General features: G+C 46.0%; 45 protein-coding genes and 1 pseudogene (2 of these 46 running past the window's edge). 23 read left to right on the forward strand and 23 right to left on the reverse strand.

Annotation, left to right across the window (positions count from 1 at the left end):
• Together IE103_RS06340 and IE103_RS06345 are read right to left on the reverse strand one after the other, a co-directional pair.
• Positions 1 to 702, reverse strand: the start of a protein-coding gene (locus IE103_RS06340; RefSeq protein WP_189345216.1) for an efflux RND transporter permease subunit. It extends 2,514 nt beyond the left edge of the window; 702 of the gene's 3,216 nt are visible here — the first part of the coding sequence; it begins with the start codon at positions 700 to 702; its stop codon lies beyond the left edge, outside the window.
• Between the two features lie 2 nt (positions 703 to 704).
• The gene (locus tag IE103_RS06345) at positions 705 to 1,901 is read right to left on the reverse strand and encodes an efflux RND transporter periplasmic adaptor subunit (protein WP_189345217.1); all 1,197 of its coding nucleotides are present in this window, start codon (positions 1,899 to 1,901) and stop codon (positions 705 to 707) included.
• A gap of 418 nt (positions 1,902 to 2,319) precedes the next feature.
• Between IE103_RS06345 and IE103_RS06350 the strand changes: the two genes are divergently transcribed.
• The 4 genes from IE103_RS06350 to IE103_RS06365 all read left to right on the forward strand — a co-directional run bounded on the left by IE103_RS06350 (position 2,320) and on the right by IE103_RS06365 (position 6,111).
• A complete protein-coding gene (locus IE103_RS06350) occupies positions 2,320 to 2,853 on the forward strand; it encodes a GNAT family N-acetyltransferase (protein WP_189345218.1) in 534 nt (177 codons plus the stop codon).
• A gap of 193 nt (positions 2,854 to 3,046) precedes the next feature.
• Positions 3,047 to 3,367, forward strand: a complete 321-nt coding sequence (locus IE103_RS06355) for a hypothetical protein (protein WP_189345219.1) — start codon at positions 3,047 to 3,049, stop codon at positions 3,365 to 3,367.
• A gap of 418 nt (positions 3,368 to 3,785) precedes the next feature.
• Positions 3,786 to 5,195, forward strand: coding sequence for a hypothetical protein (locus tag IE103_RS06360; protein ID WP_189345220.1), 1,410 nt, complete (start codon positions 3,786 to 3,788; stop codon positions 5,193 to 5,195).
• Between the two features lie 694 nt (positions 5,196 to 5,889).
• Positions 5,890 to 6,111: a hypothetical protein gene (locus IE103_RS06365; protein ID WP_189345221.1), complete on the forward strand. Its 222-nt coding sequence runs from the start codon at positions 5,890 to 5,892 to the stop codon at positions 6,109 to 6,111.
• Positions 6,112 to 6,183: 72 nt separating this feature from the next.
• On the opposite strand, the gene IE103_RS06370 is transcribed toward IE103_RS06365, so the two are convergent.
• From IE103_RS06370 to IE103_RS06385, 4 genes are all read right to left on the reverse strand, one after another.
• Complete coding sequence (locus IE103_RS06370) at positions 6,184 to 6,735, reverse strand: hypothetical protein (RefSeq protein ID WP_189345222.1); 552 nt, start codon at positions 6,733 to 6,735, stop codon at positions 6,184 to 6,186.
• Between the two features lie 55 nt (positions 6,736 to 6,790).
• A complete protein-coding gene (gene metH, locus IE103_RS06375; protein ID WP_189345223.1) occupies positions 6,791 to 10,540 on the reverse strand; it encodes a methionine synthase in 3,750 nt (1,249 codons plus the stop codon).
• A gap of 523 nt (positions 10,541 to 11,063) precedes the next feature.
• The gene (locus tag IE103_RS06380) at positions 11,064 to 12,020 is read right to left on the reverse strand and encodes a TerC family protein (RefSeq protein ID WP_189345224.1); all 957 of its coding nucleotides are present in this window, start codon (positions 12,018 to 12,020) and stop codon (positions 11,064 to 11,066) included.
• 85 nt (positions 12,021 to 12,105) lie between these two features.
• Entirely contained in the window at positions 12,106 to 12,792 is a 687-nt protein-coding gene (locus IE103_RS06385; RefSeq protein WP_229827134.1) for a Bax inhibitor-1/YccA family protein, read from the reverse strand.
• Positions 12,793 to 12,938: 146 nt separating this feature from the next.
• Here IE103_RS06385 and nhaR point away from each other — a divergent pair, with 146 nt between their 5' ends.
• Positions 12,939 to 13,904: a transcriptional activator NhaR gene (gene nhaR, locus IE103_RS06390; protein WP_189345225.1), complete on the forward strand. Its 966-nt coding sequence runs from the start codon at positions 12,939 to 12,941 to the stop codon at positions 13,902 to 13,904.
• 65 nt (positions 13,905 to 13,969) lie between these two features.
• Here the strand turns inward: nhaR and IE103_RS06395 are convergent.
• A pseudogene (locus tag IE103_RS06395) lies at positions 13,970 to 14,227 on the reverse strand (S46 family peptidase); the annotation flags it as partial.
• Between the two features lie 944 nt (positions 14,228 to 15,171).
• Positions 15,172 to 15,384: a hypothetical protein gene (locus IE103_RS06400; protein WP_189345226.1), complete on the reverse strand. Its 213-nt coding sequence runs from the start codon at positions 15,382 to 15,384 to the stop codon at positions 15,172 to 15,174.
• A 137-nt stretch (positions 15,385 to 15,521) separates the two neighbouring features.
• Between IE103_RS06400 and IE103_RS06405 the strand changes: the two genes are divergently transcribed.
• On the forward strand, positions 15,522 to 16,856 hold the full coding sequence (locus tag IE103_RS06405; RefSeq protein ID WP_189345227.1) for an HlyD family secretion protein: 1,335 nt from the start codon (positions 15,522 to 15,524) through the stop codon (positions 16,854 to 16,856).
• 208 nt (positions 16,857 to 17,064) lie between these two features.
• Positions 17,065 to 19,197 carry a peptidase domain-containing ABC transporter gene (locus tag IE103_RS06410; RefSeq protein ID WP_189345228.1) on the forward strand — a complete coding sequence of 711 codons (2,133 nt, stop codon included), beginning with the start codon at positions 17,065 to 17,067 and terminating at the stop codon, positions 19,195 to 19,197.
• A gap of 37 nt (positions 19,198 to 19,234) precedes the next feature.
• Here the strand turns inward: IE103_RS06410 and IE103_RS06415 are convergent, their stop codons facing one another.
• Complete coding sequence (locus IE103_RS06415) at positions 19,235 to 21,373, reverse strand: S46 family peptidase (RefSeq protein WP_373295231.1); 2,139 nt, start codon at positions 21,371 to 21,373, stop codon at positions 19,235 to 19,237.
• A gap of 520 nt (positions 21,374 to 21,893) precedes the next feature.
• Between IE103_RS06415 and IE103_RS06420 the strand changes: the two genes are divergently transcribed.
• From IE103_RS06420 to IE103_RS06430, 3 genes are all read left to right on the forward strand, one after another.
• Positions 21,894 to 22,727 carry a transporter substrate-binding domain-containing protein gene (locus tag IE103_RS06420; protein ID WP_229827135.1) on the forward strand — a complete coding sequence of 278 codons (834 nt, stop codon included), beginning with the start codon at positions 21,894 to 21,896 and terminating at the stop codon, positions 22,725 to 22,727.
• Positions 22,728 to 22,734: 7 nt separating this feature from the next.
• Entirely contained in the window at positions 22,735 to 25,176 is a 2,442-nt protein-coding gene (locus tag IE103_RS06425) for a TonB-dependent receptor (protein ID WP_229827137.1), read from the forward strand.
• A gap of 306 nt (positions 25,177 to 25,482) precedes the next feature.
• Complete coding sequence (locus IE103_RS06430) at positions 25,483 to 25,746, forward strand: DUF1161 domain-containing protein (RefSeq protein WP_189345230.1); 264 nt, start codon at positions 25,483 to 25,485, stop codon at positions 25,744 to 25,746.
• A 54-nt stretch (positions 25,747 to 25,800) separates the two neighbouring features.
• Here the strand turns inward: IE103_RS06430 and IE103_RS06435 are convergent, their stop codons facing one another.
• Together IE103_RS06435 and ftrA are read right to left on the reverse strand one after the other, a co-directional pair.
• Complete coding sequence (locus IE103_RS06435; protein ID WP_189345231.1) at positions 25,801 to 26,487, reverse strand: glutathione S-transferase family protein; 687 nt, start codon at positions 26,485 to 26,487, stop codon at positions 25,801 to 25,803.
• A 197-nt stretch (positions 26,488 to 26,684) separates the two neighbouring features.
• Positions 26,685 to 27,647, reverse strand: a complete 963-nt coding sequence (ftrA, locus tag IE103_RS06440) for a transcriptional regulator FtrA (protein ID WP_189345232.1) — start codon at positions 27,645 to 27,647, stop codon at positions 26,685 to 26,687.
• A 150-nt stretch (positions 27,648 to 27,797) separates the two neighbouring features.
• On the opposite strand from ftrA, the gene IE103_RS06445 reads away from it, so the two are divergent.
• Both IE103_RS06445 and IE103_RS06450 read left to right on the forward strand, forming a co-directional pair.
• A complete protein-coding gene (locus IE103_RS06445) occupies positions 27,798 to 28,196 on the forward strand; it encodes a rhodanese-like domain-containing protein (protein ID WP_189345233.1) in 399 nt (132 codons plus the stop codon).
• 223 nt (positions 28,197 to 28,419) lie between these two features.
• The gene (locus IE103_RS06450; protein ID WP_229827138.1) at positions 28,420 to 30,810 is read left to right on the forward strand and encodes a glycoside hydrolase family 127 protein; all 2,391 of its coding nucleotides are present in this window, start codon (positions 28,420 to 28,422) and stop codon (positions 30,808 to 30,810) included.
• Here the strand turns inward: IE103_RS06450 and IE103_RS06455 are convergent.
• The 3 genes from IE103_RS06455 to IE103_RS06465 all read right to left on the reverse strand — a co-directional run bounded on the left by IE103_RS06455 (position 30,805) and on the right by IE103_RS06465 (position 33,766).
• Positions 30,805 to 31,494, reverse strand: a complete 690-nt coding sequence (locus tag IE103_RS06455) for a DNA alkylation repair protein (RefSeq protein WP_189345234.1) — start codon at positions 31,492 to 31,494, stop codon at positions 30,805 to 30,807. The two genes, IE103_RS06450 and IE103_RS06455, sit on opposite strands and share 6 nt — an antisense overlap.
• A 13-nt stretch (positions 31,495 to 31,507) precedes the next feature.
• Complete coding sequence (gene ggt, locus IE103_RS06460) at positions 31,508 to 33,310, reverse strand: gamma-glutamyltransferase (RefSeq protein WP_229827139.1); 1,803 nt, start codon at positions 33,308 to 33,310, stop codon at positions 31,508 to 31,510.
• 207 nt (positions 33,311 to 33,517) lie between these two features.
• Positions 33,518 to 33,766: a hypothetical protein gene (locus IE103_RS06465; protein ID WP_189345235.1), complete on the reverse strand. Its 249-nt coding sequence runs from the start codon at positions 33,764 to 33,766 to the stop codon at positions 33,518 to 33,520.
• A 383-nt stretch (positions 33,767 to 34,149) separates the two neighbouring features.
• On the opposite strand from IE103_RS06465, the gene IE103_RS06470 reads away from it, so the two are divergent.
• From IE103_RS06470 to IE103_RS06485, 4 genes are all read left to right on the forward strand, one after another.
• Positions 34,150 to 34,896, forward strand: a complete 747-nt coding sequence (locus IE103_RS06470; RefSeq protein WP_189345236.1) for a transporter substrate-binding domain-containing protein — start codon at positions 34,150 to 34,152, stop codon at positions 34,894 to 34,896.
• 39 nt (positions 34,897 to 34,935) lie between these two features.
• Entirely contained in the window at positions 34,936 to 36,168 is a 1,233-nt protein-coding gene (locus tag IE103_RS06475; protein WP_189345237.1) for a GGDEF domain-containing protein, read from the forward strand.
• Positions 36,169 to 36,232: 64 nt separating this feature from the next.
• Positions 36,233 to 37,912, forward strand: a complete 1,680-nt coding sequence (locus IE103_RS06480) for a mechanosensitive ion channel family protein (protein WP_229827140.1) — start codon at positions 36,233 to 36,235, stop codon at positions 37,910 to 37,912.
• 100 nt (positions 37,913 to 38,012) lie between these two features.
• The gene (locus tag IE103_RS06485) at positions 38,013 to 38,561 is read left to right on the forward strand and encodes a thymidine kinase (protein WP_189345238.1); all 549 of its coding nucleotides are present in this window, start codon (positions 38,013 to 38,015) and stop codon (positions 38,559 to 38,561) included.
• 98 nt (positions 38,562 to 38,659) lie between these two features.
• Here IE103_RS06485 and IE103_RS06490 read toward each other — a convergent pair whose 3' ends face one another.
• On the reverse strand, positions 38,660 to 39,376 hold the full coding sequence (locus IE103_RS06490) for a glutathione S-transferase family protein (RefSeq protein WP_189345239.1): 717 nt from the start codon (positions 39,374 to 39,376) through the stop codon (positions 38,660 to 38,662).
• A gap of 335 nt (positions 39,377 to 39,711) precedes the next feature.
• On the opposite strand from IE103_RS06490, the gene IE103_RS06495 reads away from it, so the two are divergent.
• The gene (locus IE103_RS06495) at positions 39,712 to 41,916 is read left to right on the forward strand and encodes an OsmC domain/YcaO domain-containing protein (RefSeq protein WP_189345240.1); all 2,205 of its coding nucleotides are present in this window, start codon (positions 39,712 to 39,714) and stop codon (positions 41,914 to 41,916) included.
• 126 nt (positions 41,917 to 42,042) lie between these two features.
• On the opposite strand, the gene IE103_RS06500 is transcribed toward IE103_RS06495, so the two are convergent.
• The 4 genes from IE103_RS06500 to IE103_RS06515 form a co-directional block, all read right to left on the reverse strand.
• Positions 42,043 to 42,489, reverse strand: coding sequence for a nuclear transport factor 2 family protein (locus tag IE103_RS06500; RefSeq protein WP_189345241.1), 447 nt, complete (start codon positions 42,487 to 42,489; stop codon positions 42,043 to 42,045).
• Positions 42,490 to 42,739: 250 nt separating this feature from the next.
• Positions 42,740 to 43,795: an AraC family transcriptional regulator gene (locus IE103_RS06505; RefSeq protein WP_189345242.1), complete on the reverse strand. Its 1,056-nt coding sequence runs from the start codon at positions 43,793 to 43,795 to the stop codon at positions 42,740 to 42,742.
• 171 nt (positions 43,796 to 43,966) lie between these two features.
• Positions 43,967 to 44,740 (reverse strand): LytR/AlgR family response regulator transcription factor, encoded by a 774-nt coding sequence (locus IE103_RS06510; protein WP_189345243.1) that lies wholly within the window; start codon positions 44,738 to 44,740, stop codon positions 43,967 to 43,969.
• Positions 44,730 to 45,860: a sensor histidine kinase gene (locus IE103_RS06515; RefSeq protein ID WP_189345244.1), complete on the reverse strand. Its 1,131-nt coding sequence runs from the start codon at positions 45,858 to 45,860 to the stop codon at positions 44,730 to 44,732. The genes IE103_RS06510 and IE103_RS06515 overlap by 11 nt, the downstream gene beginning before the upstream one ends.
• Positions 45,861 to 46,194: 334 nt before the next feature.
• On the opposite strand from IE103_RS06515, the gene IE103_RS06520 reads away from it, so the two are divergent.
• Both IE103_RS06520 and IE103_RS06525 read left to right on the forward strand, forming a co-directional pair.
• Positions 46,195 to 48,498, forward strand: a complete 2,304-nt coding sequence (locus tag IE103_RS06520) for a carbohydrate binding family 9 domain-containing protein (protein WP_189345245.1) — start codon at positions 46,195 to 46,197, stop codon at positions 48,496 to 48,498.
• Between the two features lie 420 nt (positions 48,499 to 48,918).
• Positions 48,919 to 50,103, forward strand: a complete 1,185-nt coding sequence (locus tag IE103_RS06525) for a peroxidase, FMP-type (protein ID WP_189345246.1) — start codon at positions 48,919 to 48,921, stop codon at positions 50,101 to 50,103.
• Positions 50,104 to 50,246: 143 nt separating this feature from the next.
• Here IE103_RS06525 and IE103_RS06530 read toward each other — a convergent pair whose 3' ends face one another.
• Together IE103_RS06530 and IE103_RS06535 are read right to left on the reverse strand one after the other, a co-directional pair.
• On the reverse strand, positions 50,247 to 51,332 hold the full coding sequence (locus tag IE103_RS06530) for a GGDEF domain-containing protein (protein WP_189345247.1): 1,086 nt from the start codon (positions 51,330 to 51,332) through the stop codon (positions 50,247 to 50,249).
• A gap of 238 nt (positions 51,333 to 51,570) precedes the next feature.
• Positions 51,571 to 52,191: a DUF7010 family protein gene (locus IE103_RS06535; protein WP_229827141.1), complete on the reverse strand. Its 621-nt coding sequence runs from the start codon at positions 52,189 to 52,191 to the stop codon at positions 51,571 to 51,573.
• Positions 52,192 to 52,470: 279 nt separating this feature from the next.
• Here IE103_RS06535 and rhlP point away from each other — a divergent pair, with 279 nt between their 5' ends.
• Together rhlP and IE103_RS06545 are read left to right on the forward strand one after the other, a co-directional pair.
• The gene (rhlP, locus tag IE103_RS06540) at positions 52,471 to 53,256 is read left to right on the forward strand and encodes a rhombotarget lipoprotein (RefSeq protein WP_189345248.1); all 786 of its coding nucleotides are present in this window, start codon (positions 52,471 to 52,473) and stop codon (positions 53,254 to 53,256) included.
• Between the two features lie 172 nt (positions 53,257 to 53,428).
• Positions 53,429 to 54,016 carry a hypothetical protein gene (locus tag IE103_RS06545; protein ID WP_189345249.1) on the forward strand — a complete coding sequence of 196 codons (588 nt, stop codon included), beginning with the start codon at positions 53,429 to 53,431 and terminating at the stop codon, positions 54,014 to 54,016.
• An 81-nt stretch (positions 54,017 to 54,097) separates the two neighbouring features.
• On the opposite strand, the gene IE103_RS06550 is transcribed toward IE103_RS06545, so the two are convergent.
• Both IE103_RS06550 and IE103_RS06555 read right to left on the reverse strand, forming a co-directional pair.
• Complete coding sequence (locus IE103_RS06550; protein WP_189345250.1) at positions 54,098 to 54,850, reverse strand: alpha/beta hydrolase; 753 nt, start codon at positions 54,848 to 54,850, stop codon at positions 54,098 to 54,100.
• Between the two features lie 111 nt (positions 54,851 to 54,961).
• Complete coding sequence (locus tag IE103_RS06555) at positions 54,962 to 55,912, reverse strand: DUF6279 family lipoprotein (RefSeq protein WP_189345251.1); 951 nt, start codon at positions 55,910 to 55,912, stop codon at positions 54,962 to 54,964.
• 235 nt (positions 55,913 to 56,147) lie between these two features.
• Between IE103_RS06555 and IE103_RS06560 the strand changes: the two genes are divergently transcribed.
• The gene (locus tag IE103_RS06560) at positions 56,148 to 57,407 is read left to right on the forward strand and encodes a putative Na+/H+ antiporter (RefSeq protein ID WP_189345252.1); all 1,260 of its coding nucleotides are present in this window, start codon (positions 56,148 to 56,150) and stop codon (positions 57,405 to 57,407) included.
• A gap of 259 nt (positions 57,408 to 57,666) precedes the next feature.
• Positions 57,667 to 57,671, forward strand: partial view of a gamma-glutamyl-gamma-aminobutyrate hydrolase family protein gene (locus IE103_RS06565; RefSeq protein WP_229827142.1) — the 5' end (the start) only. The gene runs 1,036 nt beyond the window's last position; 5 of the gene's 1,041 nt are visible here — the first part of the coding sequence; it begins with the start codon at positions 57,667 to 57,669; its stop codon lies off the right edge, out of view.

Raw genomic sequence — 57,671 nt, forward strand, 5'->3', positions numbered from 1 at the left:
AATACGTCCAACCAAGCGTATACTTTCTTCTTCCAAACTACCGCGAACTTTACCAACTGGCGCATTGGTGTTCTGGCTACGCAAAGCGGCGACCACTTCACCGGCCGACACATTAAATTCACGTAAGCGTTCTGCCCGTAACAATACCGATAATTCACGACGTAGCGCACCACTAACATTAACGGTCGCCACTCCGGGAATAGCGCGCAAACGCGTTGCCAAAGTATCTTCTGCTAAACGTGAAATTTCAGCATGGGTCTGACTGCTAGAAGACAAAGCCAAATTGACGATAGGCTGTGTTGATGGATCAAAGCGCTGCACAATCGGTTCACGCATTTCCGTTGGCAACTTATAGCGCACGGTAGAAATCACATTGCGTACTTCTTCCGCTGCTTCGATCATGTTTTTCTTAAACGAAAAACGCATTTCAAAGCCAGCACTGCCTTCATTCGCATACGAATACACTTCATCCACGCCCGACACGCTTTGTAGCGATTTCTCAAGGCGATTCACAATTTCGCGCTCTACCGTATCGGGAGACGCACCCGGATATGGAATATTTACAAATAAACCTGGAATCTCGACATCGGGATTTTGATTGACGCGCAATTTACTCATCGCCAGCAAACCCATCGCCATCATCGCGATAATCAAAACAATTGTCGCGATCGGTCGTTTAATACTGAAATCGGATAAGAACATGATTAGTTCCCCATCGCGATGGCAGTCGCGGCCATGGCTGTTTTAGTTGCTGGAGCCGCCGCCATTTCAACTACTTGGCCTTCTTTAAAGTTCGAACTTGGATTGCGCATGATGACATCACCCGCAACCACACCACGACGCACTTCATAGTTGCCAGTACGTACATCTCGGCTACCCAATGCCAACTCAACTTTACTCAAGGTCTTTCCCTGAATTTTCCAAGCAAACGACTTATCACCAGATCGCACAATCGCGGCTTCTGGCAACATCAAGGCAGATACACTTTCGGCTTCGATATTGCCTTCTGCGTACAAGCCAGAAACGCGAGGTTGTTTGCTATCGGAGAAAGCGACCAATACCTCGACTTGGCGCGTCACATCATTCGCTGCTGGGTCTAAGCGAGTAACCTTGCCGCGGAATTCTTGACCAGCATAGCCATTGATACGGAAGCTCACGTTTTGACCTGGTTTTACCATACCAATTTTGTCGGCAGAGACGCGACCAACAAAACGCATGGAATTTGGGTCAATCACTTTGACCAATTCTTTACCTGCCAAAGCAGTATCGCCAGGAGAAACCTTACGCTCACTGACGACACCATCAAATGGCGCACGCACCACAGTGCGTTGTAACTGCTGTTGCGCTTGTGCTGCACGCGCTTTGGCCGCAGACACTTCGCTTTGTGCCGCATTTTTACGCACTTCGGCGTCGTCCAAGGCTTGCATCGAAGTCATGCCAGACGCACGTAAAGTCTTTAGGCGTTGGAAATTGCGTTCCGCTTGATCCAATGCCAAACTCGCATTGCGCGCTGCATCGTTAGCCGAATTCAAATTATCCCGTATCGAAGTCTCATCTAAGCGCACGATCACATCGCCACGTTTTACTGCTTCACCGTTTTCTTTTAAGACCTGCAATACCACGGTAGAAACTTCCGCTCGTAAATCTGCCTTACGCTCAGGCTGAATCGAACCAGTCACGACCGGACCCGATGCCAAGGCATTACTTTGCATATTTAAAATATCTTCATTCGCAATGATTAACTTGGCTGGCGCATCTTTATTTTCATTCTTTGCGGTGGCCTTAGCGGAAGCACTAGCTGAGGCGCTAGCATTCTTGGTTTCTGACGCTGCATCAGTACAAGCGCTCAAAACGCCAACGGCAGAAGTGATCGCAACAACGAGTATGGTTTGACGTAACATGGTGAGTACCTGCTTATGTAATTGGAGGATTTGCGATGCTGAGTATTGCCGAGCACCCTGTCAGTTTCAAGCGGCAAAGTTGTGAGTTGCGAAAAAGTGGGGATGAAACGCAAAAAAATCGGATTGAAATGAAATTGATTCAAACGACCGCGCCAGCTTTTAGATAGGCTTGAGACGGATCTTATAGTTGTCTTTTAAGTTAGATCCAATTGTTGGCTGGCCATACCTGATTGCATTATATTGAATTATCAAACATGCTAGCTAAGCCTTATCAAGGCCTTGACAGTACCTTGATTAAGGCGCGCCAATTGTTTATCCAGCAGCGTGTCGATAAGATAACGTCTGCTATCATTCAACCCCTATCTTTCACAATCAATGCCATAAGCTTTTTTGCTGGTACTTTATTTGAGCCTTCTAGATGACTACCGACACATCCCCATTAAATTTTCGTTTGGCGCGTAAAGCCGATGCTGATGACATCGTGACGCTCGTCAATAGCGCCTACCGCGGCGACAGCAGCCGAGCTGGTTGGACGACCGAAGCCGATTTGTTAACTGGCGTCAGAGTACAAGCTGAAGATGTCAGAGAACTCATTGAGACTGAAGGCTCGATGATTTTGCTATGTCTACGTGATGGAGAAATCGTCGGTTCTGTCAATTTACTAAAAACCGAGGACAAGGCTTATCTAGGCATGTTTGCAGTCAATCCGCTATTGCAAGGCGCGGGCATAGGCAAGCAATTCATGCAAGCAGCCGAAGCCTTAGTCAAACAAGAATGGCAGTCGCGCGCAATGTGGATGACGGTGATCACCAGCCGTCATGAATTAATCGCCTATTACGAACGGCGTGGTTATCAAAGAACCGGGCGCCTCGTACCTTTTCCTGCCGAAGTTCCAGAAGAGTGTCGTTTAGTCAAAGATATCGTGATGGAGGAGCTAGAGAAAGCTTTATAAGTTTGCAGCACGCCAGCACAGCGAGTTCAAGCTAGATTTGCAACTGCGCCTAGTCTTCTAAGTAATAGTTTGTATCGCACAAATCGCGTCGCCAACACAAGCGCTGAACTCAAGCCAATTTGCCCTGTTATTCTGCGCATCATCCGCAAGCACACTCATTTAAGCTAAGGTTTTTCGTGTATGCGGAGCATAGATGTCGATCTCCATCGGTTCAAACCCCGCCAGCGTCGCAGCGCTGCGGGTTTATCAACAAGTCAAACAACACGGCGAACCTACGCCCAGCAGAGCAGAGCTACAGGCCAAACTCGATGTGGAGCAAGGACTATCATCAAATAATGCTAGTCTAGAAACCGCCCCAACAAACCTAAGCAACCCAGCGCAAATCAACACTCAGCTCAACACTCAAGCCACACCGCTATCAAACGAAGAGCAAATACAACAGCAAAGAGAATTAGAACGGGCTTGGGGTTTGATGAGTGCGGTCTTGGGTACTCAGTTGGATGAATACGCTTAACTATCCTGCACACAACTTTGCAAGTTGATTCCTCTACATTGGCAGGCTGCGCAAGTATTTAAACTTAGCACGCAAGAAGCCTGAACACCTGCCATTCATACGCAAATCAGCGAGTCACACAACGCGTTACATATAAAACGCGCAGCTACACGTCAAGCTTGTCTTGATTGCTTAGTTTATTGGTAGCAAAAATAGCTAAATATGCTGGCATGATGTTTGCGAGTAGCTGAAATACCGGCATCGCAGATTTTGGATTTTTTCAATTCCTAGACTGACTACCGGCTATTTCTATGCGTAACGTCGCTAAACGAATTCTGTGGATGCGAGTCATGCATGCTCAATTAGCATGTTTGTATTCCATCACTCTGCGCGTTACACCATTCGATCGATTCGCTGCCAGATCTGGAGGAAACCTACCATGCAAGTTCGCACCAACAACACGAGTACGCACAACACCAGCACGAACAATACGAGCACTAAGCACAATACGCTATCCACCGTCCTTATCAGTCTCAGCCTTGGTCTAGGATTTAGCCACCTAGCCTACGCACAAACCCCAACACCCGTGACACCAAAGGCGACGCCCAGTTTTCGATGTGGCGGCATCAATCCGATTGGTGTCGAGTTAAAACCTGTCCCTAAACTGAGCAATGGCGAATTCACCAACCCAGGTGCTGACTGCGCGATGTGGCAAACCTTTATCTATCTGAATTGGCCAGCGAAAGCAGGGCAACGTGGCATCCCTGATACCAATGCCTTGTTTGGCGCGCCGGGCACCACGGTTTGGGAAAGTTTTCTGACGGAAGAGCAAGTCTTTCTTCCTAACGGAGCACAACCGCAACCGTGGAATAATCTGGCGCTAAACGCAAGTCTACCCAAAGAAATTGCCAGTGACGTAGCAGGTGGTAGCATGCGCTTACTCACACGCACAGCTAAGGTATCTCCGACTGTCGCCAAACTTCAAGCCAGCTTGAAAGCACTAAAGAATACCAGTATTCCCTTAGACGAGATCAAACAAGCGGACGGCAATGTTCTGTACGACCAACAAAAAAATCCGGTCTACTACGATGTCGCCATGAACAAAACCCAATACGACTACATCACACAAAACAGCTTGTATAACGCCACCAAGCAAGCCAGCTTCGCGAAAAAAAGTAACATCGTCTTACCTTTTGGCTCGATAGAAGTGAAGGCCGCATGGAAAGTATTAACCACAGCAGAAGCTAGCTCTGGTCGTTTTCATGTCGCTAAAGGCTATATCCCTAGCGCACCAGGAAGCCAAGCGGTGACGATAGGTTTAGTTGGCTTTCATATTTTCGCCAGCGGTGGCACAGAGAATGCAGGCCTATGGGCAACTTTCTACCAAGTCGACAACGCGCCTTTGATGGGAGCAACCGGCAAACAAGCCTACAGCTTCAACAACCCCAATAGCAAAACACCCATCAATACAAAAGGCACCAACCCGACTCAAGTAGTACAAGTATTTGCGGACGATGCCAGCGCATCAAAAATCAATATCGAAGCGCAAAAAATGATTACCCAAGGCTATGCAAAATCGCCTTGGCAATACTACGCAATGGTTGATACACAATGGTCGAAGACAGTTCTCAATCTAGGCGCACCGGTACCACAAGCTATCCCACTCTCAGCCGGAAAACCAGGCGACATCAGTACAGATACGCTGATCAATCCCGTGTTAGAAACCTTCATGCAAACCAAAGGCAATAGCTGCATGGGCTGCCACGCCTTCGCCACAACCGCGCAGAAAAACAGCAAAACCGCAACCGGATTCAGCTTCATGTTCGGCAGCGCACAAGCACCGAAGTAACTTGGTTTAATGGTTTGAATTGATGAGCTCGTTGATGTGTCGGTATGCTGTTAATCTGCTGAGAGTATCAGTGGATTTTTAAACTAAACGACACATCAAATCGCGAAGCACTTAACGCAATCGATACAAGCTCCCTTCTCCCGCAGGCGGGAGAAGGGTTGGGGATGAGGGAGCGTGGATTACTACGAGAATAACTAGCTTGCAATCATATTCAGAGTTTTTGCATTCACACTCTGAATTAACAACCGTACATTCTTTACATTCACAGGTCGGGTGTGGCCCGACAGCCAATTACCTTTTTTGCTTCGCCAAAAAAGGTAATCCAAAAAAGGCGACCGTAGACTCGCCCCTTTGGGGTGCTTACGCTTCGCTTCAGCATAATTTGTGCATCACAAAAAATGGGAAAGTGTTGAAACTCGCTACGCTCAGACAACAACACTTTCTTATCCATTTTCTGTGAAGCACAAATTACATCGTCTCAAACGGGGGTAGGTCAAAAGCAAATTCAAAAACAACGACCGACAACTGCTATTAGAAAATTGAATGCCGTCGGTACTGCTTGTTTTGGTGTTGCCGTTGCTTTTGACTTTGCTTTTGACTTTGCTTTTGACTTTGATTTTGATTTTGATTTTAACGCCGTTCCACTTCTGACACTGCCAATTGTGCTGGACAGAAATGGGAAAAAGAGAGTCAGATGTTTGAGCGTAGCGAGTTTCTGACTCTCCCCATTTTTGTCTCGCACAATTGGGAAGCCGAAGGCCAGTGGCAGCGTGGTCGCCTTTCTTTGCTTACTTTCTTTGGCGAAGCAAAGAAAGTGAGTGGCTGTCGAGCCACACCCGACCTGTTAGCGATGAGTTTGTGTGAAGGTCAATACGGAAGTAAATATGCTGTGACTCGTTCGCGAAAAGTAGATTAAGCGATATACGTGATTTAAGCAGTGAGCGGTGAGTTACGCTGACACTAACCCACACTAGGAAAAGATTACATCTTACCGAGTTTGTTTCTGAACTCTTTCTGATACTAGCTCTTCAAGTAATTTAACTTCAGCTTCTGCTTCATTAACTGGTTGAGTCAAAGGTGAATGTTGTATCTCATTCGGCCAAAATGTCGGTTCTATTTTTCCATAATCTGCGGTCTGATGTGCTGCTTTCCTGTAAATTATCCACTCACGAGAAGGCTTGTGGGGCTTGATCTTGACACCAGGAGGAACAAAAGAAGCCGCTACCGCACTTCGTAGACACATACTTGTCGAGTTAAAAATTACAATATCGCCAGGCTTCGAATTTCCCTTAAATACTCTATCAACCCTAAACGTTGCTCGTAAGACCTTGGTGGGCTGATCATCGCCATACATTCGGATCTCAACCCACTGTTCATCAAGTAATGTCATCAATTCGACAGAATCAACAGAGTCAAATTTTTCCTTCACTCGCTCCCTTGTATGTTCAAATTTTTCATGAGCTACAGGCAAGCATGCAAGCGAGGTTTGAGTAAAAAAAATGGCAACCGCTAACAATCGTAGTACAGAGATTAACTTCATTTTTGATTTTCTCTTAAACGATATCAAATTCTAATCTGGTTCAATCTCTTGCTACTCACAAATTCGGCGCCAACCACCGCTCAACATCCTCCTTAGCCACCCCACGCCGAACCGCCATATCCTCAACCTGATCCTCAGCAATCTTCCCAACACTAAAATACTTAGACTCAGGATGCGCGAAGTAGAAGCCCGACACCGCAGCACCCGGTATCATCGCCCATGACTCGGTAATGAACATCTCAATCTCTTCACACTGCATCTGCTTAAACATCGCGGTCTTCACCGTATGTTCAGGGCAGGCTGGATAACCAGGTGCAGGACGAATGCCGGAGTACGATTCTTTGATCAGCTCTTCATTACTCAAAGCTTCATCCGCCGCATAACCCCACAAATCTTTACGCACACGTTCGTGCAGATACTCGGCGAAAGCTTCTGCCAAACGATCAGCTAAGGATTTGAGCATGATGCTACTGTAATCATCGTGCGCGTCTTCGAAGCGTTTTTCGTACTTCTCTATGCCTAGACCTGCGGTGACCGCGAACATGCCAATGTAATCGGCGATGCCGCTGTCTTTAGGGGCGATGAAATCACTCAAGCATTGGTTAGGACGTTGGACACCGTCGATGATCGCTTTTTCAGTTTGCTGACGTGTGCCGTAATAGGTGAAAGCGACTTCTTTACGTGTTTCGTCGGTGTAGATTTCGATGTCGTCATCATTCACTGTATTCGCTGGTAACAACGAGATCACACCGTTGGCAGTGAGCCAGCGGCCTTCGATGATTTTTTTCAGCATCGCTTGGCCTTCGGCATACACCTTACTCGCCGCTTCACCGACCACTTCGTCTTTCAGAATCGCGGGGAAAGGGCCAGCCAAATCCCAAGTTTGGAAGAATGGTCCCCAATCGATGTAATTGGCAATCGTCGCTAAGTCCACGTTTTTAAATACGCGACGGCCAATAAATTTCGGGCGTACTGGTGCTTTGTCGCCAGTGAAAGCTAGCTTCATTTTATTCGCACGCGCTTGCGCTAAGCTGACCATAGGCGTGGCTTTTTTGTTCGCATGCAAAGTGCGTACACGTTCGTAATCGGTGCCGAGTTCGGCGATGTATTGTTCGCGCGTTTCTGGGGTTAACAAGGATTGCGCGACAGAGACCGAGCGTGAAGCATCCGCGACGTACACGACCGGGCCTTCGTAATTCGGCGCGATCTTCACTGCCGTATGCGCGCGACTGGTCGTTGCACCACCGATCAACAACGGAATCTTCATCATGCGGAAGTGCGGATCACGTTGCATTTCTTTGGCGACGTAAGCCATCTCTTCCAGAGACGGTGTGATCAAGCCAGAGAGACCGATGATGTCGGCATTTTCGGCTTTGGCTTTTGCCAAAATTTCGGAGCAAGGCACCATCACGCCCATGTTGACGACTTCAAAATTATTACATTGCAAGACCACCGTGACGATGTTCTTGCCGATGTCATGCACGTCACCTTTGACGGTGGCAATGACGATTTTGCCTTTCGGTTTATTATCGCCGCTGCGTTTCTTTTCTTCTTCAATAAAAGGTACTAGATGCGCTACCGCTTGTTTCATCACACGGGCAGATTTCACCACTTGCGGCAAGAACATTTTGCCTTGACCGAACAAATCACCGACGATATTCATACCCGCCATCAACGGCCCTTCGATCACTTGAATCGGACGACCGCCTGCATTCATCACATTGACGCGCGCTTCTTCGGTGTCTTCGACGATCCAATTGGTGATGCCGTGCACCATCGCATGCGCTAGACGTTTTTCCACTGATTCATTGCGCCATTCCAAGGTGGCTTCTTCTTTTTTGCCACCTGCTTTTAAGGTCGCTGCGAATTCAATCATGCGCTCGGTGGCGTCTTCTCTACGGTTCAAGACCACGTCTTCCACGCGTTCGCGCAATTCTGCATTGAGTTCGCTATACACGCCTATCATGCCGGCATTGACGATGCCCATGGTCATGCCGGCTTGAATCGCGTGGTACAAGAATACGGTGTGGATGGCTTCGCGCGCAGGGTCATTGCCGCGGAAAGAGAAGCTCACATTCGACACACCGCCACTGATTTTGGCACCAGGTAGATTTTGATGTATCCAACGTGTCGCTTCGATGAAATCAACCGCGTAGTTATTGTGTTCTTCAATCCCCGTCGCCACCGCGAAGATATTCGGATCGAAAATAATATCGTAAGGATCAAACGCACATTCATTCACTAACAAATCGTAGGCGCGTTTGCAGATTTCTATCTTGCGTTCATAAGTATCCGCCTGGCCTTTTTCATCAAAGGCCATGACGATCACCGCTGCGCCATAACGCTTACACAGTTTGGCGTGATGCAAGAATTGCGCTTCGCCTTCTTTCATCGAAATCGAATTGACGATGGCTTTGCCTTGTACGCATTTCAAACCCGCTTCGATCACTTCCCATTTGGAAGAATCGATCATCAAAGGTACACGGGCGATATCAGGTTCGGACGCAATCAAATTTAAGAAGCGCGTCATCGCTGCTTGCGAATCAAGCATCGCTTCATCCATATTGATGTCGATAATTTGTGCGCCGTTTTCGACTTGTTGACGTGCCACCGCTAAGGCTTCGTCATATTGCTCATTCAAAATTAAACGCGCAAACGCTTTAGAGCCAGTGACGTTGGTGCGCTCACCGACGTTCACGAATAAAGATTGCGCGTCAATCGTGAACGGCTCTAAGCCAGACAAGCGCATCGCTGGTTCTATCGTTGGCACAGCACGCGGTGTTTGTGTTTCGAGAATATCGGCAATGGCTTTGATGTGCGCGGGTGTCGTACCGCAGCAACCACCAGCGATATTGATAAAGCCGGCTTCGGCGAATTCTTTTAACAAAGCCGAAGTGTCCGCAGGTAATTCATCAAAGCCTGTATCGCTCATGGGATTGGGCAAACCCGCGTTCGGATAAATACAAACGAAGGTATCCGCAATCTTGGACAACTCTTCCGCATACGGACGCATCAACGCAGCACCGAGCGCGCAGTTCAGACCGATGGTCAAAGGTTTCGCATGACGCACTGAATTCCAGAACGCGGGTACGGTTTGGCCAGACAAAATACGACCCGAAGCGTCGGTCACCGTACCAGAAATCATGATGGGCAAGGTACTACCAGTTTCTTCAAAATACTGATCAATCGCGAACAGTGCCGCTTTGCAGTTGAGCGTATCAAAAATAGTTTCAACCAACAGTACATCGGCACCACCATCGACCAAACCGCGAACTTGTTCGTAATAAGCTGCGACCAGTTGATCGAAAGTCACATTGCGCGCAGCGGGATCGTTCACATCGGGAGAAATCGAAGCAGTTTTTGGCGTAGGCCCGAGTGCGCCAGCGACAAAGCGCGGCTTATCCGCACTCGAATATTTATCGCAAGCTGCGCGCGCTATCTTTGCCGACGCCACATTCATCTCATACGCCAGATGTGCCATGTGGTAATCGTCTTGCGCGACCGTGGTGGCACCGAAGGTATTGGTTTCGATCAAATCCGCACCGGCTGCCAAATACTGCTCGTGAATTTCTTGAATCACGTGCGGTTGCGTCAATGACAGCAGTTCGTTATTACCTTTGACGAATAATTCCCGAATGCCCTCGGGGCCAGTAAAGTCTTTAAAGCGCTCGCCGCGATAATCGGCCTCGGTCAATTTGTAGCGCTGTATCATCGTTCCCATCGCACCATCAAGAATCAGGATACGTTGCTGGAGTAATTCGCGCAAACGCGCTTCAGTGGCGGAAGATTTCAGAACGGTGGACATAATATGTGGATGATGAACGCTAAAAACAAAAAACCCGATCGGGCTGACACAAGCGGATCGGGTAAAAAGTGGGCGATTTGGTAAAAGATTACTACCTTTAGCTGCACTTATTACGCGCCCGCAATCTGAGTCTCAAATCGGCGCAGGAAAACAAGCTGAAATTATACGTGATTTCGAATGAACTTCCTAAATCAAGCGATATTATTCAATTTGCATGTTTAACACGTTGACCCATGCTGCCTACTAGGAAACACGAGGAACGCAAGCTGGATTTGCTAAGTTTTGCTACCCACTCTTATTAGTAAATAGAAAAAAGATATAAGAATTTGGTGGTGATTTTTCCCAAAAAAATAGGCGTATGCTGAATTAGCCATACGCCTTAAGGAGGGAACTGGTTTGAACTAGCTGATATCGATTCTGTTTATCAAGCTAACTAGTTCTAAAAAATACTGTCTTTCTATTACACCACTCGATTCCCGCTTTCGCGGGAATGAGTGATTAGGCTAACCAAGTGTTCGAATAATTAATTCGCTTTCTTACGCGTTGCGATCAAACTTGCGACCATAGAACTAATCAAGATCGTGCCAATGACGGTTAATGAAATCGTTGTTGGTACGTGTATCCATTTCACGATCAGCATCTTCACGCCAACAAACATCAACACTAAAGCAAGACCGAATTTCAACAAGTGGAAGCGATCTGCCATATCAGCGAGCAAGAAATACAAAGCACGCAAACCCATAATCGCAAAGATATTCGATGTGAATACGATAAACGGATCGGTAGTTACCGCAAAAATCGCAGGGATAGAATCCACCGCAAACACCACATCAGAGATCTCAATCAGAATCAGTACTAACAATAAAGGTGTGAAAACACGCTTACCGTTTTGAATGATGCTGAAATTTTCTCCGTGATACTCTTTCGTGAACGGCAACATCTTCTTCGCGAATTTGAGTACCGGATTCGCTTCCAAATCAGGTTCTTTTTCCGACGCAACCATCATGCGCAAGCCTGTAATCACCAAGAAAATACCGAAGATGTATAGAACCCAAGCAAATTGCGAGACTACCCAGCTACCTGCCAAAATCATGATGACACGCATCACAATCGCACCCAACACACCGTATAACAAGACTTTGCGTTGATATTGTTCGGGCACAGCGAAGTGACCGAAAATCATTAAGAACACGAATACGTTATCGACTGACAGGGATTTCTCAATCACATAACCAGTCAAGAACTCCATCGACTTGGTCATCGCAATCGTCTCACCGACGATATCTTTGAGATAAAAATACATCCCAACATTAAACAGTAAGGCTAAGGCAACCCATACGATGGACCAAGATGCCGCCTCTTTCACGCTAACTTTGTGCGACTTGGAACCACCAAGTGCAAAAATATCCAAAGCCAGCATGCTGAGTACGAAGACAATAAATGCCACCCACATCCAGGGCTGAGCAACTGTTTCTAACATAAAATTCTTTCGATCAGAGAGTGGTGGGATAAAGCCTATCCCACCGGTTTACTTGATTAGGAAAATAAGATTCGTGTTTGACGAATTATTCTTTTTCCATAAATCCTAAGATTTGCAACAAGCTAGTGAACAAGTTGAAAATCGTGATGTACAAGCTGACTGTTGCCATGATGTAGTTCGTCTCACCGCCACGCACAATATTGCTTGTTTCAAACAAGATCATACCGGACATCAACAAAACAAATGCGGCAGAGACTGCGATCGATAAGGCAGGAACTTCAAAGAAGATCGCACCTAAGCCGGCCACGAATGCAACCAACACACCAACCGCTAAGAAGCCACCCATAAAACTGAAATCACGCTTGCTAATTAACACATAAGCCGACAAGCCCATGAAGATCACAGCAGTCAAACCCATCGCGCTCATCACGATGCCACTACCACCTGGCATACCTAAGTAACGGGTAATGATTGGACCTAAAGTCAAACCCATAAAGCCAGTCAAAGCAAACACAGATGCAATACCCCAAGCACTGTTACGTAACTTAGTGGTCAAAAATAACAAGCCAAAATAGCCAAGCAAAGTGACGATAATGCCCATACTTGGCAAAGCGAAAGCGATGCTAACGCCAGCAGTAATCGCGGAAAACAATAAAGTCATAGACAGCAACATATAAGTGTTGCGCAGTACTTTATGTCCGCTGATCGCGCTACTATCTACATAATCGACTGTTTGCGCATCGCGCATCGTGCTACGGTCTAAGATACTCATGGTTCTCTCCTAAAATCTGTTTTAACTTTTATCCCTATTTGGGTGACGCAAGTGTAGGCCAGTGCATTTATAAAGAAAAGTCGAATATAATTTCCATATAAATCGAAAAAACCGATGTATCTAGAAAATCCTTCAAGGACTGAGGCATGGCACATTTAAATTACAAGCATTTGTATTATTTTTGGATGGTCGCCAAAACTGGCAGTATTGCGCGTGCAAGTGAGCAACTGCACGTAACGCCGCAAACGATTAGCGGTCAACTCAGTTTGTTTGAAGATTTACAGGGCGAAGCTTTATTTGAAAAAGCTGGGCGCAATTTGGAACTAACCGAAGCGGGTCGCTTAGTTTTAGCTTATGCCGAAGAAATCTTCTTACTAGGACAAGAATTGGAACAAGTGCTCAGACATCATCCCACTGAGCGCACGGTTCAATTACGGGTTGGTGTATCTGATGCGGTGGCAAAAGCCGTCGCGTATAAGTTACTCGCGCCCGCCCTCAGCTTGCCGCAAACCCTAAGGATTAATTGTCGAGAAGGCAAACTCGACGACTTATTGGCAGAACTTGCACGTCATAAACTCGATATTGTGATCACCGATACACCGATGCCACCGAGCGCGAATGTGCGTGGATTTAATCATCCGCTAGGCGAATGCGGTCTAAGTTTCTTTGCCACGCGTGGATTACGTGAACAATACCCACAGCAATTTCCAGCATGTCTAGACGGCGCACCGATTTTATTGCCAGGTGAAGATTCTGCTTTGCGTTCACGCCTAATGCATTGGTTCGAGACACAAGGCGTACGCCCACGCATTGCAGGTGAATTTGACGACAGTGCTTTGATGAGTGCGTTTGGCGAAGCAGGCGTCGGCTTTTTTGCCAAACCCAGCGCCATCGCTGATATGGTCATGCGTCAATATGATTTGGAATTGGTTGGCACTACTGAGGACATCACCGAACAGTTTTATGCGATCTCAGTACAGCGCAAGATCACCCATCCTGCGGTATTGGCAATTAGTCAGGCTAAACCTTTAACCACGTTTGGATCAGATACTAGTCACGCAACTTCGTCAGCAAACAAATCTTTAAGCGGCAAAAAGAGCATAAAAAAATAGCGACCAGTTTGTGACTGACCGCTATTCTAAGATGAAAATGAAGCGAATATAAAACGATTAAAGAATTATTTCGGATACTTAATTGTCATCTCTTTCAAGACGTTATCCGCACGATCAACTTCTATCATGATCCACAGCATGTAGCGAATATCGACGTGAATTGCTTTCGTGATCGCTGGGTCAAAATACCAGTCTTTGGTAATCGATTCATAGGTTGAATCGAAATTCAAACCAATCAATTCACCGCGCTTATTCATCACCGCTGAACCTGAATTACCGCCAGTAGTATCTGCGCTAGATAAGAATTCGATAGTGAGGTGTTTTCGGTGAAACGGCGCCTCACTTAAGGTTTGGAACCGAAAGGTCGCCACAAATCTGCCCATCACATGGACGCAAAGCGGTACAGAGATGCTTCAGGAGTAGCAGCGCTACTTGGGCGAAAACAGCAAAACATTTTTGCTAGAACCACATGGGTGAAGGTGCGATTCATGCAACCACACAGTGAAGCAAAAGGCACGATGGCATTTTGAAACGAACGTGTGGTAGTGGTATAGGAAAATTTTTATCGCGGTAATTTGCGAGTATTTGGCTTGACTACTTGACTACCGGGGGTTAATGGGGACCCCATTTTTGGGTAATTACCGAGATTCCTCTTCGTGTTTTGCAAAAGTCTTGAACAAAACGTACATTCGTTGAATAGTCACACAGATAAAAATACATAAAATAACAAATATTAAATTGGGAATCTCCCCAAACTCTTTTTCGAACTTAGCATATGAATCGAACCAAACTAACCCTATAAGGACATTGAATAATGAGAGGAGAACAAACCCGTAAAAGCTCAAAGATTTTTTATAATTGATTTTAAGTGTAATAATATTAACCAAATCAGTTTCGCTAAAAATGCTAGAGGACTGAATAGTAAATACTATTGTGGATGCAATTATTGCAAGTCCGCAATTAAAGCCTAGTAAAATCAGATAGGATTCAGAAAGTTCCACTGCTTTCTCATAGGATAAAGTTCCGAATGGAAAAAATGTTGATTGAATAATAAATATTAAAAATTCAATAATTAAAAATATGTATACTCCATTTGTTATATATGTAATTGTAGGCCTAAGACAGTGTAATTTTTTTTGGGCGGTGACCTGTTGCTGCACGGAGAAGTCAAGCGAAAAAAATTCTTTTTGGTTGCTTTTAAAAAATGCCATTTTTAAGCTTTCAAAAAAAGCACAGGGAATAGGAAATACCCTGTGCAACCTAAATACTATGATGCAAATGCTATCGCGCCACCAGTACCCATTAATGTAAGGCCACTTGCCGTTATACCAACTTCCGCCACAATCAAACCAGCACAAATGGCTGGTGCAGCTGCAACTGCAAATGCACCAATTACAATGCAACCAAATCCAACAGCTAGAGCTTTGGCGCTGACACCAGCACCAACCTCATCAACCTCAACCATATTCAATTCTTGCATAATAAACCTCAAAAATGTAAATTAAAAAAACAAAAAATATCGAAATAGAATTATCCCGACAACAACAGTATTGCTAAAAAAAAAATACTGTGTCAAGCTATTTCTACATTTTTTGACAATTTATTTTTTCATTTCTAATGAGCAATAAAATTAACCAAGCCCCTCCTTCTGACGCAGTCCGCCCCTTATTCCGCCAGCAAGCGATCGCCCATCTCAGCACCAAGCAGTACGGCACGGTCATCCTCGCTAAATCATTTAGTCATCAGTTTTTTACCGTCCTCTTTGTCGCCATCGGCATCGCTATCATTAGCTTTTTTGCCTTTTTTTCTACCACACGCAAGGCGCAAACTTCTGGGGTGCTGTTGCCCAATAGTGGGGTGATTAAGGTGGTGGCTATTCAAAATGGCGTAGTCATCGACAAGCGGGTTAAAGAAGGCCAACAGGTGAAGGCGGGGGAGGTGTTGTATGTGTTGCGCAGCGAGCGCCAAAGTCAAGGTGGCGGTGCGGTGATTGCGAATCAAGCGCTCAATGTTGCAACCGTCGATGCACAAAAAACTATCTCTGCAATTTTACAAAAGCGTCGTGATAGCTTCGGCGCTGAACTCAAACAATCCAGCGCACAGGGGCAGCAGAAGCTGGCGGCTTTGCAGCAACGTCTTGCCGACATTCGCTCAGAAGTTCAGCGAGCCGAGGCGCAGATCGTTTTGCAACAACAGCGTGTGACTTTATCTGAACAAAATTTGAAACGCTTTAAAGATTTACAAGCGACCAATTTTATCTCTGCCGCGCAATTGCAAGATCGACAGGCGGAGTTGATTGATCAGCAGCAGCGTTTAGCGGATTTGCAAAGAGTCAAAGCAAGCAACCAAAGAGAATTGAATAGCACCGAAGCCGAATTTAATGATGTAAAGATAGTGACGACGCGTGAACAAGTTGCTTTGCAACGCAGTGCAGCGGGAGTTGAGCAAGATTTGCTCGAGAATGAAACCCGACGCGAATTTGTGGTGACGGCGGCGCAAGAGGGGATCGTAACGGCGATGACGGCGGAGTTAGGGCAAACGGTGGTGGCGAACCAAGCTTTGGCGTCAATTTTGCCTGAGGGCAGTGTTTTAGAAGCGGAGATTTATGCACCCTCGCGTGCGATAGGTTTTGTGAAACCAGGTATGCAAGTGCTGTTACGTTATCAGGCTTATCCATATCAAAAATTTGGTCAATATGCAGCGACCGTGCGCGAGGTGGCGAGTACATCTTTGCGCCCTGAGGAGTTGGCCTTGCCCGGTGCTGCAAATGGGGGCAATGGCGAACCGGTGTATCGCATACGTTTGACCTTGGCGAAACAAGATGTGCTGGCGTATGGCAAGGCTTTGCCTTTGAAATCGGGCATGTTGGTCGATGCCAGTATTTTGCTAGAACAACGGCGTTTATATGAGTGGGTGTTAGAGCCTTTGTTTTCTATTTCTGGGCGGATGTAGTTTGTTTTTGCGGTGTTCTTGTGCCGTGCTGTGAAGCTCAATGAAAGACTCTGGATTCCCGCTAAGAGCACGCGGGAACGACAGTTAATTGATGCTAATCGTTGCCTATGCCTGCTAATTCACTCCGCCTATTTTTTTGACTGAGGCTCTTATCCTTGGGCGTAATGCATTGCGCCTTACTTTGTTCTTTTTTCTTTGATGTAAGTTCATGACTCAACTTTCTTTTTCTTTCTGGCGTAATCAGCGCTTGCCGGTCTTATTACAAACCGAGGCGGCTGAGTGTGGTTTGGCTTGTTTGTCGATGGTGGCAAGTTACTGGGGACACAAAACCGATATCGCTAGTATGCGACGGCGTTTCTCGGTGTCATTGAAAGGAGTCACGCTCAAGGGTTTGATGGCGATGGCGCAGGGCTTGGCTTTGCAGACGCGTCCTTTAAAGCTAGATATGGAGCATTTGCCTGAACTCAAATTGCCTTGTGTATTGCATTGGGATATGAATCACTTTGTCGTGCTCAAATCCGTTTCATCTACGCATGCGGTGATCCATGATCCAGCGGTTGGTGAGCGGCGTTTGGCTTTGGCGGAGCTGGCGAAACATTTTACTGGTGTGGCCTTGGAGTTAACGCCGACTTCCGAGTTTAAGCAAAAAGTCGAAGTGCAAGATTATTCGCTACTCTCACTGATGGGTCGGGTGATTGGGTTGAAGCGTGGTTTGATTCAGCTATTGCTGTTAGGCCTTGCTTTGCAAGTGTGCGCCTTGGTCGCGCCGTTTTATATGCAGTGGTTAGTGGATGAGGCTTTGTTGGCAGCGGATCGTGATTTGATTACCGTATTGGGATGCGGTTTTCTGTTGTTGGTGTTGGTGCAAACCAGTATCGGTGCGGTACGTTCTTGGGTGACGACGGTGCTGGCGACGAATCTTAATTTTCAGTGGCTGGGGAATGCCTTTGCACATTTAATGAAATTGCCTTTGCCGTATTTTGAGAAGCGTCATACTGGCGATATTGTGTCGCGTTTTGGTTCTATCCAAACCATACAGCGTAGTCTGACTACGCAGTTTGTGGAGGGGGTGATTGATGGTGTTTTGGTGATAGGCACCTTCATCATGATGCTGTTGTATAGCACTAAACTCGCCTTCGTTGCTTGCGTTGCGGTATTGCTGTATATCGTTTTACGCTGGACGATCTTTAAAGCGATACGCGAGGCGACTGCGGAGCAAATCATTCATGCGGCGAAACAGCAAACGCATTTTATGGAATCGGTACGTGGCGTGCAAAGCGTACGTTTGTTCTCGCGTGCCGAAGAGCGTAAAAGCGGTTGGATGAATGCCTTGGTCGATCAATTTAATGCCGAGTTACGCATCGCCAAATTATCGGTATCGTATCAAACCGCGAATCAATTTCTATTTGGCGCGGAGCGCGTCATCATCATTTGGATGGCGGCCTTGGCGGTGTTAGATAACCAGTTCTCGGTCGGTATGCTGTTTGCCTTTATCAGTTATAAAGACCAATTTAGCCAACGCATGGCGAGCTTGGTGGATAAATTATTTGAACTGCGCATGATGAAATTACACGGTGAGCGCGTGGCCGATATCGTCATGACAGCGCCCGAGGCAGAAACACAAGATGTTGAGATCGATGCCGAACATATTGCGCCGAGAATAGAGTTTCGCAATCTTTCTTTTCGCTATGCAGATAGCGAACCGTATGTGTTGAAAGACTTAAATCTGACGATCACCGCAGGTCAATGTATCGCGGTCACTGGACCATCAGGTTGCGGTAAAACGACCTTAATGAAACTGCTATTGGGATTACTTGAACCGACTGAAGGTGAAATACTGATCGGCGAAGATAAAACGGCCTTGCCACTCAAGCAAATCGGGATGACGAATTATCGCCAGCTATTGGGAACAGTGATGCAAGACGATAGTTTATTTGCTGGCTCCATTTCTGACAATATTTGCTTTTTTGATCCGACACCCAATCAAGAGCAAATCGCCGCTTGCGCGCAATTAGCCTCTATTCATCCAGAAATCATGGCGATGCCGATGGCGTATAACACTTTGGTTGGCGATATTGGTACTGGCTTATCAGGTGGACAAAAACAAAGGATATTATTGGCACGCGCCCTGTATAAAAATCCTAAGTTGTTGGTACTGGACGAAGCGACTAGTCATCTCGATGTATGGAATGAGCAAGCTGTCAATGCAGCGATCAAACAAATCCCGCTCACTCGCGTCATTGTCGCTCATCGACCGGAAACGATTGCCATGGCGGAGCGGGTTGTAGTGTTACAGCAGGGAGCGATTGTGCAGGATGTGATGCAAGCGACAACCGTATAGCGCCAAGTTGGCTCGACGCTATACAGCTTGGACTACATTACTTAGGATATTTAATCGTCATCTCTTTCAATACATTATCCGCACGATCAACTTCTATCATGATCCACAGCATGTAGCGAATATCGACGTGAATTGCTTTCGTGATCGCTGGGTCAAAATACCAGTCTTTGGTAATCGATTCATAGGTTGAATCAAAATTCAAACCAATCAATTCGCCACGCTTATTCATCACCGCTGAACCAGAATTACCGCCTGTGGTGTCTGCGCTAGATAAGAAATCGACAGGAACCGTACCCAAAACTTTGTCTTTGAACACACCATAGCGTTTTTCCTTAATCGCTTGTAGCAATGGCGCTGGGGCGATAAAAGGATCTTTGCCTGTGTGTTTTTCAACAATGCCTTCAACCGTTGTAAATGGCCCTTTGGTGATGCCATCGCGTGGCGAGTAAGCACCGACATTACCAAAAGTTACACGCAGTGTTGAATTCGCATCTGGATAGACAGGCTTACCTTGAGACTTCTTCCAATCAATCACTGCTTGCATGTATTGAGGAATGATGAAATCCAAATTGCCATCGACTTCTTTACGACGATTTTCCAAAGACATGCCAATATCATGCAACTTCACGGCTAACTGGATAAACGCATCATCCGATTGCGTAAACGCTGCGCGATCTTTATCCATCCACGCTAAGCGCTTTGCGGTATCGGTCAATTGGGTTTTCTCATACAAACCTGCTGCGGCTTCTACCGAAGGTAACAAGGCGTCCAAACCTGCAGGATGGACTGCTAACTTTGCATAACGTGCTAATCCTGCTGTTAAACGGGCGCGATCTACTTTGGCAAGGAAAGATTGTTCCAAACGAGTGAGACGGCCTTTGATAAATGCAAGATCACGCTCTTGATAACCGCCTTCACGCTGCGCATTTGGCTTCTCTTTTTCAATCGCCAAACGGTACAAACTACGTGCGCTCGACAACAAATCACTGTTGGTCGCCACAGCATAGGCCAGCTCTTCTTGCGACAGCGCCATGTCTTCAGCAATCACCGCATCGAGTTTTGCCAATAAAGCTTTGGCTTCTGTTGGATTTTTACTTGATCCGATCAACCAAGTGCGGAATTGCGCATCCTGCGCATCTTTAATCGCAGCAATATCTTTGCGCGCGAAACCATCAATCAAACCTTGGGTCTTTTTAAGACGATTATTGATGCCTTTGACGACACTGGCGTAGCGCACTTCATCATCAGCATTGCCTTTGGTTGCCGCTTCGATGGTAGCGATGTCAGCTAACATTTCGGCAGCACGTAAAGGATAATCAGTATCACGTGCGAATCGGATTTCAGAAGGCAATTTATAACGGCTAGTACGACCTGGATAGCCAGCTAACAAAATTGGATCGCCATTCTTCAAACCTTCGGCAGATACCACCAAAAAGTCTTTTGATTTATATGGGACGTTTTCAGGAGAAGGGTCTGCTGGACGACCATCTTTACCAACGTAAGCACGTAAGAAAGCGAAATCACCGGTGTGGCGTGGCCATTCGAAATTATCGATATCGCCACCATAGTTACCGATCATATCTGCTGGTGCATATACCAAACGCACATCACGAATCATCATTTGACGAATACGATAGTATTCTAGGCCACGATGAAAACTTGGCACCGAACAGCGGTAGGCTTTATCTTGTTCGCAATCCGCAACGATCTTTTTGATCTTGCTTTGGATCATTTCACGACGCTCACGGCCAGACATTTTATCGCTTAAGCCAGCAGTCACTTCTTTCGTGACATTTTCTACTTTATCGGTGATGTAGACGCGCGCACTTGGACCCGCGGCTAATTCTTCAGCGCGCGTCTTGGCAAGGAAGCCATCGGCAATATAATTTTTCTTCGCACTGGAATTACGCTGAATCGCATCATAAGCGCAGTGATGATTAGTCACGATCAAACCTTCAGGCGAAACGAAAGAAGCCGAACATCCTCCTGTAGAAACGATCGCACTCATCGGATGCTTAGATAAATCTGCTAATTTTTCAGCAGGGATAGTTATGCCAACTTTTTTGAGTTCTGCTTTTAGCTGCGTCAATTGGTACGGCTGCCACTGGCCTTCATCGGCAAACGCGTATTGGCTGATGGCGAGTATCGCCGCTGGTATCACGAGTCTTTTGAACAATTTGATCTCCTTCATTAAGCTAAGTGCGGGAGTATATCGCTGTTCAAAGATCAAACCAAACCATCTGCAATAGATTTGATTTGCTTCATACCGCCGATCTAGCAGACAACATAAGATAATGCTAACGCTTGTATTTCGATACACAGATCATCGCAACAACACTGTGCAGTATTTCAGGTCACCGTCTTAGGGTCACCACTTTTAAACGAGATATGCGTTTAACGACTTTAAGAGAGATAGACAGAAGTTTCGGATGAATTAATAGCATTGGTAGTAAAAAAATATCGCTTGTTCGCACTTTCTGACAGTGGTTGTTTTTCTTCACCAAGCATGATTGTCATCAAATCTTCAGGATAGGTGTGCTACATTTGATTTTGCCTTGTAGGAACAGCGATTCGATAGCAGGCTTGATAATAATAATTGCAGTTCTTCGGTTAGTTCAATGCAGACGACTCATTTTCGACAAATATTCAAACAACAGCTTGTCGCTGTTTTTACACTGCTTACTCTTGCTTGTAGTGTGTCCCCTTGCGTTGAAGCGAAAGGTGTCACTGTAGTCATCCATCCTGCCGATGAAGAAAAAGGCGACCCACGATTTAACGATGTTAAAGAAATCTTAAAGACGGCCCTAGAAAAGACAGTTACCGAATTTGGTCCTTACGAATTACGCGCATCCAGGCAACACACCAATGGCTTGCGCTATTTAAATAATCTCGCCAATGGCTATGATTTGAATGTCGTTTGGAGTTCCACCACAGAAGATAAAGAACGCAACTATCTACCGATCCGCATTCCTTTACGCAAAGGGTTACTTGGCTATCGGATTTTATTAGTACACAAAGACAAGCAAGACTTACTCAAAAACGTTCGTACCTTAGCAGATTTAAAAAAATTCTCGATAGGACAAGGCGTAGGTTGGGACGACGTTAAATTATATGAAACCAATGGCATTGCCGTTGTCGAGGCAAAATACAGCAATCTTTTCCGTATGCTCAGCTATCAACGCTTCGATTTATTCCCACGCGGTATCAATGAAATTTTTAGCGAGTTTGAAAAAGAATCGGCACAAAATCCTGAGTTAGTAATTGATGAAAATATCTTGATTCACTACCCATGGCCGTATTATTTTTTTGTATCCCAAAATAACCAAATTTTGCATAGGCGTCTTGAGACTGGTCTCAAAAAAATGCTGAAAGACGGGTCGTTTGATGCGATTTTCTGGAAATACAATGGCAAGGCGATTGAAGCGGTGAATTTTAAAAATCGCCGTATTATTGAAATACAAAACTACTTACTACCAAAAGCAACGCCACTTCATAACCCATCCTTGTGGTTTCATCCCAAGATGAAATGAGGACGCTATGTCAAAGCTAGTCGCCCATCACAAATTAAAACCATGCATGGCTGCACTTGCGGTGCTGGGGGGATTGTCTTTGTTTTGCGGTATGCCAGCGCTGGGACAAACCGATGCAGCAAAGGCGAGCAATGATACGACCGCGAATGCGATAACAGAGCCAGAAGCGACTGATAAAGATGTACCAGTTGTGGTGATTCAAACCCAAAGAAGTCGTTCCAGTCTAAGCCTACCGGGAACCACTTTGCAAAGTTTATTGCCGGGCATGAACCCGCTAAAAGGCTTGCAGCAATTAGCTGGCGTGACTTTTCAATCGGCTGATCCTTGGGGTAATAACGAACAAAATTTCTCCTTATTTATTCATGGATTTAGCGCACAACAATTAGGCTATACCTTGGACGGCGTGCCGCTTGGCGACCAACAATATGGCAACTACAACGGCTTGTCGCCGCAACGGGCGATTAGCAGCGAGAACTTACGCAGTGTCATGCTGAACTCTGGTGCTGGCGACTTGGCGACGGCCTCAACTAGTAATTTAGGCGGCACCATAGAGAGTTTTTCTAGCGACCCACATAGCACCCAACGATGGACTTTGACACAAAGCCTAGGCAGCTATCACGCTAGCCGCAGCTATCTACGTTTCGATAGCGGTGAAGTTGCCTCCTCGACTCCGCAATCTTTCTATATTTCAGCCTTACGCCAACGCGCACGCGCTTGGGATTTTGAAGGCATACAAGGTGGCGAACAATTAAATGCCAAATGGGTCAAGCATTTTAATCATTCGAAGTTGATTGCTTACTACAACTTCTCAGACAAAACCGAACCAAACGAGGATAGTATCGTTCGTAATGCAAGAGAAGAATTTGCCCCCTACACGCGCCCAACCACTTATCCCGATTTTGCTTTTGCAAAAGATTATTTAAGCCCCAAAGGCGAACCGCCGCGCCGCGATGGTCCAAATTATCGAAATTATTTTGGCGTTGCTCAACGTCGCGACCATTTAGCTTATCTCAAGTTAGAAAGCGATATCGATGCAAGTACGAGTTGGAATAATCAAGTTTATTGGCATCAACACGATGGTCTTGGTGCGGTCGCCGGCCCGATCGAAGTGGCTGGCTTGCCTGCACTATTTAAAGTTTATTTTCCTAGCCAAGATTTAAAGCAAACCTTTGGCGGCTCAGGCTATGCGGTCAGAACCACGGAATACACGATCAATCGCGGTGGCTTGATCTCAAACTGGCAAGCTCGATACGGCGCGCATCAATGGCAGGCGGGCATTTGGATAGAACAAAACCGCTCGGATGCTTACCGACGTTGGTACGGACTCGATCAGCAACGTCCGCTTAGCCCTTATCAACGTCCGCGTGATCCGCTCATCACCCAATATGGCAGCGAAATCGACAACCGCGTCGTGCAATTGCATTGGCAAGATGCATGGAAAATTCAGCCCACTTTGACTTTGCAAGCAGGATTTAAATCGAGCCTGCAATTTGCACAAGGATACTTTCCTGTTCAACCGAAACTCGGTGCGATTAACGGCGGTTCAAGCGCGCTACCAGAGGGAAGCATCACGACCAAGGCCTGGTTCTTACCACAACTTGGTGCGATATGGCGTCTGCCCAATCAAGATCAAGTCTATGTCAATTTGCAGAAGAATTTGCGTCAATTCATTACCTATGGCGCCGTCGGCGCATCACCGTGGAGCTTAAATAGTCAAAGTGCATTTGACCTATTCAAACGCACTGCGGAACCAGAAACGGCGATTAGTTTTGAAACAGGAATACGCACACGCCGTCAATTTGACGAGTCTAATCAACAATCGGGTAAGCAAGGATTTGGTCTAACAGGAATCGAGAATCAAGTCACACTTTACTATGTGAATTTTCGAGATCGTTTGCTACAAATCAGCCCAACTCCGGTGATTTCTTCTATCGTGAATGGTAATCCGATTTTAGCGAATGTCGGCGATGTCAAAACCTATGGGATAGACATCGCGACCACGCTGCAATTCGGCACGCAGGTTTCGCTATTTAATGCTTTATCGTATAACCAATCCAGCTACCAAGACGACTATTTAAGCGGCAGCAATCGGATCGCAACCAAGGGCAAGCAAGTACCTGCCAGCCCAAGCTGGCTCAACAAATCGATGTTGAAATTAAAATGGAACGCGTTCGAATGGCAGTTGCTCGCCGATTATGTTGGCAAACGCTACGCCACCTACACCAATGATTTAAGCGTTCCTGCACATTTCCTGATGCACTTTGGCTTGCAATATCCGTTGCCGTGGACATCGCCGCATGGTCAGGGCCAACTCAGTTTTCATGTGCATAATTTAGCCAATCGCCGTGGCACTTCAACGCTGGTGGTGGGTGCCGCTGATAGCACTTACAATACCTTTCCAATCGCACCGCGCCAAGTTTTTGTGAGCCTATCTTTTACGCTCAAATAGACATTTCTCACAATCTCCCAGCCTTACCAGGCTTTCTGCAGCTGCGTCCTAAAGCGGTCGTGTATGGCGGCAACCCAAGGCCATGTTCGCTGAGTTCGTGACAATTACAACAGTAATCTACACGGATACCGAATATTTCTATTCGGAATTGTTTCTGAGTGATAAGGTTTTATTCAGTGCTCTTACGACGCATCCATTTGTATGCAAACGGAATGCCAACTGAGTGGCAACGACAGCCCAAAGACGGCTCAAGGCGGTCTCAACTAAGTGCCAACAATTTACAATATCAAAATGGGAGTGGCGATTATGAAACGTGCAATCTTAACTATCAGCCTGCTGTTCATGGCATTTTCAGCATCGGCCGGCGTGTTATCTTGTGACGATCTCAAGGCTAAGATTGAAAAGAAAGTCGCAGGAAAAGGGGTTAAAGACTACCCTATGGTGGTAGTAAGCAAAGATACCCAAATTAAAGGCAGGGTATTGGGAAGCTGCGACAAAGGAACGATGAAGATTATTCACCAAAAATCCAAAGTACCGAAATCGAACGAAGCAACTTCTTCAGGTTCTTAATCGTCATACGCAGTGTGCATAAACCATGCACACTGTTACTCCTGAATTCCTAACTTACGGTTGCATACGCTTATCTTCAAGCACTTCACCCGCAGCCAAAGCAGTTTTTTCGTGTCCAGGTTCACGCCATTTTTCTCTTAAAGCTTCGGTCTGCCATTGCTGCATCGATGGTAGCGCTAACATTCGTTTTACATACGCACTAGCTTGTGGATTCATAGCAAGACCATACGTTTGAATACGGAACACGACTGGAGCAAAAAATGCATCAACTGCGGTAAATTTTTCACCTGCCAAAAACGGTCCACCAAATCGATTTAAGCCTTCACACCACAACTCATTCAAACGATCGATTTCCGCTTGCAGATCGGCTTTCACTTCCTTTAACCGTATGCGCAAACCAACATGCATGGTACAAGTAGAGCGCAATTGATTAAAGCCAGAATGCATTTCGGCCGCAGCACAGCGTGCCCAGATTTTTGCTTGCGCATCTTCTGGCCAAACACCACGATGACGATCTGCCAGATATTCTATAATCGCCAAAGAATCCCACACGACCGCAACACCATCATGTAAGCAGGGAACTTTACCCGCAGGAGAAAATTTTCGGAAATTTTCCCAGTTGCTACCCGTACCAAAAGTCACCAGTTTTTCTTCAAACAATAATTCCATTTCGCGCATCATAATCCACGGGCGCAAAGACCAGGATGAATAAACTTTGTTCGCGATATAAAGTGTGTACATGCATGGCCTCTCTTGTGCTGTGAATAGATAATCTGGTGAACCGCAATCAATCTAGAACTATTATGACCGAGTTTTAATCCCTATAAACACAAAAATGCGTGGGCGAATAGCGATACGCAAACCTAGTGCCTGATTTCAATCGTCTTGGCAAACCAGCATGTAGCGCGAACCGCTCTCATTTTTAATGTTATTTGAACCTAACTACCAAAAAACTGTTTACGATAAGCAAGTGGGCTTGTCGCTGTAATGCGCTTAAACTGGCGTCGAAAGGTTTCTTCTGAACCAAAGCCGGTCAACTCGACTATTCGTGCCAAGCTAGTCGATGAAGATTCAAGCAACTCTTTCGCTAGCGCAACGCGCTCACGTGCAATCCACTCTTTTGGTGTCGTGTTGGTCAATTGTTGAAATTGTCTTTGTAAAGTACGCTCACTCATCGCGGCACGCTTTGCTAATGTGGATAAACTATGATCACGCGCTGGATGTGCGCGTATCCAATCGAGCAATTGCGACAAACGTCCACGCTCATCTTCAGCGATGGGGCGCGGAATAAATTGTGCTTGCCCTCCTTCACGATGCGGCGGAATGACTAAGCGCTGTGCCACTTGATTCGCAATTTTCACACCATAATCTTTTCTGACCAGATATAACAGCATATCCAGTCCAGCTGCAGATCCAGCCGAACTAATGATCTGCCCATCATCAACATACAGATCATCTGCTTCGACTTGCAGACTTGGATAAGTTAGTCGTAGCTTTTCAGCATAACGCCAATGCGTCGTGACTTTTCTGTCATCCAAAATACCCGCTGCAGCCAGCACGAAAATTCCTGAACAAATAGTACAAAAACGTACGCCTCGTGCATAGGCCGCGCGGATTTTTTTGAGCAACATTTCTGGAGGTATCTCTTCGATATCTCGCCACCCAGGAATAACAATAATATCTCCGCGTTGCAGTTGATCGAGACGGCGCAGCGAATAAGGTGCCTCAACTAAAATTCCGCCAACAGCGCGCAGCTTGCCAGCTTCAATCGCACAGACTTGAAATCGATACCATTCAACATTGAGTTCAGGACGATGTAAAGAAAATAGTTCGACTGCACACGCGAATTCGAATGTACAAAGTCGATCATAAGCAAGCGCAATCACGCGGGGTGCAGACATAGCTATAGCAAAGAAATAGTTGGGAAAATAGCGGTTGATAACAATGACGTTTTTTGACTGAATACTGTCATTTACGACACTATACTGCGAGTCGTCTGTCGCGCACAATCACTTTGTTCGGAATTCGTTTATTTCACTCAAGGAGGACTTATGACCACCAATGCCGTACTCGAAGTTGCCGCTGCCAATAGTGCTGACGCGCTACAACGGTTTGCCGCTAGCTTGCAATATGAAACCGATTGTTGGGACGTACATGAAGCGTTCGCACAAGGTGATCCGGGATTTGTTTTGTTTGATGTTCGTACGATAGACGAATATCAAAACGGACACATTGCTGGTGCGATTCACATGATGCGCGGAAAGATGATCGCTTCAAAATTGAATCACTATCCACCCGGTACCTTGTTTGTAACTTACTGCGCGGGGCCGCATTGCAACGGTGCTACCAAAGCTGCTATCGCGCTTGCAAAACTAGGACGGCCCGTGAAGATTATGTTGGGTGGCGTCACTGGTTGGGTAGATCAAGGATACGAGCTTGTGCATTCCTAAACTTCGATGAAAAGCTTTGCACAGCTTACGACTGTCGCCAACCAAGCAATATGACGAAACTCATTGATCCGCCTTTGACTGCCTATATATTTTTATGAGAAAGAATAGCGAATTTCACTATGCGGGTTTCGTCACATCATGAACCCTCTTGGGTCAAGACCGGATAATCTGCTTCCCGTATATTTTATGTTCGGATAAATTTGAACAGCAAGGGAGACGCATTGTGGCTAATACAAATACACTGAAACATCGTCGCAACTTCTTACAAAGCTCGCTGACTCTCGGTGCGTTGTCTTTAAGTCCGTTCTCTCATGGGCAACACAGCAAACATAGCCAACACATCCCAAGCCAAGCAACAGCAATACCTCTAAATCAAGTTCGCTTGCTGCCGTCGCCGTATTTGAAAGCGCTCACTGCAAACCAAGCTTATCTGTTGCGACTCGATACTGATCGCTTTCTACATAATTACCACCGTTTTGCTGGACTTGCGGTCAAAGGAAAGATTTACGGTGGTTGGGAATCGGACACGATTGCTGGCGAGGGCTTAGGTCACTATCTATCCGCGCTGGCTTTGATGTTTGCGCAAACTGGTGAAATGGAATTCAAAAGCAGAATTGATTACATCATCACGGAATTAGCACGTGTACAAAAGGCGCATGGCGATGGTTACATGGGCGGTTTTATGCGCAAACGGCGTGATGGCAGCATCGTTGATGGTAAAGAGATTTTTGCCGAAATGCTGCAAGGAGAAATTCGATCTGCGGGTTTTGATTTGAATGGTTGTTGGGTTCCCTTTTATAACTGGCACAAATTGATGGCGGGTCTGCTCGACGCGCATCAATTAGCGAGCAACGCGCAAGCATTACAACTACTAATCGGGCTCGCTGGGTATATTGATCGTTTCTTTCAAGGGATCAATGATGAGCAATTACAACTGATCTTAAATTGCGAGCACGGCGGCATCAATGAGAGTTTTGCCGAACTTTACGCGCGCACAGGAGATCGACGTTGGCTCGCATTAGCGCTGCGTTTGTACCACCAAAAAGTATTGAAACCTTTAGAGCAAGAACGCGATGAATTAGCGAACATTCACGCCAATACACAAATCCCTAAATTGATTGGCTTAGCACGACTCTACGAGGTGCATGGTCAGTCAGCTCACGCCAACGCCGCTAAGTATTTTTGGCAGCGTGTCACACAACACCATAGCTACGTGATCGGCGGTCATGGTGATCGTGAATATTTTTTTGAAGCAGACACTATCGCAAAGCATTTAACCGAACAGACTTGCGAAGCGTGCTGTAGCTACAATATGCTCAAGCTGACGCGCCATTTATATAGCTGGCAGCCAGATGCCGCGTACTTTGACTATTACGAGCGCACCCATCTCAATCATATTTTGGCGCATCAAGATCCCAAGACGGGGATGTTCACCTATATGACGCCGTTGATGTCAGGAGTACCGCGCGCTTATTCAAGTGAAGAAAATGACTTTTGGTGCTGCGTATTATCGGGCATGGAAAGTCATGCCAAACATGGCGATTCGATTTACTGGCACCACCAAGATAGTCTACTGATTAATTTGTATATTCCTTCCAAACTCGATTGGCGACAACAAGGTTTGCAGTTAGAAATGCAAACAGCTTACCCCTATCAAGACGAGATTATTTTTAGCGTACAGCAAGCCGCCCGTCGTAAGAAATTGAATCTAGCGTTTCGTATTCCAGCGTGGGCGAAAAATTATCAAATCAGTGTCAATGGCAAACCCATATCGAGTCAGCTTGAAAAAAATTATCTCGTCATACAAAAAGAATGGCGCAAAGGCGATGTAGTAAAACTGGTTTTACCGATGGCTTTGCGTATGGAAAACGCACAAGGTAGTACAAATGTAGCGGCGATATTACTTGGCCCTATGGTACTTGCAGCAGATCTTGGTAGCAACGAAGCGGCTTACGATGGCATCGCGCCGGCTTTAGTCGGCAAAGATATTTTGTCGGCTTTTTCCAGCATACAATCGAGCGCCGCGCATTATCAAAGCAAGGGAATTGGGCGTCCACATGATTTGCAATTCAAGCCTTTTTATGCGCAGTACACACGACGTTCAGCAGTGTATTTTTCTATTTATGATGATGCCGCTTGGCAGCAAGCCGAAGCTGAAGTGCGACGTGAACAAGCTCGCTTACACGAATTGAGCTTACGTGCGGTTGATGTAATGCATCTAGGTGAAATGCAAGCCGAACGTGATCATCAGTTGGAGGCGGATATTTCTTACCCCGTGGTGTATCGTGGTAAAAATGGTAGAGATGCTCGCACAGGTGGTTTCTTCAGTTTCACGATGAAAGTGCAGCCAGGCCCTTTGATTCTACAAGCGACTTATTCCGGCGAGGAGAAAAATCGTGATTTCACAATTACCGTCGACGATGTAGAAATCGCGCATATCGTTTTGAACGGCAACAAGGCTGGCGAGTTTATTGAACAGGAATACCTGATTCCAGAATCCTTAAGCCAAGGCAAAGAAAAGATCCGTGTACGTTTCAACCCAAAAAATGGCAAGACCGCTGGTCCGGTGTTTGGCTGTCGTTTATATAAGGCGCCTGTCAACACCAGCTCATAAATGCTTTAATGCCTCACGCACACTGAGTGACGACATCTGCATTTGGTGTGCTGACACAAAATCACGCACTTGAGCTGGCTGCCACCTTGCGTAATCACGCAAGGCCCAGCCTATCGCTTTGCGAATAAAGAAATCTTCTTCTGCCGCGAGTTGTAATGCGTATGAAAACAAACGTGTAGTGTCGGTCTGCAAACGCCAGCCTAATTGATGCGTCATTGCAATCCGTCGAACCCACATCGATGCATGCTGCAATGCTTGATCCATGCAGGCTTGCGCATCCGGTGAATTTGCACGTGACAAAAATACGATGTCGCCAATCACTGCGGCCAAACCATCAACGCTATCCCACCATGCTTTTTTCTGCGCTAATTGAATCAATGCAGAAATGTCCTGCAAACCCAGCACTTTTTTATGCAGAGCCAATAAATCAATCGCAATGTATTGGTACTCACGCTGCGGCAATTCCCACAGCAAATCTGCTAGTTGTAAAACTTCGGTCGCGCTGAACTTTGACTTTCCCATAGGTTTGACAATTTGCGCTAACAACTGTCGTCGTAAGGGCGTTTTGATACCCAGAAAATCAAACTGATCACGCATATAGGCGCGCATCGCTGGTGCATGTTCGCTGTTTGCATTTGTTTGCAAACAGCGCTGAACTTCATGAACAAATTCTTGTACTAGCATTCTCGTCGCGACTTCAGTGCGATTTTTTCTGTACCAAGGCACTACCTACACCATGGCGCACAGGTTCGCTAATCGCAGTCACGGTACCGTCGGGATTAAAACGAATCGCACTCGCAGCGCCGATTTCCGCATCGCTCTTATCGAGCTTCCATTGATGACCAAATCGCGCCAAACCGGTTGCTTGCGCGCCGCCAATAAATTGGGGCTCAACTTGGGTCTGTCCCGCATTACGCTCTGACATACGCGGTGCAGCTAAGGCACGCAGCATATCCATATTCAAATCAATATGATTAACGATGGTTTGCAAAACCGTGGTGATGATTGTAGAACCACCTGGGCTACCAACGGTAAACGCGGGCTTGCCATCTTTAAATGCAATCACCGGCGCAATACTACTGCGCGGACGCTTACCTGCTTCAGGAATATTCGGATGCGGTGCAGTGAAATCAAAATCACTCAACTCATTATTTAACAAAAATCCATAGCCCGGCACCACCATGCCATTACCGCCCCAATCTTCTATCGTATAAGTGTAAGCAACAATATTACCTTCTTTATCGCTCACCGTTAAATGCGTGGTGTGATTGCTCTCTTGCTTTACCGCCTTTGATTCAGAACCAGCAAACGCACGTGGGCGCAGTGGAATGCTTGGATCTTGCTGAAATGGATAAGGATCACCAGGCAAAGCAGCATTCGCGCGGCTCGCAGCTTGATCGAGACGAATCAATTGTGCTCTTTGTCTGCTGTAGTCTTTACTTAATAAACCCGCCACTGGAACATCAACAAATTCAGGATCACCAATATAGGCATTGCGATCAGCAAAAGCCAAACGCGATGCCTCTAAATATAAATGCTCGACTTGTTGACGCGACATTTTCTTGGTATCGAAATTTTCTAAAATGTTTAAGGCCAATGCGACTGTCAAACCACCACTACTAGGCGCACTCAAGGCATACAAATCATAACCACGATAAGTGCTATGCAATGGCAAGCGCGTGCGAACTTCGTAGTTAAGTAAATCAGCTTGCGTCATATTGCCGGGGCGAACTTTGGCGTTGCCTTGTACAGGCGGATGATTGACTGTTTGTAAAAGTGCGTTGGCAATTTTTCCGCGATAAAACGCATTTGCCCCCGCCTGCGCCAAGATCTGATACGTCTTGGCTAGATCGGGATTTTTGAAAGCATAGCCAACCGGCAAAGGCTTACCGTCACGCAGATACAAAGCACTGCTAGAGCTATACAAAGCAAACTTATGTGCCGCGCCACTATTTAAGTGATGGAAAATAGGGGAAACCTGAAATCCTTGTTGCGCAGTTTGAATCGCAGGCGCTAACACTTGCTTGAACTGCATACTGCCATAACGCTTCAAAGCCTCATCCCAAGCGCGTACTGTCCCCGGTACCCCAACTGATAGCCCACTACTCACCGAGTCTTCCCAAGCGATCGCTTTACCATTTTCGGTAAACATATCCGAGCGCACGCTGGCAGGTGCCGTCTCGCGGTGATCTAGCACTACAAATCGTTTTTCTTTCGCCAAATAGATCAGCATAAAACCACCACCGCCTATGCCACAACTGAAGGGATCGGTTACCCCCAAAGTCGCGGCTGCAGCGACCGCAGCATCAATCGCATTGCCACCTTGATTGAGTATTTTTAATGCGGATTGCGAGGCGATTTCATTGATTGTCGCCACCGCGCCGCCTGTGCCTGTGGCGATAGGCGTCTTGTTACTCGCGATGGCAGAAACCGAGGATAAACCTAAGCTCAATGCCAAACCAAACGACATGAGCGGTAATGCGTGACCTTGAAAAGACATAAAGACAATCCGTCAAATGAGAAGTGGCGAAGAATTTGATCAAATTCGATTCTCTACATTAACGGATACCATGCCGACTGGCTACTGCCAACAAAAGCCAAATTGCGGTCTGTGGTTTTTGAGCACGCGTTCATCTGGCACCTAGATGCCAACTATCTAACACTGAGCTCAAGCATCTTGCATATCTGTATAAGACTTAAGCACCATTTAGGTCGATGCAAATCCCAGCTTTTGCATAATACTGGAGCGCACTTTCGGTGCTTTCTTCATGATAATCAGCTTCTCGTTTTCCATCACAATCAGCATCTTCATCGGCACGGCAGTTTTCGCTTGGCGACTTCCCGCGTCCGACCAATAATGCAAAACTAATACCAAACAAATGATTCCGAGTAACACTGTGGCAAATCGCTCAATGATTTGACGTAAAAAGCTACGAAGTTGCGCTATCTTTTTCATCTCTATTTCTCCTACCAAACTTGCGACACACATGCTTATGCAGAATGCGTGCCAGCTTGGCAGCACAATTAAGCGATTGATTTGATTGAATTTTATCGAATTCATTCGGATAAATAAGCGGTGCGGACTAGCAATTTCGGACGACCGCGGACAATCGCCGGGCGGATGTTGCAATTCGAATTGAAAATCCACATGTCGATACGATAGAGCTTGCATCGCAGCAATTCTGAAAGGCATAATGAATTACAAAGGACATCAGATTAAGCGCCAACGCTAGCGCGATGCTGAAATCCTTACATTCAGTACGCCAAATAATTGCACTATATTCACTGCTCATCCTTTCAACACCAACCACGAAGCGCCAAAGAGAAAAAAGTATAGAAATGCTCAGCATCAAAAGAATCAAACAACTTTTTATCTTGGCAATCTTGTGTGGCAGCTCAAGTGCAGTGCCGGCGGAATCAAGCATTACTGTAGTCTGGCCGGCTCGCCCACCATTTCAATATGTAGAAAACGGTATCGCCAAAGGTGTGCGACTAGAACGCGCCAAGCAAGTCTTTGCAATGGCAAAAGTATCGACTCAATTAATCGAAGAACCTGCAAAACGGATTTGGGCGAGTTTTGCGGCAGGCAAAAAGAACTACTGCTCATTTGATTGGTATAAATTGCCTGAGCGCGAACAAATCGTGCAGTTTTCTGTCGCTTTTGAAAAAACCCCACCTTATTCTGTTCTGACTAATGATTCGGTATTAGCCCAAGTCAGTTCTCACAAAAATCTCCGCTCCTTAATGGCCGACCCTGAGCTGACGCTAGGATCATTAGATTCCGTCAGCTACGGCAAAGAACTAGAATCCATGATTTTTTATAGCAGAAATAAACAGCTCCGTATGAATGTCTTACCGCGTATCATGGCGCGCATGATAGGTGCGAATCGCGCCTCTTATATGTTAATTGACAAACGTGAGTGGGAGTTCCTGAAAATCGGCGATCCATACATTAGCAATACACGTATTCTCGATCTTGAAGGTGTTCCAGAAGGACTGGATAGTTTTATTGTTTGCAGTAAAGATGTCTCTGCTGCTGTCATGTCTCGACTGAATGCGGCGATTATCAAAGTCGGATCAAATTAATTCTGTCCGCGTTCTTCATTACCATCTGAAAAATATTCCATGATAGCGATCGATCCACGTTCAGTCTTAGTTGTCTGGGCTGCACTCAACATCTTGTTTGCCGGCATGCTGGCACTGGTTGGCATGCAAGCACCCAATGTAAAAGGCGTTAAGCAATGGGCAATCGGCGATTTATTGATCGGCATCGCACTTGGCATTGGTAGTCAAATCAGTTACCCAGCGACGCCATTAATGGCAGGTAGTGCGGCGATCTTGCTCGGACTAGGCTTAGGCTTAATTTATAACGGCATCGAAGCATTTGAGGGTCGTCGTTGTCGCTACTGGATTCCCGCACTACTTGCTACGACCATCATCGCAAATAGTTTCATTTTCGGACTATTGTTTTTTGAATCAAAGACGCGCATCTTTATTAATTTTTTGGCGTTCGCCGTGATTCATGGCATGTGCGCGCGCGCCTTGTTTATTCGCATCGAGCAACCCTTGCGCACTGCCTACTGGCTGGCAGCATCCTCAATGAGCATTATTTGCTTACTTGCGATTGCACGTTTGGTGAGTGTCGCACTAACGCCAGCCGATGAGATTAGTATGTTCTCCGCTACAGGAGTTAATCCTATCGTATTTTTATTTGGTAGTTTGGCGCAAATGTCAGTGTCATTTGCCTTCATGCTGATGATTAATTACACGCTCGCACATCAATTAAATATGTTGGCGACCACCGATGCTTTAACTGGCTTATTCAATCGACGCCGTTTCGAAGAAGAAGCCAAACGTCAAATCAGCCATAGCAAACGCACTGGAGAAAGCTTGAGCTTGATGATGATTGATGTCGATCACTTTAAGCAAATCAATGATCAATTTGGACATCCAGCTGGTGATGAGGTGTTACGCAAACTAGCCAACTTGATGCAAGCAATGGTCAGAAATAATGATTTCGTCGCTCGTTACGGCGGCGAGGAATTTTGCATCTTGTTGCCAGCCACCAGCGAAGCACAAGCTTATGTATTGGGTGAACGCTTACGTCGTTCCTATAGTGATCTGGTGATTCCGTGGCAGCACCATTTACTCAAGGGTACGATTAGTATCGGCATTGCTAGCAATGAAAACGATCACGCCAAGGAAATCGAAACACAGCAACTTGAGGCTTTAATCGCCGGCGCGGATGTCGCGTTATACCATGCAAAAAATCATGGTCGCAATCAAGTAATCTGTTACTCAAATTGCCAAAGTACCGCAACCGAACTCAGTGAAACGCCTATCGGTATATCCCACTAATTCGATATCCGCGCTCATCGCTATCATAGTTTACATAGTTCACATAGATACAAGGAATTCCATCATGCTGCACAGCCGAACCACCAGCATCAAACAACTCAGCATAGCGATGATAGGATGGATGTTGGCGCTATACACATCGATCAGCCTTGCTTCCACCGAGAGCGCACCCATGGCGCCAAAAGCCAGCAACAATTCTGAAGCCACACTGACTATTCTGAATCGAGAGATCATTCATTTTCGCACCACCGTGCTCGGCATCGAACCAGAAGAGCGCGTCAAGCGCGCGCAACGTCGCATTGAACAACAGCTTAGCAACACCGGCGAACACAAACTCAGTATGACCGATATGCCACCCGGCAAATTAATTCAGATAGATGGTGCAGGCAGTTTCTATATCGCACCAGAAGATGCTGATCCGTTTCAACAAGAAAGCTTAGATAGTGTCGCCAAACAAACCTTAGAGCGCTTAAATCTAGTGCTTAAAGAATCGCGTGAAAGTCGCAGTCTAGAAGGCATGCTGCGCGCTGGTGCTTATGTCGCAATAGCCTCGCTATTGTTCGCAACGCTGCTCTGGCTGACCTTTCGCTTGCGTCGCGCAGTCGTCGTCAAAACTTTGTCTTTTGCCCGTGACAAACTCGATGGGCACGAATTAATTGAATCGAAATTAATCAACCGTGAACACATACAAAGTGGCTTACGACGAGTATTGCAGTGGTTTTCATGGTTGGTGATTTTTTTACTGACGTATGAATGGCTTAGCTATAGTTTGTCGCAGTTTCCATTCACCCGCCCGTTGGGAGAACAACTGAATCACTACTTACTCAATTTAGTCGGCAAAATCGGTAGTGCAACGATTAAAGCGATTCCTGATCTCTTCACTGCCATCGTCATATTTTTCTTGGCAAAAATAGTCACGCACGGATTGAATTCGCTGTTTGATCGCATCGAAAATGGTAACCTAGAAGTAACTTGGTTAGCTGCTGACGTGGTGTCACCAACTCGACGCATCGTCAAGGTAGCGATTTGGCTGTTTGCTTTAACTATGGCTTACCCTTATTTACCTGGTTCAGGTACCGAAGCTTTCAAAGGAATCTCTGTTTTACTAGGTTTGATGATCTCACTCGGCGCTTCTAGCTTGATTGCACAAGCGGCAAGTGGATTAATTTTGACCTATTCAAGGATTTACCGTCAGGGTGAATTTATTCACGTGAATGGACATGAGGGCACGATTACTGACTTGGGCATGTTCACCACCCGCATTCGTAATGGCATGGGATTAGAAATCACGCTACCCAATGCCCTAGTTCTCGGCAATGTCACAAAAAATTATTCACGTGCGCTCCAAGGTCCGGGCTTTGTGATCGACACCAAAGTAACAATTGGATACGACACACCTTGGCGTCAAGTCGAGGCGATGTTGATCGAAGCAGCGCGTCGTACACCAAGCATCTTGCAAGATCCAACACCCAAAGTATTTCAAACCGCGCTGTCAGATTTTTATCCTGAGTATTTATTAATATGCCAGGCGGCGCCAGCCGATCCTGTGCCGCGCGCTGAAGTAATGAGTTTATTACACGCAAATATTCAAGATGTGTTCAATGAATACAATGTACAAATCATGTCGCCACACTATTTAGGTGACCCAGAAAAAGAAAAATTGGTGCCGAAAGAAGGCTGGTTCCGTGCGCCGGCCAATCAAAAACAAACTACAAACGATGGTCAAGAACAAAACTCCATCTAATCTCGCCTCGACCAACTTGCGGCAAGTGAGCAAGCGATGGTATAACGCCCACCCGGCTAGATAGAAGCAAACAATAGAATCAAAAAAATAGGAAACCAAATTGGCGAAGTTATATTTTCGATACTCAGCAATGAATGCGGGTAAATCCACAGCGCTACTACAAGTTGCGCACAACTACGAAGAACAAGGGCAACAAGTTTGTTTGTACACCGCTGCCATCGATAATCGTTATGGCACAGGCAAAATCACTTCACGACTAGGGCCGCAACGCGAGGCAGCGACATTTGATGCCGGCTTCGATTTCTTTCGTGACGCGCCGACAGTCAATTGCATCTTAGTCGATGAAGCCCAATTTTTATCACCACAACAAGTCAAACAACTGCACCAACTAGCACACGTGCGCGGTATTCCCGTTATTTGCTACGGACTACGCAGCGATTTTCTAGGCGAGCCATTTCAAGGCTCAAGCTACTTGATGACGCTGGCGGACACCATAGAAGAACTTAAAAACATCTGTACTTGCGGTAAGAAAGCAACCATGAATATTCGTGTTGACGCCCAAGGCAAGCGCATGACGGCGGGCGAACAAATCGATATCGGTGGCAACGAACGTTATCAGCATGTATGTGGGCGCTGTTTTTATCAGTAGAACGATCATGCAAAACAAAACAGCCATTCTCTGCATCCAAAGAATGGCTGTTATCGGCATCTAGCTTATTCGCGTAATTTATACGCTTAATTTTCGACTCAAGTTGGCACTTCAATTTTACGCTTCATGCGCTCACAATACTCGCGCAAATTAGGCAGACTCAAGGCCGTTTGTTTTAAAGCAGTTTCCATCGGCACATCGATAATCGCGGATAAAAAGGCATAAGCTGTGGCATCAATGGTCCGCACTTGTTCGCCCATGAAATAAGTTTTATCGGCTAAAAATACCGAGACCGCTTTCAGAATATCTGCACCGATCGCAACAATTTCTGCGGGACTATGGCGACCTATGCCTTGTGCGTGAATTGATTTTAATACTTGCTTGCGCGCCATCTTGGCAAAAAAAGAATGTAGAAAACTAGGCAAACCTAGCTGACCAAAATATTGCATGATGGCGGGACGGTAAATCACCCAAGCTTTGTCATCAGCCCAGCGTACCCATGCGGCGACAAAATACAGTTTTTCTTCAAATAATGCGCGATAAGCCTGTGCGATGGAGAGTTCTAAAGGACTCATTCCAGCATCCAAAGGATGATCCGAAATCGATTCAAAATGCGCCAAGATGACGGAAGAATCACAAATCACCCGATCTTCCAATCGCACCGTCGGCAATTTCTGTTTGGGCGATTTTTGTGCATTTGCGATTTGTGCTGTGTAGTCGATTTTCTGTAAACGAAAATACACTTCTACTTTGGAACAAAAAGGGCTGATATCGAGTACGTCCCAAACAGAGCCATATTTATATAAAGTTAGCATCGCTATATTCCTCGGTTGAAAAGTGCAGCATTTTGTTTGCACTTAGTTCTGCTTCATTACGTTTAACATTACGCTTGATTAAATAAAAATCAGCAATTTACCTAAACTACTCACCCAACAGCCGCTACATCGAAGCGTTTCAAGGGCGAAGTATACTGAGCTTGCCTTATTGGTGCAATTAATTCATGCCAATTAAATAAATTTGGCAAGCTAGCCTTAGGTATGCATCACCCGCAGCCAGCCAGAATCAAGGATAATGGCGCTAAATCGATTTTCTAGCTGCGCACTCAGAGCAATGATCCGCACGCTTCTTATTTACCTCTCGGAATATTTTCATGGAAATTAAAGTCAACTTTCTCGACAAACTTCGCCTCGAAGCCAAGTTCGATGATTTCACGGTGATCGCCGATCAGCCGATTCGCTATAAAGGCGATGGCTCTGCGCCCGGCCCATTCGACTACTTCCTCGCGTCATCGGCTTTATGCGCGGCGTATTTTGTGAAGTTGTACTGCAACACGCGCAATATCCCGACCGAGAATATTCGTCTCTCACAAAACAATATCGTCGATCCAGAAAATCGTTACGCGCAGGTTTTTAAAATTCAAGTTGAATTGCCTGCGGATATTTCTGTCAAAGATCGCGAAGGTATTTTGCGTTCCATCGAACGCTGCACAGTAAAAAAAGTGGTACAACAAGGCCCAGAATTTGTGATCGAAGAAGTCGAAAATCTGGATGCTGATGCGCAAGCCTTACTAACAATCAATCCAGATACAGAAGCAGCCACCTACATTCTCGGCAAAGACCTGCCGCTTGAACAAACCATCGCGAACATGTCGAGCTTATTAGCGGGACTAGGCATCAAAATCGAAATCGCCTCATGGCGTAACATCATTCCGAATGTGTGGTCTTTGCATATCCGCGATGCACATTCACCGATGTGCTTTACCAATGGCAAAGGCGCGACCAAAGAAAGTGCGCTTGCGTCTGCACTTGGCGAATACATTGAGCGTTTGAGTAATAATCATTTTTACGCTGGATCATACTGGGGCGAAGATATTGCGAATGCAGAATTCGTACATTACCCGAACGAAAAGTGGTTTAAGCCTGGCAAGAAAGATGCGCTGCCTAAAGAAATTTTGGATGCCTATAGCTTGGCGATTTATAACCCAGATAAAGAGCTGCGCGGCTCGCATCTTATCGATACTAATTCCGGCAATGTAGAACGCGGAATTTGCAGCTTGCCGTTTGAACGTCTGTCCGATGGGGCGACGATCTACTTCCCATCGAACTTAGTCGAAAACCTGTTCGCCAGCAATGGCATGAGTGCTGGTAATACCTTGGCCGAAGCACAAGTGCAATGTCTATCTGAGATTTTTGAACGTGCAGTTAAACGTGAAATCTTAGAAGGCGAATTGACTCTGCCCGATGTCCCTGCGGAAGTGCTAGCGAAATACCCGAGCATCCTCGCTGGCATCCAAGGACTAGAAGAGCAAGGCTTTCCCGTCTTGGTCAAAGACGCCTCACTCGGTGGCCAATATCCCGTCATGTGTGTGACCTTGATGAACCCGCGCACTGGCGGCGTGTTCGCCTCTTTTGGTGCGCATCCTAGTTGTGAAGTGGCGCTAGAACGCAGCTTAACCGAGTTGTTACAAGGTCGTAGCTTTGAAGGTTTGAACGACTTGCCACCACCAACCTTCGTCAGCAATGCGGTTACTGAACCAAATAATTTCGTTGAACACTTCATCGACTCTAGCGGTGTTGTCTCATGGCGCTTCTTCAGTGCCAAAGCCAACTACGAATTTGTCGAATGGGATTTCTCAGGACAAGGCGAAAATTCCAATACCGACGAAGCGGCCACCCTGTTTGGCATTCTCCAAGACATGGGCAAAGAAGTTTACCAAGCGGTATACGACCAACTCGGCGCCACCGCTTGCCGCATCCTCGTGCCCGGCTATTCCGAAGTCTATCCGGTTGAAGATTTGATCTGGGATAACACCAATAAGGCTTTGCTATTCCGCGAAGACATTCTGAATTTGCATCAACTCGACGACGATGGCCTAAGCGATTTACTCGAACGCTTGGAAAATAATGAGTTAGATGATTACAGCGATATCGCCACCTTGATCGGCATAGAATTTGATGAGAACACGGTATGGGGACAACTCACTGTGCTCGAATTGCGCTTGTTAATCAATCTCGCCTTGCAAGAATTTGAAGAAGCCCACGATCAAGTGCAAGCCTTCTTGCAATACAACGACAACACGGTTGAACGCGGTTTATTTTATCAAGCCTTAAATGTGGTACTCGAAGTTGAATTAAGCGACGAGCTGGATCACGACGACTACGAACCCAACTTCCGCCGCATGTTTGGCAAAGAACGTATGGATGCTGTCTATGGCTCACTAGAAGGCAGCGTGCGTTTCTACGGCTTAACGCCAACCAGCATGAAGCTGGAAGGTTTGGATAGACATCAGCGTTTGATTGATAGTTATAAGAAGTTGCATGTGGCGCGCGCCAAGTTCGCACCTCGATCAAAATAAAGCATCTCAAAAATCAGATTGCTACAGCTAAGCACGGCGCTTAGCTGTAGCAATTACTAGTAAGACTCTGGGAAATTGCAGCATGAAAATTTTGTAGGTTGAACAATTCAGCCGCACTACAACAAATTACTTACGAACCCCACTCCAAGACTTGCTAACAATTTTCCACTGCCCATCAATTTTATTCAGCGCAAGATAATCAACGCCTTGCCATTGTGGATAATCTAAAGTGACTTTGACGACGGCGCCGAGATCGCTGATATCCAATATGGTGTACTGGCGATGGCGTTGGGCTTCGTCTTCTGCTGGATGACCGGGAAACCCTTGTACCCATTCTTCTCCGCTTTGTGTGACGACTTTTTGTTGCCGATTTGAATATCCCAACACGATTGCATCTTTTCTGGCGACTTGTAAGGCGATATCAGCTCGACCAGCTCTAAAAGCTTGCATCATCGTTTGCATAGTCTGATCAACCGCGGCAAATTCTTTATGCTGCTGCACTTGAGCGAAAACGGGTTGGGATAAGCTGGCGATAATGCTGATCCAAAAAATAGGTTTTAGAAAAAATTTCATGTTTAAATCCTTGATGTAGAAAATTGAAAAATAACTACGTGCAGCTATCGATCTCTCGCTTCTCCAATTTCTATGAAGAAGTGAAAGATTGAATCAGCGATTTAGAAAAAACCGCGAACTACTGTTTGAAGTTTTGAGGCGAGCGTCCTTAGCCACCGCGGCTAAGAACACACTGTTTGGAGAAGAAGGCATGATAGAAAGCTCCGTTAAAAGTTAAAGGAGCTTTCATCATAAGGATTTGCGTTGAAATCTATGCCTGACTAGATATTTCAGGACTACTAAAATCAGTTTTCGGAGTCTGATGTTGTTCTCGATACGATGAAGGCGTGCATCCATTCACTTTTTTGAAGGCAGCATAAAAGGTCGACATCGATTGAAAGCCTGCAGCCTCCGCAATATTTTCTAGAGAATGCTCGGCATTTTGCAGCAGCAAATGCTGCGCTTCCGCGACACGCAAAGCGTTTAAGTATTGTTTGAAAGAGGTGCCATTATTGTCATTCAAGAGCTGTGACAAACGTGCTTGCGGCATACCCAAACGTCGCGCCAGGCGCGATAAGTTGAGCATAGGATCAAGAAACAAACGTTCTTTCGCCATTAAATCGGCTAAGGCTTGCAATTCTATGCTTGCTGCTGGTGTTTCAATTCTTCGGTTCTGATACGGCTCGACTGGTGCACTACCATGGCGCCGCCCCCACACCACGATCAAACACAAATACAAAACAAAGGAAAACGATAATGCCCCCACAATATACGAGGTATAACCGGAGCTAGCGTAGGCAAACCAAATAAACCAAAGGCCAGCCAAGACTGTAAGTAGCAAACGTCTTGCGGTTGCAGGGGGAAGACGGTGTTTTTGCTGTATCAAGATACCGCTACTAATCAACAGATAGGCAAACCAAAGCCAAGTAATTGTCCCCACAATCGGGCCATGCCACAGTTGCGGATCATTCGCGTAGGGCCAGATCAAATTAACCAACAACGCGACCACGCTAATCACCAATAAATGCAAGCGCTCCCATTGTCCTAAAAGCTTCTCGCTACTCAAGCTATTGCGCACAAAGAAATACAAACAAGGACCAATGAAGAAACATGCGGTCAAACCAATTTGTATAACAATTGACGGCGTATCAGATAAAAAAACCAGCGCAACGGATTTGCCAGTACGGATACTCACCATCAAAATTAAAATCGCTAACCAACGCTGCGCGACCGAGACCGAACCCGCGATCAAAAGATAAATGGAGAGTGCTAATCCGTTAAATGAACCAAGCGCGGCAAAGAAGAATAATAGGTGATTATGAACCATGCTCAAATGAATGAATCGAGTGATAGAGTGATAAAAGGTGCGCAGCAATACAGATCCATGCGCATCAACGCAAATCACAACATGCTAACAACGCATCTATCTTAGTAGGTGAGTATTTGCCAAGGTAGCACATCGTGAATCTATAGCATCGCTGAAAATCACGATAGTAGCTCAAATCGAATCAATCATGATCTCTTTGACCGTCTGTAGGTAGGCTCGGCTGACCGGTAATGTATGACCACAACGTAGCGCCAGAGTTGCCGCGCCGTTTGTGAAATTACCGAGTTTGATCATATCGGTCGCACGTACAATATAACCGCGATGCACACGCACAAAAACTTGTGGATCTAGCTTTTGCTCTAAGGTATTCATCGTCACACGTAACAATTTGCAGCCGAGTTTGGTGTGTAGTTCAACATAGTTGCCAGCGGTTGATATATAACTGACCTGATCCAAAGACACAACTTCAATCTCACCAAGGCTACGTATGGCAACCTGTTGCAGATAAGAGTGCTGCGGTGTTGAACCTGCTTCTAGATAGGCGTTTAGCGTTTGCCCATAGCCACTTTTGCCGCGCATACGTACCGTCTCTGCGGCACGTACTAGTGTTTCAGACAAACGTGTATTGGAAAAAGGTTTCAGCAAATAATCCAAAGCGAAACACTCAAACGCGTGCAATGCATAACAACTGTGCGCGGTCACAAAAATAATCACGGGTGGTGCGCTGGTTTTACAAAGTCGCTTGGCGAGATCGATGCCTGAAGTTTCTGGCATGTGAATATCGAGAAAGATGACATCAATTTGATGCTGCGCCAGCACTTGTTCGGCTTCACTAGCGCTTTCACATAGCGCCAATACTTGCCATTCTGGATAATTGCGTAGGGCACATTGCAAATTGACCCGCCCCAATTGTTCGTCATCGACAATAATTGCGTTAATACTCATTTGGCAGAAAAATATCTACTTGAAAGCGATGACCAACTTTGCCTGCATTAAGACTTGCTGCGCCATGATATAAAGAATGAAGACGCGCCTTCAGCGTTTTTAAACCTAGGCCAAAACCGGGCGCGCTGGCAATTCCGACATGAACGGGATTACTCACACTACATAGCAAGCCTCTGCTATCCAAGCTAAAAGTGAATACGATATCGCTTTCACCTTTGTGACATTCCAAATCATGACGTAGCGCGTTTTCTAACAGAGGCTGCAGCAAAAATGGTGGACAATCATAAGCAAGAACCGCTGGGCTAAGTCCGTGCATCTCTACCTTTAATCGTTCACCATAACGTAATTTCTGTAAGCACAAATAGTCATTCAAACACTGTACTTCATCTTGTATGCCAACCCAGGTCATTTCACCAGATGCTAGTGAGTATCGTAAAAGCTCACTTAACTTTTCAATCGCAATCAATGCACTATCACTGTTGGCAGAACGCACTAAACCAGACAATGCATTTAAAGAATTAAACATAAAGTGGGGTTCCAATTGCGCCTTCAACATCGCAAGATTTTGCTGCTCCAAAGCCAAACTCAAACGCAGAGAATGTTCACGCTGATCGCGTAGCGCAGTCAAACGCTTTTGATTTTGCTGCCACAAACGCAATCCCAACACTGCTGCAAATACAGCAGTAATTGCACAAATCCGAAACAAGCAAACGGCATTTTCGTAAGCAAGTACACGATCTAAAAATGGAATGTCCTTACGTGCCCAAATCAGTGCAAAAGCAGCGTTGAAAATATGCCACGGTATGATAAAGAGAAATGAAAGTACATAAGCGAGAAAAATGACGCGCGCGTGATTCAGATATTCGTCCCAACGACACGACAAAAAATATAATACCCAAGAGAGTGGCGCTAGCACCAAAGCAGCCGCTACCCAATTTACAAAAATCGTCCCGAACTGTGCTTGCTCACCATTACGTAAATCTTCGCTATAAATTGCCAAGGCAATCAACACACATAGCGAACCCCATCCCAAGAAATTATAGAGCAGGAAAAAGAACGGCCGCTTCCAGTTCGGAAGCTTTACAGGCGAGGGCAGTGATGGATATGTAAGACTAGTCATGCGCATTAGTATAACGCGATAAATTCCTATCAAATCAGATTCGCATGCATTCCATCACACCAAAATGCACACTCATCACAATCTCAAGTGGATGATGAAAGTGGCGATGCAGAGACGAATTTTGCTTAGTTCACAGCAGCAAACTAAGTCGGTTGCTAGACGTAACGAAGCTGAACAAGCTACCAATATCCGCACGGCAAGTATGACATCGGGTGCTCAAAGAATTGCCCAAAACGCGCTATCACACCGTGATAGCAATCTATCACTCTTACGATGAAGATATCAAACAAAGCCAAGATAATTGCCGCTCGACTTGTACTGATTTGGACGTCACATGGCAACAATAATCACAAAGCACTTTACTCGCACTAGCAAAGCTAAAGTGCGAAACATACAGGGTAATTCAAGCAAAAAATTGCTGACCGCATTTGTATTTGGACTATTCGGAATCATTAGCTTGCTGCTACAAAGTCCAGCACAGGCGCAGTTAGTCATTCCCAAAGCCGATAAACCTCCCCAATTAAAAGATTATCGCCAACCCGACAACATTCCTGCCACCGCAGGCGTTGAGATCAAGCAGTTTGCGCAAAACACGCCGCACGAGGGAAGCGCACCAAGCTATGCGACTAAGGCTTATCTCTCTTACGATCAAGAAAATCTGTACACGATCTTTGTTGCACACGCCAATCCCAAACATTTAATTGCGCGACATTCACGACGTGAAAATAATGGCGGTGAAGATTTTGTTTTGCTACAAATCGATACCTTCAAAGATGCGCAGCGTGCCTTTGTATTTTATGTGACGCCGCTTGGAGTGCAAGCAGATGCAAGCTACATCGAAGGTAAAGAAGAAGATTTTGATTTCGACACCCAATGGCACACTGAAGGTGAGTTGACCGAGTTTGGCTACATCGTCAAGATCGCAATTCCATTCAAGAGTTTACGTTTTGCCAATGGTGACAAGCAAGAATGGGGACTTTCTGTAGCGCGCTATATTCCAGAGTTCACCGAATTTATTACTTGGCCTCTTATCTCCAAGCAGCAGCCAACTCTGGTTAACCAATTTGGCACTGTAGTGATCAATGAGCGCATACCAGAACAACGAAACTTCCACATCAATCCCTATCTTTTTAGCGGCAAAGACAAGTTTCTAACGACCATCGATAAACAAGGTAAAAAGTATGCCGGTTTTGTGCAACAACAAAAAACACAGCTTGGTTTGGATGCCAAATATGTGTGGAATAATTCGGTCACCGTTGATCTCACTTTGAATCCAGATTTTTCTGATGTAGAAAGCGACGAACCGCAAGTCTTGGTGGATAAACGCTTCGAAACTTTATTCCCAGAAAAGCGTCCCTTCTTTTTAGAGAACTCTGGTTTTTTTAAAACTCCATTACCTTTATTTTTCTCACGCCGCATTGTCGAACCAGATGCAGGGCTACGCGTGACCGGACGTCAAAATCAATTTGCACTTGGCGGCATGATCATGGACGATGTATCCGAGCCGGCGACTGGCAAAGCACATATCGGCTTAGTACGTGGGCAGGTCGACTTTGGCCAAACCGGTAACCTCGGACTTCTATTCAGTAAGCGCAGCCAAGCTGATCAAGCCAACTCGGTTGCTGGGGCGGATTTCAGACTAACTCCATTAGCCAATTGGATCTTCACTGGACAATTCGCGAAAAGCCAAAGCAAGCAGCATCAAAGCAAGCACGAAAACGAAAATCAAAACAACAAGTCAACAAATAACAACGACCATCTAGCCTATGTCGAAGCGATTTATGGCTCACGTGCGCTGACCTATAGCGGAAAATATACCGACATAGGACAACAATTTGATGCACGTTTAGGCTTTATTCCACGTACCGATATCAAACAAAACGAACAGCAAGCGAACTACACTTGGTTTGGCGCACCTGGAGATTGGATACTGACGCAAGAGCTCAAAGCAACGCTCACCCATACCGACAATCAACAGGGTCAATTTCAAGATCAAAAAAACCATTTGCTATACACCCTCAAAGCGAAGCAAGCCAATACTTTCACGATTGAGGCAGTACAACAATCCGATAATCTGAACAATCAAAAGGTCAAGACGGCGGGTTGGTTGCTAGGTTGGCACACTCGTACCTTGCCTGAGCTAGTGAGCACCATTAAATTGGGCCAGCGACAAGCGCCTAATTATCAATTTGTTGATCCTGCCGTGTTGAGCGGCGATGCGCGCAATGCGCAACTAAAAATAAAGTGGCTACTCGGTCGCCATGTACGTCTGGATGCGAGTTATATCTGGAATGATCTACGTCACGCCAAAGGCACTATCTACCTTGATCGACTTGCTCGCTTTAATCTCGCCTACCAGTTCGATAACTATTGGGGCGCTAGTCTAATTATGGATTATCACTCCCTATCAGCAAATCAAACTTGGAGTAGCTTAAAAAATGAAAAGAGTCTCAACACCAATCTACAATTGCGCTATGTATTAAGCCCGGGATCAAGTGTTTACCTCGGTTATGTTGATCGACAAGAAAACATAGGCTTATTCCATGATGAGCATGGCTTGCTACAAGCACGACCAATGAATCAGCTTTCACTGCATACCGGCAAACGTGTCTTTATCAAGTTGAGTCATTTGTTTTAAGTACGCTTTTTCCATTTACATGTTGAGCCGCTTCAGGCTTGACATGTAAAGCGATGTCGAATATCGCCATCTCTCGCAACACGCGCAAACACTGCGTTTCTCCTCACTACCCGGATGTGGCTATCGACCCAACACTGCGTCGATACAGCACTGCGTCAACCCAACTCCAGCATTTTCCCACTTGGCACGATGCTTGCTAAAAATAAAATCTAGTTTCATCACAAACATCACCCCTGAAATACGATTTTCAGATGTGCTTAGTAGCGCCAGAGATTCAATCTGAATAGCGATGAAACTGGAAAGGCTTTTGCAATTCGACCGACTCTATTGCGTGCGATGCAAGCGCCTGCCATGTAAAAACAATTGTCGAGATCGATCACGCCAAATTCAACCCTGATACTTTTTAATGGAGCAACGAACATGAGCATTCCACAAACCCCAACACCGCCGTATCCAGAATACTCAGACGCCGTCTTGGATGCACCAGCTAACTACGGCATATTGGAACAACTGATCGGCACTTGGGTCAATGTCAATCCCAACAAGAATGCGACAGCTTGGGGCTTACATACGACTTGTATGCCATCGCCTGGCACCAATACCGAAACCATTTTTGGTATTTTTCATTTTTTATGCGAAGACTATACTGAAGAACTGAGCTTTGCTCCGGTATCTGGTGGTGTACGAAATCGCGGTGGTACTAATGAACAATTCGCTGGCGCTATCGAATACAAGCAAAGCGTGCAACGCGTTAGTGATGGCGTTGGTATCCATGAAGAAGTGGGGATGTATCTTTGGTTAAATGAGATGTACAACCACGCTGCTACTGAGCAATCGGTGATCGACGATAATGGCTATCCCTTGATCTCGATTGGGGCAGGGGCGAATGGGCCGAATTATGTGCCGCCCTATTCGATCGCAAGAAGCGGCACGATTCCACACGGTAGCGCAATCATGTTGACGGGTAACTTTCAACAAGATGTCCCCGGCAAACCCGCATTTCCAACTGGCACCGACAGTTGGAGCGCGCCATTTGTGCGGTCTTGGCCAGACTTACAAATCGCCAATGCGCCCAATCTTGCTTCCTCACCGTTAGCGATTTCTCCTAGCATGGGTGCTTCTGCTTTGCTAGTGCCCCCCAATGGCAACACTGCCGACGCAGCGCCACTCAATCTCGATGAACCGGCACCGGCGTGGGCGTTTGATAAATCTTTGCCAGTAACCCAGCCGGATAGCAATTTGACTTACTTTCAGCGCATCGTTGCGGATCAACATTATCCTTATTCTGTGCGTCCCGATTTGCGTCTACGCGATGCAATCAAGGATCAGAACATCAGTAAATACACCTTGATTCAATTGAGTAGCAAACACGATGGCGGCCCACAAGGGGGAATACTCAACACGCCCTTCGTCAAGAAGTTTGCTAACGTGACCGAGATGAGTTTGAATCTGTGGTTAGAGACGGTGATCGAGGATGGGCAAGAAGTGCTGCAACTACAATACGAGCAAATCATCTTCTTCGAGTTCATGGTCGGTTCGAACGGACAAACCACCCGCTGGCCACACATACAAATCAATACTTTGCGTAAAAAGCCGGCGTGTTAACAAATCAACTTAAGGCATTGAAGTAAGTTAGATCGGCTCAATGGACATTCTCGGTATCAACATGAAAGTCTCTTGAGCCGCACAATAATGGGGTGAGCAGGTGAGCAATTGAATGACTAGATAACTCACCAAAACTCATACGATTAAGTAGTCGTAGCAAAACAAGACACGCGATTGCGCCCCAATTGTTTCGCCTCATACATCGCCTGATCTGCGCGTCGCTGTATCGCTGCCATACTCTCGCCCACTTGGTCGGAAGTTGCAATGCCGATACTTGCGGTAATACGCAGTCGTTGCGTCGCAATTTGCGGCATCAAGTCTTCAATCTCTTGGCGCATATGCTCGGCTAACTTATGTGCACCCGCTAAATCAGTATCAGGTAAAAATACCGAAAATTCTTCGCCACCAATCCGCCCAACTGCATCGCTTTGACGTACCACGCTTAGCATGGTTTTACTGACCGCTTTCAAAACAATATCACCTGCTTCATGACCATAAGTGTCATTAATTTTTTTAAAGTGATCGAGATCGACAAACAACACTGAAAACTGCTGATGATGGCGTTGCGCCAAATGAATTAATTGATCGCAAGTGGCGTAATAGGCACCCGCATTGAGCAAATCGGTTAAAGGATCATGGCTGGCGAGATGGCGCAAACGTTGATTGGATTCACGCATACGCACAAAATAAGACATCGAGCGCGCACCATAAATATGGAAGAATGCGCCCAAATAAAACAAGGCAACCAGTAAAGTCGCCATCGCATTGATCGAATATGGTTGCGGCAAATAAGCGTTGCCTACTGCCAAACCCAACATCGTCGCCAAGGTTATCAGCATGCCGGCTTTTTGCCCAAGCAAGATATACACACCAGGGATATTCGTAAAATACCAAATCACCCGCATTTCATCGGCAGACACCATATACAGTGCAGAAGTATATTCAGCCATACAAACTGCCTCATACATCCATGCCAATTTCAGCAATAAATGCGGGCGACCACGCAAGCCTAACCAAAGCAATAGACTCAGCGACATGAAGATCGCCATCGATACTACATGCAGCGTATCTATCGTATTGATCCCGGTCGCCACCCCAAGTAATAGCAAACCAGTAACCACTGCGCCTGCCAGCATTAACACCGTCAGAAATCGAAACTGGAAGGCGCGATATTCTTCACCCTCTAAGAAAGTCACATCGCCGTAGAGTATTTGTCTCAAAGTTGGCATCGTCAATTCCTCGTGCATTTTGCAAAGCTTGTTTTTTCAATCTCATAATACGCTCAAGATGCTAGCCGATGAAGGTATCAAGAAGATTTAGCAACAGTTCGCCTAATCGCTTTGCGCTGAAACAAATCTCGATGCAGCTAACACGATGCATTCACAATGCACGCAAGATCAACCAACGATGTTAATCATATCAACAACCAAAGAAAATAAAGAAAGGTAAAAAAAGACACTGCTCATACTAGTATGCCGCTTGTACTAACAAGCTTGCTGGCTGCGTTTTCACCACTTGCATGCGCTTCCAACGCAATTCTAAAACAGCGATGCTCACCACATACAGAACCACCACAATCACCGCTTGCAAAACAAAACTGTGCTCGGGATACATGATCCATGCGCATGTACACAACACCGTGCGAACAACTGCATGGAACACACCGACCCAATGTTGAATCAAGACGCTCAAAGGTAACCACATCAAACCCGTCAAAATCGCTACCGCAAAAGGCAGGCTACGATAATTTTCTAAGAAAAAGGGAATCGCTAAGGCGTAACACAAAAAGCACATCGCCACTGCCGACAAAAACACCGTATCAAAAAAATTACGTTTCGCGTTTGACTTAAAAGCCAAGTGCTCGCCAGTTAGCTTTGCCAACAACATCGCTATATAAACAATGCTGCCGGTACCAATAAATATCGCCAAAACCTGCGCCTTAGGGCTGAGAAATGCACCAGTAAAGATCAAGAGCGACCACACCAATAAGCCAGCCAAGGGCATCGCTAAGAAGCGACGTTGACGAAACTCGGCCAGTTGTTGATCCAATGACATAGCCATTGTTGAAGAAACTGATGATGATGACATGATGAACTCCCTCTCAAAAATCCTGCAAGCTAATTCGTGCAGCGATGGAGACATCTTGAAGCATACGACTCATACTGCGTAGTAGCGTTTGTCATGACTTCGCATGACATTTGTCAGGCGCGCATCGGGATGCTTGAGCAGAAAATAAAGCAAACCATCCCAGTAGACGACACAAAATGCGACGCTAAGCATCAAGGCATGCGACTTTTGATAAAGAAGGTGCTGTATGAATAAGTTCTAGTTAGGCTGCACACTCTTTCTAACTACCTAAAGAACAGCATGAAAACCTTAAAGTTATTGAGTGGCTTGGCTATTGCAGCCATCACCGTATTCGCTCTTAGTGGTTGTGCAAGCATGGCTGGACCCAAAGAATCAAAACAATCGGCCAGTATCGTCGATTACCTCTATCCCAAAGCAAGCCAAGCACCGCGACTTGCTCCTGGTATCACCTATCTAAAACCGCCGATGCGAGTGGGTATCGCCTTTGTTCCAAACGCCCCGAGTGCGCGTACCTTACCAGAAACGGAAAAAATCAAGCTGATGGAGCGCGTCAAAGTCGCGTTTGCCGGACAAATCTATCTTGGTTCGATAGACATCATTCCATCACAATACCTAAAGGCCGCTGGCGGCTTCGACAATATGGAACAAGTCGCACGGATGTTTAACGTCGACGTGATGGCGATGGTTTCATACGATCAAGTTCAATTCACCGATAGCAATTCACTGTCGTTCTTATATTGGACCGTGATCGGTGCCTATCTTGTCCATGGCAATGAACACGATACCCAAACCATGCTCGACATCTCGGTATTTGATGTGGCAAGCCGTCAATTACTCATGCGCGCACCGGGTACGAGCCAAGTAAAAGGCAGCGCCAATTTATCCAACTACAGCGAACGCTCACGCGCAGCGCGTATAGAAGGCTATAACAAAGCAGCCGATCAATTAATTCCAGCACTACAAAGTGAAATTGCGAGCTTTCGTGAACGTCTAAAGACTAATGAGAATATGCGCGTTGAACCGCGCGCTGGCTATCGCGGCGATAGTAATCCAAGTCAGAAATAATACGCTGCACGCGACATAACGATGGTGGGTGCAGCTCTATCTGTGCCCATCGATACGTTTCAACTCAAACGGGCATCGACAAGCACACATCGCATTATTTGCAAATTGCGCTATTCGATCAGGCGAGCAAGTTTACAATATAGGCTTTTCTCAATTTAGATTCGCCAATTTTATGCTCAGCAAGAATACTTTCCTTTGTGCGCTGCGATTCGTGATTGCTTGCAGCACCTTACTCGTATCAAATCAGAGTTTGGCCAAACAAGATCCACAAGACACGACTATCCCATCGCTGTGTCTGAAGGATGAAAGCAATTTGGCGACTGCGTGGATGGGAAATGCGATCAGCACCGAAAGTGGTTACAAAAATAAAAAAGACGGCAAGATCGTCTCGATTTGTACCGATGTAGAGCAAGCGCCGTATCAAAAAGTAGTCTATCGTTACGGCCTGCCACAACGGATAGAATTAGAAATGATCGCAAGCGATACCGCGCCATTCTATTTCTTTAATCATTCCACCTCCCCACACACTGGAGAAGATATGGTCTTCTTCAACAATGCGAACTACACCTACTACTTGGTGATCGCAGCAGGTCAAGCAAATGGCGTCACTTTACGCATCTACCATGGGAAAAAATTGATTTTTAATCGCTTTTCAGGCAACCGCGATGGCGAAGATTTTGTACTAGGCCCTGCCGAAGTTGATCTCAAAGCACGGCAATCAAAACGCTATCAAATCAAAAAGCCTGCGCACGCTTTTTAGCAAAACGCTTAGCGTCTCGCTGTATGTTTTATAAACCATTAAACCCACTTCTCGAAAATTAAAGAACTATGTCGGGAAAAGTTAGTGCGAACATAGATTTCGCAGTTCACTCAGCACTGATTGCCACGCAACTGTATCTGGATCAATCAAAGCGAAATGACCGCAATCGGACAAGTTCAACAAACGTGTAGCCGGAAACGCTGCGCAATACGAAGCAGCCACCGCGGGTGGGACGATTTCATCATCATTGCCTTGCAAAATACTGACCGCTATTTTGGGCGCGGGCAGATTCATGGGATTTACATCCGCACGATGAATCGGATCTTGTCCTAAAAAGCGCTGCACTGCGCCATCGCCTAATTGCATCGCATGCGCCATTTGCAGATCAGCGGCAGGCGCCAAAGCAAGCACGCCCTGTAAGCGGATCGGCAAGCCTAACTGCGCACAACGTGCCGCTGCCCACAACACCAAATGCCCGCCAGCAGAATGCCCAACTAACAAAATCTGCCCATTATGTCGCTGCACTTGTGCGGGCAAGGTGTGTAAAGCGCACATCACATCATCCAGAGTTTGATCGGGTTGGCCTGAGACTCGACGATACTCCAAGGTCAAGGTTGTCCATCCCGCTTCTGCCAACGCGCAAGACATTGCTTCTGCGTGCAAGCGATCATATTCTGGCTTCCAAAAACCACCATGTATGAGTACCAGCAGCGGTAGTGCATCTGCTTGGCTACCGTAGCGCAGGTCAGCAATTTGATCAGGATGATCACCATAGGCCAGAGTAAGATCGGCGGGCTCGGCACTGCGACTAAGAATAGAAAGGTCTTCGCTCATATAATTCTTGAAAAGTAAGTGACAGCATCGACTGACAGAAATACTGTGATAAAGGAAAAAGCGATCATCACACAATAACAATTCTACCGAAAAGCAGTTTGGGCAATATCCTTATTTTCGTGCGATAAGATACTTGCAATCATCGATCCAGCCTTGCAACTTCTTATGTGCATGTGCCTTCTGTTCTTGCGAAGAAGTGCGAATCATATCGACCATCAATTGTTGTATAGCTGCGCGAGAAGCGTCCGCTCGAGTGCGCTGCTCATTCGATTCGGATCGTTCAAAATTAGCTAAGATTGCCGCTTGTATCATCGCTTGCGCGACTTCGCGATTTGGTTTTTCATTTTGAATTTTGCTCAGCAACTGTAAGACTTCTCGTTGACGCGACTGACTGTCTTCTAACCACTGCGCATAATTGGGTGGATGCTTTTCCAAATAGCGCGCAATGATCGCCTCTTGCTCACGACTAACACTACCGAGCCAATCATCAGCTTGATTGACGAGCTTTTTGAAACGCGTCTTCGCTTGTTTTTCTGGCGTTAGCTCTAAGTATTTTTCACGAAAGTCTTCATTATTCTTTTCAAACTTGCGTGTCAAATGCGCCTTCTGTGAAGCATCCATCGCCAACGCAAAATCCGTTAACTCAGGTAAGACTTTAAGCGCTATTGCTTGTGTGTATTGTTCAACTTGCTTAAAACTAGCTTCCAGTTCAAGTGGGCTAGGATTGGACGCGAGCTTGGACTGCAACTGCGTCAGTGTTTGCACATATTGCGGCAACTGGGTACTGCGATGCCAGCTCAATAACTGCACTATATCTTGTTTAGTCTTGGCCTTTTGTGAAGAACGAAAATCGACATAACCGTCCAACCACCAATACACCACTGTATCAGCATTCGAGTAAGCAAGCCGCGCTGTACTACAACTTCCCAATAGTGCGAATAACATCAGCAAGATTAGTAGTCGCAGCCAACGAAATGGACGCGCACCAATATGATGATCAGGCATCGTTTGTTGAAATAGTGTCGTACTCAATTCATTCCCCTCTATTTGCATTTGCTGCATTTGTCTCATGAACTGAATGCATGATGACAATCCGAAAAAGGACTAATTAATTAGCGACAAGGATCATACCAAAAGCGCAGAATTGGCGTTGAAGCACGCTGATTTGCAGCTAAATTAGGCAGACTATTCAAGCATCCAGTAATCGGTTAGAATTAGCTCGGGTGCGCATCCTTGGTGATGTAGCAGGTTTCAGCGACGGTCGGGCCGCCTCGCTGCTTCTTTACGACTAATCCCCATGACGCATCTCAATATCGAGCTAGTTGCCGCGGTCATTTTTGCAATTGCTCTCATCCATACCTTTTCTGCAAAACAGTTCGAGCGTTTATCGCATCGCTTTCCACGCCATGCGGGTTTATTTCATTTACTAGGCGAAGTCGAAGTTGTGTTTGGCTTTTGGGCAATCGTCTTAATTTTTTGTATGACGGCGATTAGCGGTGGCGATCAGGCTTTGGCCTATGCCGAATCGCGCCAATACACCGAACCACTATTTGTATTCGTAGTGATGGTGGTTGCCGCATCGCGGCCAATTTTGGAATTGGTCATCAACACAGTCAATAGCATTGCGCGTACGATGCCATTACGTACATCTTTAGTCAGCGCTTGGCTAGGATTAGCAGCGGTGCCCCTGTTTGGTTCTGCAATTACGGAACCCGCTGCAATGACGATTGCAGCCTTGATGTTAGCGCCGCAGGTGTTCCGATCTGAAGTACCAGAGCGCATCAAGTATTTTGCGCTCGGCGTACTGTTTGTAAACATTTCGATAGGTGGCACCTTAACTTCGTTCGCCGCACCACCGGTATTGATGGTCGCTGCAACTTGGCAATGGGATTCCGCGTTTATGCTAGCAACCTTTGGATGGAAAGCAGCGATCGCCGTACTCATCAATGCTAGTCTCGCGGTCTTCGTCTTACGCAAATATTTGCCTGATCAAATCAAGCAAGCTAGTGCAGAGACAAAGAAATCTATACCGATTACGCTAACGATCGTACACATTGCCTTCTTGGTTGGCGTCGTCATGTTGGCACATCACCCAGTCGCGTTTCTCGGCTTATTTTTGATGTTTCTTGGTGTGACACAAGCTTACGAACGTCATCAAAATCCGCTGATTATCAAGGAAGCCTTATTGGTTGCGTTTTTCTTGGCGGGCTTGGTAGTACTCGGTGGATTGCAACAATGGTGGTTGCAACCATTAGTAGCGAATATGTCGCCAAAAGTTTTATTCTTTGGCGCAACCGCACTAACCGCCGTCACAGATAATGCAGCGCTTACTTATCTCGGCTCATTAATTAGCGGTATATCTGATCAAGCCAAATACAGCCTAGTTGCTGGCGCGGTCGCGGGTGGCGGCTTAACCATGATTGCCAATGCCCCCAATCCAGCCGGGGTCGCCTTACTCAAGCGCGGCTTCTCTGACGAATCCATCGGTGCAGGTGGTTTGTTCATCGGCGCGTTACTACCAACCGCCATCGCGATTGCCGCGTTTATTTTCCTTTAATTCAGTTTGATTCCGCTCGCGATGGGCGGGATCAAGATGTTTGAAAACTTAAACAATCTTCATTCAACAGCAAATCATTCAATTGACGCTTGAATGCATTTTGTAATTAAAACGCATTCAAAAAATGTTTGTATAAGACTTGACGACAAGAGCACTATATACAAATGAAGTAAGTAGACCTCGCTTAGGTAGTGATGCAATGCTTTGTGGCAAAAGAACACACTGTTATGCGTCACTGAATCTACCGCACAAAAAAGACATGTC

It is taken from the genome of Affinundibacterium macrobrachii (genome assembly GCF_014652415.1).
Taxonomy (GTDB): Bacteria; Pseudomonadota; Gammaproteobacteria; order Burkholderiales; family Burkholderiaceae_D; genus Undibacterium; species Undibacterium macrobrachii.

Excerpts from the sequence above, each read along its gene's own strand:
- IE103_RS06345 (WP_189345217.1), bottom strand. The coding sequence starts at position 1,901 with ATGTTACGTCAAACCATACTCGTTGTTGCGATCACTTCTGCCGTTGGC.
- IE103_RS06350 (WP_189345218.1), top strand. The coding sequence starts at position 2,320 with ATGACTACCGACACATCCCCATTAAATTTTCGTTTGGCGCGTAAAGCC.
- IE103_RS06355 (WP_189345219.1), top strand. The coding sequence starts at position 3,047 with ATGTCGATCTCCATCGGTTCAAACCCCGCCAGCGTCGCAGCGCTGCGG.
- IE103_RS06360 (WP_189345220.1), top strand. The coding sequence starts at position 3,786 with ATGCAAGTTCGCACCAACAACACGAGTACGCACAACACCAGCACGAAC.
- IE103_RS06365 (WP_189345221.1), top strand. The coding sequence starts at position 5,890 with ATGTTTGAGCGTAGCGAGTTTCTGACTCTCCCCATTTTTGTCTCGCAC.
- IE103_RS06370 (WP_189345222.1), bottom strand. The coding sequence starts at position 6,735 with ATGAAGTTAATCTCTGTACTACGATTGTTAGCGGTTGCCATTTTTTTT.
- metH (WP_189345223.1), bottom strand. The coding sequence starts at position 10,540 with ATGTCCACCGTTCTGAAATCTTCCGCCACTGAAGCGCGTTTGCGCGAA.
- IE103_RS06380 (WP_189345224.1), bottom strand. The coding sequence starts at position 12,020 with ATGTTAGAAACAGTTGCTCAGCCCTGGATGTGGGTGGCATTTATTGTC.
- IE103_RS06385 (WP_229827134.1), bottom strand. The coding sequence starts at position 12,792 with ATGAGTATCTTAGACCGTAGCACGATGCGCGATGCGCAAACAGTCGAT.
- nhaR (WP_189345225.1), top strand. The coding sequence starts at position 12,939 with ATGGCACATTTAAATTACAAGCATTTGTATTATTTTTGGATGGTCGCC.
- IE103_RS06400 (WP_189345226.1), bottom strand. The coding sequence starts at position 15,384 with ATGCAAGAATTGAATATGGTTGAGGTTGATGAGGTTGGTGCTGGTGTC.
- IE103_RS06405 (WP_189345227.1), top strand. The coding sequence starts at position 15,522 with ATGAGCAATAAAATTAACCAAGCCCCTCCTTCTGACGCAGTCCGCCCC.
- IE103_RS06410 (WP_189345228.1), top strand. The coding sequence starts at position 17,065 with ATGACTCAACTTTCTTTTTCTTTCTGGCGTAATCAGCGCTTGCCGGTC.
- IE103_RS06425 (WP_229827137.1), top strand. The coding sequence starts at position 22,735 with ATGTCAAAGCTAGTCGCCCATCACAAATTAAAACCATGCATGGCTGCA.
- IE103_RS06430 (WP_189345230.1), top strand. The coding sequence starts at position 25,483 with ATGAAACGTGCAATCTTAACTATCAGCCTGCTGTTCATGGCATTTTCA.
- IE103_RS06435 (WP_189345231.1), bottom strand. The coding sequence starts at position 26,487 with ATGTACACACTTTATATCGCGAACAAAGTTTATTCATCCTGGTCTTTG.
- ftrA (WP_189345232.1), bottom strand. The coding sequence starts at position 27,647 with ATGTCTGCACCCCGCGTGATTGCGCTTGCTTATGATCGACTTTGTACA.
- IE103_RS06445 (WP_189345233.1), top strand. The coding sequence starts at position 27,798 with ATGACCACCAATGCCGTACTCGAAGTTGCCGCTGCCAATAGTGCTGAC.
- IE103_RS06455 (WP_189345234.1), bottom strand. The coding sequence starts at position 31,494 with ATGCTAGTACAAGAATTTGTTCATGAAGTTCAGCGCTGTTTGCAAACA.
- ggt (WP_229827139.1), bottom strand. The coding sequence starts at position 33,310 with ATGTCTTTTCAAGGTCACGCATTACCGCTCATGTCGTTTGGTTTGGCA.
- IE103_RS06465 (WP_189345235.1), bottom strand. The coding sequence starts at position 33,766 with ATGAAAAAGATAGCGCAACTTCGTAGCTTTTTACGTCAAATCATTGAG.
- IE103_RS06470 (WP_189345236.1), top strand. The coding sequence starts at position 34,150 with ATGCTCAGCATCAAAAGAATCAAACAACTTTTTATCTTGGCAATCTTG.
- IE103_RS06475 (WP_189345237.1), top strand. The coding sequence starts at position 34,936 with ATGATAGCGATCGATCCACGTTCAGTCTTAGTTGTCTGGGCTGCACTC.
- IE103_RS06480 (WP_229827140.1), top strand. The coding sequence starts at position 36,233 with ATGCTGCACAGCCGAACCACCAGCATCAAACAACTCAGCATAGCGATG.
- IE103_RS06490 (WP_189345239.1), bottom strand. The coding sequence starts at position 39,376 with ATGCTAACTTTATATAAATATGGCTCTGTTTGGGACGTACTCGATATC.
- IE103_RS06495 (WP_189345240.1), top strand. The coding sequence starts at position 39,712 with ATGGAAATTAAAGTCAACTTTCTCGACAAACTTCGCCTCGAAGCCAAG.
- IE103_RS06500 (WP_189345241.1), bottom strand. The coding sequence starts at position 42,489 with ATGAAATTTTTTCTAAAACCTATTTTTTGGATCAGCATTATCGCCAGC.
- IE103_RS06505 (WP_189345242.1), bottom strand. The coding sequence starts at position 43,795 with ATGGTTCATAATCACCTATTATTCTTCTTTGCCGCGCTTGGTTCATTT.
- IE103_RS06510 (WP_189345243.1), bottom strand. The coding sequence starts at position 44,740 with ATGAGTATTAACGCAATTATTGTCGATGACGAACAATTGGGGCGGGTC.
- IE103_RS06515 (WP_189345244.1), bottom strand. The coding sequence starts at position 45,860 with ATGACTAGTCTTACATATCCATCACTGCCCTCGCCTGTAAAGCTTCCG.
- IE103_RS06520 (WP_189345245.1), top strand. The coding sequence starts at position 46,195 with ATGGCAACAATAATCACAAAGCACTTTACTCGCACTAGCAAAGCTAAA.
- IE103_RS06525 (WP_189345246.1), top strand. The coding sequence starts at position 48,919 with ATGAGCATTCCACAAACCCCAACACCGCCGTATCCAGAATACTCAGAC.
- IE103_RS06530 (WP_189345247.1), bottom strand. The coding sequence starts at position 51,332 with ATGCCAACTTTGAGACAAATACTCTACGGCGATGTGACTTTCTTAGAG.
- IE103_RS06535 (WP_229827141.1), bottom strand. The coding sequence starts at position 52,191 with ATGTCATCATCATCAGTTTCTTCAACAATGGCTATGTCATTGGATCAA.
- rhlP (WP_189345248.1), top strand. The coding sequence starts at position 52,471 with ATGAAAACCTTAAAGTTATTGAGTGGCTTGGCTATTGCAGCCATCACC.
- IE103_RS06545 (WP_189345249.1), top strand. The coding sequence starts at position 53,429 with ATGCTCAGCAAGAATACTTTCCTTTGTGCGCTGCGATTCGTGATTGCT.
- IE103_RS06550 (WP_189345250.1), bottom strand. The coding sequence starts at position 54,850 with ATGAGCGAAGACCTTTCTATTCTTAGTCGCAGTGCCGAGCCCGCCGAT.
- IE103_RS06555 (WP_189345251.1), bottom strand. The coding sequence starts at position 55,912 with ATGCAGCAAATGCAAATAGAGGGGAATGAATTGAGTACGACACTATTT.
- IE103_RS06560 (WP_189345252.1), top strand. The coding sequence starts at position 56,148 with ATGACGCATCTCAATATCGAGCTAGTTGCCGCGGTCATTTTTGCAATT.